Source organism: Schleiferia thermophila (assembly GCF_003337435.1).
Lineage (GTDB): Bacteria > Bacteroidota > Bacteroidia > Flavobacteriales > Schleiferiaceae > Schleiferia > Schleiferia thermophila.
On the sequence record NZ_QPJS01000003.1, the window covers coordinates 230,685 to 288,355 of the forward strand.

58 protein-coding genes (2 of these 58 cut by a window edge) are annotated in these 57,671 nt (G+C 42.9%); 42 read left to right on the forward strand and 16 right to left on the reverse strand.

What is annotated here, in order from left to right; all coding sequences use genetic code 11:
* The 7 genes from mnmA to frr form a co-directional block, all read left to right on the forward strand.
* On the forward strand, positions 1 to 214 hold the end of the coding sequence (gene mnmA / locus DES35_RS08395; RefSeq protein ID WP_037358766.1) for a tRNA 2-thiouridine(34) synthase MnmA. Its footprint begins 974 nt before the window's first position; 214 of the gene's 1,188 nt are visible here — the last part of the coding sequence; its start codon lies off the left edge, out of view; it ends in the stop codon at positions 212 to 214.
* 2 nt (positions 215 to 216) lie between these two features.
* The gene (locus DES35_RS08400) at positions 217 to 1,791 is read left to right on the forward strand and encodes a S8/S53 family peptidase (protein WP_051889313.1); all 1,575 of its coding nucleotides are present in this window, start codon (positions 217 to 219) and stop codon (positions 1,789 to 1,791) included.
* A gap of 77 nt (positions 1,792 to 1,868) precedes the next feature.
* Positions 1,869 to 2,753, forward strand: a complete 885-nt coding sequence (locus tag DES35_RS08405) for an NAD(P)H-dependent flavin oxidoreductase (protein ID WP_244906340.1) — start codon at positions 1,869 to 1,871, stop codon at positions 2,751 to 2,753.
* A gap of 101 nt (positions 2,754 to 2,854) precedes the next feature.
* Positions 2,855 to 6,355 (forward strand): T9SS type B sorting domain-containing protein, encoded by a 3,501-nt coding sequence (locus DES35_RS08410; protein WP_114366334.1) that lies wholly within the window; start codon positions 2,855 to 2,857, stop codon positions 6,353 to 6,355.
* Positions 6,356 to 6,382: 27 nt separating this feature from the next.
* Entirely contained in the window at positions 6,383 to 6,808 is a 426-nt protein-coding gene (locus DES35_RS08415) for an SPOR domain-containing protein (protein WP_037358760.1), read from the forward strand.
* A 12-nt stretch (positions 6,809 to 6,820) separates the two neighbouring features.
* The gene (gene pyrH, locus DES35_RS08420) at positions 6,821 to 7,528 is read left to right on the forward strand and encodes a UMP kinase (protein WP_037358755.1); all 708 of its coding nucleotides are present in this window, start codon (positions 6,821 to 6,823) and stop codon (positions 7,526 to 7,528) included.
* 11 nt (positions 7,529 to 7,539) lie between these two features.
* Entirely contained in the window at positions 7,540 to 8,100 is a 561-nt protein-coding gene (frr, locus tag DES35_RS08425) for a ribosome recycling factor (protein ID WP_037358753.1), read from the forward strand.
* Between the two features lie 429 nt (positions 8,101 to 8,529).
* Here the strand turns inward: frr and DES35_RS08435 are convergent, their stop codons facing one another.
* From DES35_RS08435 to DES35_RS08445, 4 genes are all read right to left on the reverse strand, one after another.
* The gene (locus DES35_RS08435; protein WP_037358751.1) at positions 8,530 to 8,898 is read right to left on the reverse strand and encodes a DUF2200 domain-containing protein; all 369 of its coding nucleotides are present in this window, start codon (positions 8,896 to 8,898) and stop codon (positions 8,530 to 8,532) included.
* A 151-nt stretch (positions 8,899 to 9,049) separates the two neighbouring features.
* On the reverse strand, positions 9,050 to 9,223 hold the full coding sequence (locus DES35_RS11550) for a hypothetical protein (protein WP_160171978.1): 174 nt from the start codon (positions 9,221 to 9,223) through the stop codon (positions 9,050 to 9,052).
* Between the two features lie 21 nt (positions 9,224 to 9,244).
* On the reverse strand, positions 9,245 to 10,021 hold the full coding sequence (locus DES35_RS08440; protein WP_037358750.1) for a T9SS type A sorting domain-containing protein: 777 nt from the start codon (positions 10,019 to 10,021) through the stop codon (positions 9,245 to 9,247).
* A 174-nt stretch (positions 10,022 to 10,195) separates the two neighbouring features.
* Positions 10,196 to 12,544 (reverse strand): hypothetical protein, encoded by a 2,349-nt coding sequence (locus tag DES35_RS08445; protein ID WP_037358748.1) that lies wholly within the window; start codon positions 12,542 to 12,544, stop codon positions 10,196 to 10,198.
* A 213-nt stretch (positions 12,545 to 12,757) separates the two neighbouring features.
* Here DES35_RS08445 and trxA (DES35_RS08450) point away from each other — a divergent pair, with 213 nt between their 5' ends.
* The 11 genes from trxA (DES35_RS08450) to pth all read left to right on the forward strand — a co-directional run bounded on the left by trxA (DES35_RS08450) (position 12,758) and on the right by pth (position 19,700).
* Entirely contained in the window at positions 12,758 to 13,546 is a 789-nt protein-coding gene (trxA, locus tag DES35_RS08450) for a thioredoxin (protein WP_037358746.1), read from the forward strand.
* 241 nt (positions 13,547 to 13,787) lie between these two features.
* Positions 13,788 to 14,546, forward strand: coding sequence for a bacteriorhodopsin-like (locus tag DES35_RS08455; RefSeq protein WP_037358742.1), 759 nt, complete (start codon positions 13,788 to 13,790; stop codon positions 14,544 to 14,546).
* A gap of 2 nt (positions 14,547 to 14,548) precedes the next feature.
* On the forward strand, positions 14,549 to 15,010 hold the full coding sequence (locus DES35_RS08460) for a nuclear transport factor 2 family protein (RefSeq protein WP_037358740.1): 462 nt from the start codon (positions 14,549 to 14,551) through the stop codon (positions 15,008 to 15,010).
* 161 nt (positions 15,011 to 15,171) lie between these two features.
* Positions 15,172 to 15,495, forward strand: a complete 324-nt coding sequence (locus DES35_RS08465) for a hypothetical protein (RefSeq protein ID WP_037358736.1) — start codon at positions 15,172 to 15,174, stop codon at positions 15,493 to 15,495.
* 1 nt (position 15,496) lies between these two features.
* On the forward strand, positions 15,497 to 16,492 hold the full coding sequence (locus DES35_RS08470; RefSeq protein ID WP_037358734.1) for a DUF6745 domain-containing protein: 996 nt from the start codon (positions 15,497 to 15,499) through the stop codon (positions 16,490 to 16,492).
* A 94-nt stretch (positions 16,493 to 16,586) separates the two neighbouring features.
* Positions 16,587 to 16,802, forward strand: coding sequence for a hypothetical protein (locus DES35_RS08475; protein WP_037358731.1), 216 nt, complete (start codon positions 16,587 to 16,589; stop codon positions 16,800 to 16,802).
* Positions 16,789 to 17,097, forward strand: a complete 309-nt coding sequence (locus DES35_RS08480) for a rhodanese-like domain-containing protein (RefSeq protein ID WP_037358728.1) — start codon at positions 16,789 to 16,791, stop codon at positions 17,095 to 17,097. The genes DES35_RS08475 and DES35_RS08480 overlap by 14 nt, the downstream gene beginning before the upstream one ends.
* Complete coding sequence (gene trxA, locus DES35_RS08485) at positions 17,094 to 17,399, forward strand: thioredoxin (RefSeq protein ID WP_037358726.1); 306 nt, start codon at positions 17,094 to 17,096, stop codon at positions 17,397 to 17,399. The genes DES35_RS08480 and trxA (DES35_RS08485) overlap by 4 nt, the downstream gene beginning before the upstream one ends.
* A 158-nt stretch (positions 17,400 to 17,557) precedes the next feature.
* The gene (locus tag DES35_RS08490; protein WP_037358724.1) at positions 17,558 to 18,490 is read left to right on the forward strand and encodes a ribose-phosphate pyrophosphokinase; all 933 of its coding nucleotides are present in this window, start codon (positions 17,558 to 17,560) and stop codon (positions 18,488 to 18,490) included.
* 27 nt (positions 18,491 to 18,517) lie between these two features.
* Positions 18,518 to 19,102 carry a 50S ribosomal protein L25/general stress protein Ctc gene (locus DES35_RS08495; RefSeq protein ID WP_037358721.1) on the forward strand — a complete coding sequence of 195 codons (585 nt, stop codon included), beginning with the start codon at positions 18,518 to 18,520 and terminating at the stop codon, positions 19,100 to 19,102.
* A 28-nt stretch (positions 19,103 to 19,130) separates the two neighbouring features.
* Entirely contained in the window at positions 19,131 to 19,700 is a 570-nt protein-coding gene (gene pth, locus DES35_RS08500; RefSeq protein ID WP_114366336.1) for an aminoacyl-tRNA hydrolase, read from the forward strand.
* Here pth and xrtF read toward each other — a convergent pair.
* Positions 19,689 to 20,240: an exosortase family protein XrtF gene (xrtF, locus tag DES35_RS08505; RefSeq protein ID WP_114366337.1), complete on the reverse strand. Its 552-nt coding sequence runs from the start codon at positions 20,238 to 20,240 to the stop codon at positions 19,689 to 19,691. The two genes, pth and xrtF, sit on opposite strands and share 12 nt — an antisense overlap.
* Positions 20,237 to 20,803 carry an anthranilate synthase component II gene (locus DES35_RS08510; RefSeq protein ID WP_051889312.1) on the reverse strand — a complete coding sequence of 189 codons (567 nt, stop codon included), beginning with the start codon at positions 20,801 to 20,803 and terminating at the stop codon, positions 20,237 to 20,239. The genes xrtF and DES35_RS08510 overlap by 4 nt, the downstream gene beginning before the upstream one ends.
* 56 nt (positions 20,804 to 20,859) lie before the next feature.
* On the opposite strand from DES35_RS08510, the gene recF reads away from it, so the two are divergent.
* The 6 genes from recF to DES35_RS08540 all read left to right on the forward strand — a co-directional run bounded on the left by recF (position 20,860) and on the right by DES35_RS08540 (position 26,420).
* On the forward strand, positions 20,860 to 21,981 hold the full coding sequence (gene recF / locus DES35_RS08515; RefSeq protein ID WP_051889311.1) for a DNA replication/repair protein RecF: 1,122 nt from the start codon (positions 20,860 to 20,862) through the stop codon (positions 21,979 to 21,981).
* Positions 21,971 to 22,267 (forward strand): DUF721 domain-containing protein, encoded by a 297-nt coding sequence (locus DES35_RS08520; RefSeq protein ID WP_037358713.1) that lies wholly within the window; start codon positions 21,971 to 21,973, stop codon positions 22,265 to 22,267. The genes recF and DES35_RS08520 overlap by 11 nt, the downstream gene beginning before the upstream one ends.
* A 2-nt stretch (positions 22,268 to 22,269) precedes the next feature.
* Complete coding sequence (gene aroQ / locus DES35_RS08525; protein ID WP_037358709.1) at positions 22,270 to 22,698, forward strand: type II 3-dehydroquinate dehydratase; 429 nt, start codon at positions 22,270 to 22,272, stop codon at positions 22,696 to 22,698.
* A gap of 181 nt (positions 22,699 to 22,879) precedes the next feature.
* Complete coding sequence (locus tag DES35_RS08530) at positions 22,880 to 23,545, forward strand: YceI family protein (protein ID WP_037358706.1); 666 nt, start codon at positions 22,880 to 22,882, stop codon at positions 23,543 to 23,545.
* Positions 23,546 to 23,801: 256 nt separating this feature from the next.
* Positions 23,802 to 25,829: a S9 family peptidase gene (locus DES35_RS08535; RefSeq protein WP_051889310.1), complete on the forward strand. Its 2,028-nt coding sequence runs from the start codon at positions 23,802 to 23,804 to the stop codon at positions 25,827 to 25,829.
* Positions 25,830 to 25,883: 54 nt separating this feature from the next.
* Complete coding sequence (locus tag DES35_RS08540) at positions 25,884 to 26,420, forward strand: DUF4199 domain-containing protein (protein WP_037358704.1); 537 nt, start codon at positions 25,884 to 25,886, stop codon at positions 26,418 to 26,420.
* A 159-nt stretch (positions 26,421 to 26,579) separates the two neighbouring features.
* On the opposite strand, the gene DES35_RS08545 is transcribed toward DES35_RS08540, so the two are convergent.
* Together DES35_RS08545 and DES35_RS08550 are read right to left on the reverse strand one after the other, a co-directional pair.
* On the reverse strand, positions 26,580 to 27,950 hold the full coding sequence (locus DES35_RS08545; RefSeq protein ID WP_037358698.1) for a M20/M25/M40 family metallo-hydrolase: 1,371 nt from the start codon (positions 27,948 to 27,950) through the stop codon (positions 26,580 to 26,582).
* A gap of 128 nt (positions 27,951 to 28,078) precedes the next feature.
* Positions 28,079 to 28,684: an NUDIX hydrolase gene (locus DES35_RS08550; protein WP_037358695.1), complete on the reverse strand. Its 606-nt coding sequence runs from the start codon at positions 28,682 to 28,684 to the stop codon at positions 28,079 to 28,081.
* A 14-nt stretch (positions 28,685 to 28,698) separates the two neighbouring features.
* Here DES35_RS08550 and pyrE point away from each other — a divergent pair, with 14 nt between their 5' ends.
* Positions 28,699 to 29,349 (forward strand): orotate phosphoribosyltransferase, encoded by a 651-nt coding sequence (gene pyrE / locus DES35_RS08555; RefSeq protein WP_037358693.1) that lies wholly within the window; start codon positions 28,699 to 28,701, stop codon positions 29,347 to 29,349.
* Between the two features lie 8 nt (positions 29,350 to 29,357).
* The gene (locus DES35_RS08560) at positions 29,358 to 29,750 is read left to right on the forward strand and encodes a hypothetical protein (RefSeq protein WP_037358690.1); all 393 of its coding nucleotides are present in this window, start codon (positions 29,358 to 29,360) and stop codon (positions 29,748 to 29,750) included.
* Here DES35_RS08560 and DES35_RS08565 read toward each other — a convergent pair.
* The gene (locus DES35_RS08565) at positions 29,740 to 30,468 is read right to left on the reverse strand and encodes a biotin--[acetyl-CoA-carboxylase] ligase (protein ID WP_037358687.1); all 729 of its coding nucleotides are present in this window, start codon (positions 30,466 to 30,468) and stop codon (positions 29,740 to 29,742) included. The genes DES35_RS08560 and DES35_RS08565 overlap by 11 nt on opposite strands.
* Positions 30,469 to 30,558: 90 nt before the next feature.
* On the opposite strand from DES35_RS08565, the gene rsfS reads away from it, so the two are divergent.
* The 5 genes from rsfS to DES35_RS08590 are packed head-to-tail and all read left to right on the forward strand — an operon-like array spanning position 30,559 to position 35,180.
* Positions 30,559 to 30,930, forward strand: a complete 372-nt coding sequence (gene rsfS, locus DES35_RS08570) for a ribosome silencing factor (RefSeq protein WP_037358684.1) — start codon at positions 30,559 to 30,561, stop codon at positions 30,928 to 30,930.
* A gap of 8 nt (positions 30,931 to 30,938) precedes the next feature.
* Positions 30,939 to 33,032 carry an ATP-dependent zinc metalloprotease FtsH gene (ftsH, locus tag DES35_RS08575; RefSeq protein ID WP_114366338.1) on the forward strand — a complete coding sequence of 698 codons (2,094 nt, stop codon included), beginning with the start codon at positions 30,939 to 30,941 and terminating at the stop codon, positions 33,030 to 33,032.
* 13 nt (positions 33,033 to 33,045) lie between these two features.
* Positions 33,046 to 33,657 (forward strand): LUD domain-containing protein, encoded by a 612-nt coding sequence (locus tag DES35_RS08580; RefSeq protein ID WP_084180158.1) that lies wholly within the window; start codon positions 33,046 to 33,048, stop codon positions 33,655 to 33,657.
* The gene (locus DES35_RS08585; protein WP_051889309.1) at positions 33,658 to 34,518 is read left to right on the forward strand and encodes a phosphatidate cytidylyltransferase; all 861 of its coding nucleotides are present in this window, start codon (positions 33,658 to 33,660) and stop codon (positions 34,516 to 34,518) included.
* 2 nt (positions 34,519 to 34,520) lie between these two features.
* Positions 34,521 to 35,180 carry a phosphatidylserine decarboxylase family protein gene (locus DES35_RS08590; RefSeq protein ID WP_114366339.1) on the forward strand — a complete coding sequence of 220 codons (660 nt, stop codon included), beginning with the start codon at positions 34,521 to 34,523 and terminating at the stop codon, positions 35,178 to 35,180.
* A 26-nt stretch (positions 35,181 to 35,206) separates the two neighbouring features.
* Here the strand turns inward: DES35_RS08590 and DES35_RS08595 are convergent, their stop codons facing one another.
* The 6 genes from DES35_RS08595 to DES35_RS08620 all read right to left on the reverse strand — a co-directional run bounded on the left by DES35_RS08595 (position 35,207) and on the right by DES35_RS08620 (position 45,440).
* Positions 35,207 to 37,594 (reverse strand): AsmA family protein, encoded by a 2,388-nt coding sequence (locus DES35_RS08595; RefSeq protein ID WP_160171976.1) that lies wholly within the window; start codon positions 37,592 to 37,594, stop codon positions 35,207 to 35,209.
* A 73-nt stretch (positions 37,595 to 37,667) separates the two neighbouring features.
* A complete protein-coding gene (locus DES35_RS08600) occupies positions 37,668 to 38,621 on the reverse strand; it encodes a pseudouridine synthase (RefSeq protein ID WP_114366340.1) in 954 nt (317 codons plus the stop codon).
* Between the two features lie 115 nt (positions 38,622 to 38,736).
* The gene (locus DES35_RS08605; RefSeq protein WP_114366341.1) at positions 38,737 to 39,609 is read right to left on the reverse strand and encodes a DUF4249 family protein; all 873 of its coding nucleotides are present in this window, start codon (positions 39,607 to 39,609) and stop codon (positions 38,737 to 38,739) included.
* A gap of 3 nt (positions 39,610 to 39,612) precedes the next feature.
* Positions 39,613 to 41,967 carry a TonB-dependent receptor gene (locus tag DES35_RS08610; protein ID WP_170125727.1) on the reverse strand — a complete coding sequence of 785 codons (2,355 nt, stop codon included), beginning with the start codon at positions 41,965 to 41,967 and terminating at the stop codon, positions 39,613 to 39,615.
* 110 nt (positions 41,968 to 42,077) lie between these two features.
* The gene (locus DES35_RS08615) at positions 42,078 to 42,719 is read right to left on the reverse strand and encodes a protein-L-isoaspartate(D-aspartate) O-methyltransferase (RefSeq protein WP_114366343.1); all 642 of its coding nucleotides are present in this window, start codon (positions 42,717 to 42,719) and stop codon (positions 42,078 to 42,080) included.
* A 102-nt stretch (positions 42,720 to 42,821) separates the two neighbouring features.
* Positions 42,822 to 45,440 carry a cation-translocating P-type ATPase gene (locus DES35_RS08620; protein WP_125039443.1) on the reverse strand — a complete coding sequence of 873 codons (2,619 nt, stop codon included), beginning with the start codon at positions 45,438 to 45,440 and terminating at the stop codon, positions 42,822 to 42,824.
* Between the two features lie 124 nt (positions 45,441 to 45,564).
* Here DES35_RS08620 and DES35_RS08625 point away from each other — a divergent pair, with 124 nt between their 5' ends.
* From DES35_RS08625 to DES35_RS08675, 11 genes are all read left to right on the forward strand, one after another.
* Positions 45,565 to 46,908, forward strand: coding sequence for a TIGR00366 family protein (locus DES35_RS08625; protein ID WP_170125728.1), 1,344 nt, complete (start codon positions 45,565 to 45,567; stop codon positions 46,906 to 46,908).
* 19 nt (positions 46,909 to 46,927) lie between these two features.
* Positions 46,928 to 47,326: a hypothetical protein gene (locus tag DES35_RS08630; RefSeq protein WP_037358665.1), complete on the forward strand. Its 399-nt coding sequence runs from the start codon at positions 46,928 to 46,930 to the stop codon at positions 47,324 to 47,326.
* Between the two features lies 1 nt (position 47,327).
* Entirely contained in the window at positions 47,328 to 47,843 is a 516-nt protein-coding gene (locus DES35_RS08635; protein ID WP_114366346.1) for a TlpA family protein disulfide reductase, read from the forward strand.
* Positions 47,844 to 48,163: 320 nt separating this feature from the next.
* Positions 48,164 to 48,862, forward strand: coding sequence for a MotA/TolQ/ExbB proton channel family protein (locus DES35_RS08640; RefSeq protein ID WP_084180156.1), 699 nt, complete (start codon positions 48,164 to 48,166; stop codon positions 48,860 to 48,862).
* 12 nt (positions 48,863 to 48,874) lie between these two features.
* Entirely contained in the window at positions 48,875 to 49,267 is a 393-nt protein-coding gene (locus DES35_RS08645) for an ExbD/TolR family protein (protein WP_037358662.1), read from the forward strand.
* Positions 49,268 to 49,499: 232 nt separating this feature from the next.
* Entirely contained in the window at positions 49,500 to 50,303 is an 804-nt protein-coding gene (locus tag DES35_RS08650) for a hypothetical protein (protein ID WP_114366347.1), read from the forward strand.
* A 112-nt stretch (positions 50,304 to 50,415) separates the two neighbouring features.
* Entirely contained in the window at positions 50,416 to 53,208 is a 2,793-nt protein-coding gene (locus tag DES35_RS08655) for a TonB-dependent receptor (protein WP_114366348.1), read from the forward strand.
* A 38-nt stretch (positions 53,209 to 53,246) separates the two neighbouring features.
* Positions 53,247 to 54,659: a hypothetical protein gene (locus DES35_RS08660; protein ID WP_211306549.1), complete on the forward strand. Its 1,413-nt coding sequence runs from the start codon at positions 53,247 to 53,249 to the stop codon at positions 54,657 to 54,659.
* A gap of 77 nt (positions 54,660 to 54,736) precedes the next feature.
* Entirely contained in the window at positions 54,737 to 55,402 is a 666-nt protein-coding gene (locus DES35_RS08665; protein ID WP_114366350.1) for a hypothetical protein, read from the forward strand.
* 11 nt (positions 55,403 to 55,413) lie between these two features.
* Positions 55,414 to 56,097 carry a response regulator transcription factor gene (locus DES35_RS08670; RefSeq protein WP_114366351.1) on the forward strand — a complete coding sequence of 228 codons (684 nt, stop codon included), beginning with the start codon at positions 55,414 to 55,416 and terminating at the stop codon, positions 56,095 to 56,097.
* A gap of 15 nt (positions 56,098 to 56,112) precedes the next feature.
* Positions 56,113 to 57,186, forward strand: coding sequence for a sensor histidine kinase (locus DES35_RS08675; RefSeq protein WP_114366352.1), 1,074 nt, complete (start codon positions 56,113 to 56,115; stop codon positions 57,184 to 57,186).
* A gap of 1 nt (position 57,187) precedes the next feature.
* Here DES35_RS08675 and DES35_RS08680 read toward each other — a convergent pair whose 3' ends face one another.
* Positions 57,188 to 57,671 carry the 3' portion of an NUDIX hydrolase gene (locus tag DES35_RS08680; protein ID WP_114366353.1) on the reverse strand. Its footprint extends 209 nt past the window's final position, so 484 of the gene's 693 nt are visible here — the last part of the coding sequence; its start codon lies beyond the right edge, outside the window — the gene reads right to left on this strand; its stop codon occupies positions 57,188 to 57,190.

Here is a 57,671-nt window from a genome sequence, read left to right on the forward strand (position 1 = left end):
TTGGATTGTACCTGAAGAGCGATTGGCCGCTGGCGAGAGCCGAAAGTACATGTGCCGAATCCGTTACCGTCAGAACCTTGAGCCTGCTGCTTTGTTTGTTTTTGAAAATTATAGTTATTTGCTTTTTGATACACCTCAGAAGGCTATCACGCCCGGTCAGTTTGCAGTGTGGTATGAGGACGATTACCTGATCGGTAGTGGTGTAATAGATTAAATATGAGAATTCTATTTGTACTTTTTTATGTGTTTTTACTCCTCAATGTCTATGGGCAGGAGGATCACTTTATCATTTATTTAACGGACAAAGGCTCCAGTTATGAGCTGATGAATCAGCCAGAGTTGTTTCTTTCCAAGCGGGCCATTCTGAGGAAAGAAGTATACGGGATTCCTTTAGATGAAAGCGATCTGCCGGTATGTAAAGTTTATCAACGAAAAGTGAGCGATGTACTAAAAGGTCGTGGTAGATTGCTTCAAAAAAGCAAGTGGCTCAACGCTTTATTTGTAGAAGCTCCTTTTGAAATAGTAGATGAGATTCAGCAACTGCCATTTGTGCAACAGATTGTGCATTATCGGCCGAGCCGTTCACAACTGACCCGAACACAGGTAGTAAATCATGGACTATCACGTCCGCAAATCGAGATGCTTCATGGGGAGTATTTGCACAACCAGGGTTTTTTGGGGCAAGGGATGCTGATTGCCGTGTTTGATGGCGGTTATTTCAATGCTAATACAGCTACTGTGTTTGATTCTTTATGGCAACAGGGAAGAGTAAAGCTCACTTTTAATTTCAATAATAATACGACCAATATTTTCTTTCCAGGGTCTCATGGTACTTCGGTCCTTGGTGTTTTAGCCTCTCTTGTACCTGGACAAATGGTCGGTACAGCCCCGAAAGCAGATTACATACTCCTTCAAACCGAATATGAACCTACTGAAACCAGACAAGAGGAATACAATTGGCTTGCTGGAGCTGAATTGAGCGATTCAATGGGTGTTGATATCATCAATTCCTCATTGGGATACAACACATTTGACGATCCGTCGGACAACTATACACTCTCACAACTAGACGGCCAGACTGCCATTGTCACACAGGCAGCACTATTTGCAGCTCGCAAAGGGATATTGGTAGTAAATTCTGCTGGGAATGAAGGAAACAAATCATGGGGAAAGATATTATTTCCTGCCGATGCAGACTCTATCCTCGCCGTTGGTGGAGTCAACAGCGCTGGCCAACGGGTTAATTTTAGCAGCATGGGGCCCACAGCAGATGGAAGGATAAAACCGGATATTGCAGCACAGGCATTTCAGGTGATTACTATTAACAGCAGCGGAAACGCTACCACAGCAAACGGGACATCCTTTTCAGCTCCCCTTATCAGTGGATTGGCCGCTTGTCTTTGGCAGGCGTTTCCTAATAAAAATTTTTTTGAAATCAGAAATGCTATTTTACAGAGCGGGAATCAGGCTTCAAATCCTGATACTTTATTGGGTTATGGAATACCTAATTTCCAGCTGGCTGCATCATTGTTGCTTTCAAGTCAGGAATTTGTCGAAGATGATATCGCTGTTTCGGTGTATCCTGTTCCTGCAAATGATGCTATCTTTTTATCTACTAACAAACAAGTTAGAGAGATTACAGTTTTTGATGGCTATGGAAGGAATATTTTATACTCAGAGCATTACAATTCAGTCAATGGCATAGACATTCGTCATCTTCCAGCGGGTTTATATTTCATTCAATTCAAATCTGGAGAAACTACCTTTACCCGTAAATTCATCAAACATTGATAGAAGACAGATTCAATTTTCAGAAAAACAGGGTTTGCAAATTATTTGGCATTGAATATCCGGTCATTCAGGCCGGAATGATATGGGTAAGTGGATGGAAGCTCGCCCGAGCTGTAAGCGATGCTGGAGGGTTGGGTATCATAGGTGCCGGAAGCATGTACCCTGATGTTTTACGAGAACACATCCTTAAGTTTAAAGCGCATTCCCGGCGGCCTTTTGCCGTAAATGTGCCTATGCTATATCCCGATTTGGACACGATCATCGACATTATCATTGAAGAGAAAGTGCCCATTGTGTTTACTTCTGCTGGAAACCCTGCCACTTACACTTCAAGGTTAAAAGATGAAGGTCTCAAAGTAGTACATGTTGTCAGTAGTGTAAAATTTGCTTTGAAAGCTCAAGCAGCAGGAGTGGATGCTGTAGTGGCTGAGGGTTTTGAAGCCGGAGGTCACAACGGCAGGGAAGAAACCACCACTATGGTGCTCATCCCCGCAGTTCGTAAAGAAGTTGATATTCCACTGATTGCTGCAGGTGGTATAGGTTCCGGGGCATCGATGATGGCTGCCATGGCACTGGGTGCTGAAGGGGTTCAAGTAGGCTCGCGTTTTGCAGCTTCCGAAGAAAGTTCGGCACATCAGGCTTTTAAACAAGCAATTGTAGAGGCCAAAGAAGGAGATACCATCCTGACATTAAAAGAGTTGGCTCCCGTCAGGCTAATAAAGAACAAATTTTATCAACAAATAAAAGCAGCTTATGAGCGCGGAGCATCCGTAGAAGAGCTCAGGCAAATCCTTGGAAGAGCCAGGGCAAAAAAAGGAATGTTTGAAGGTGATCTCGACGAAGGAGAGCTCGAAATAGGCCAGATCTCTGCTATAATTGATTCGGTCTTGCCTGCAGGTAAAATTCTCAATCAAATAGTAGAAGAATTTCAATCTCTAAGAGAGCAGATTAGTAGGGCTTAATTTTTTAAAAAATGCGGATTTTTGGAAATTGTCCGTTACTTCACTCCCTATTTTTGTTATATGATTATCTACTGTTTTAATTTGTATCAAATTATATTGGGATGAATGAGCTATTTGGTAAATATAAATTGCTTATAACTCTCTGGACCATTTTTTTAATAGGTTCAGTGGAGGCCAGTCACATTAGAGGAGGTGAAATTACCTGGAGGTGTGCGCCAAACGGAGGATGGATTTTTACTTTTAAAATTTACGGAGAGTGCGGAAGTACAGTAGTAAACCAATTTGAAACAGCGCTAACACAGCAGCTACAACTTCAGAACTATCCCACAGTGGGAGCTGCTACCAATATTACAGTAACTAGGATTAGCCGTCAGGACATTTCACCCAAATGCTGGAATCCCACATGGGAGTGGAGATGCACACCAAACAACCAACCTCCTTTCAACGGTCAAAACCCACAATGCCCGCCACAGTTCACCCCATGTAATTGGAACGGACAATCTTATGGAGCTGTTGCTGAGTTTGTATATGAGTCACAACCCATTATGCTGAGTGGCACACCGCCCGCACAAGGATGGATGGTAAGCTGGAATGTTTGCTGCAGAAATAACTCAATAAACATCGTAGGCGCTTCAGGGCAAAACGCTTGGTTTAGAAGTGTGATGCTTCCCAAGCCAAATCTGGCAGGAACAGGTTTTATGAATGCAACAACCTGCTACGACAATTCACCTCAATTTCTTGAGCCACCTGTAGTAGTTATTTGTGCGGGAGCTCCGCAGATTTACAGCCCACTGTCCTTTGATAAAGATTTGGATCCCGTACAGTATGCACTGGCCAATGGATTAGGCAATAACGGCAATCCAATGACCTGGGCCACAGGATTCAGCGCTACACAACCATTTCCTACTAATGCTCCAAACGGTCCTACTACAATTGACCCCTCCACTGGAAATATTACAATAAATCAAATAGGAAACATCAATGAAGGCAACTATCTCCTGGTCATTGAAGTAACCTCCTTTTGCGGAGGAGTGCCCATAGCACGTATTTACAGGGATGTGCAGATTTCCATTGTGAACTGTCAAAAAATACCAAACAACCCGCCTAACAGCGCACCATCTCTTACAATTTCGCCTTCAGGCAACCTAAATTACACCTTAGTTGGAAATAATCTCACCGTATTTGCAACGGCCAAAGACACAATTCAATTTAATCTATTGGCGCAGGATGTGGATTTAAATCCTTTGCCTCCTACAATGATTCCGGCAATGCCTCAACAAATAACTTTTTTTGCGGCCGGTGGTCAGGTTGGGGCGAATCTCACCGATACAAACAACTGTGACTTTCCGCCTTGTGCTGTGATGCATCCAGGCCCAGGTCAGGCTACTTATACGAATCCAGTAAACAATGCCATAAAATTTTTCTGGAGAACAGACTGCAACCATTTGAGTAGCAATTCTCTTTGCGGTATAACCGGCTTAAATGAATATGTCTTTACTCTTAGAATGTCTGATAATTATTGTCCGTCACCTGCCATATCCATAGCTACAGTTAAGGTAATCATAAATGCTTCCACAGCAGATTCAGCACGTTTTCACTGCGTCAATCGGATTAATGCCAATGGTCAATACGAATTAAACTGGACTCCACCTCAGGATACAGGATATAATTTCAATTATTACATTATATACGGAAGTCCTTCCCCAGCCGGACCATATGTTCCATTGGACACTTTGTATGGCTGGTCCACAAATACCTATACAACTCAACCCTTAACTCCGGCGAGCGGATGGAGCTTTTACATTGGGACCAACATGGGTTGTAATTATGTATCAGTATCTGATACCTTACAGGCCATAGAACTCAATCTGGCTGTAAATCCACCTACTAGCGGACAGTACGCCTTACTTAATTGGAATGATGTAAAAGTAAATAACCCATCCGGTAAATCATTTAAAATTTGGGCAGAAATACCACATGGCTCCGGAAATTGGGTGAAATTAGACTCCACTACTTTATTGAATTACACAGATACTGTCAATGCTTGCGGTGATACAGTGGCCTTTCAGATAAGGACTGAACCTGACTCTGGAAGCACTTGCATCTTTACATCCAATATAGAATTGGGATATTTCTCGGATATCTCCAACACCGATACCATGTCCATTATTTATGTTACCGTTGTAAATGACAAAGCTCAAATTGACTTTTTGCCGAGCTCTTCCGGCGACGTCGTTGTCTATTATCTTCTGAATGGTGATCCGTTCACCAACACCTGGTCAATAGTAGATACCATTTTGATTAATGATCCATTACCTCACATCTGGCAAGGTTCAAATGCCGGAAATCAGATAGAATATTTTAAGGTCATTTCAGCAGATTCCTGTGGCAATTTTTCGGATGATATTCCAGTAATCTGGCACAATACATTATTGCTGAACTATATCCTAAGGGTATGCGAAGGCACTAACACCTTGTATTGGAACAGATACGAGGGCTGGGGAGCAGACCTTATTGGATACGAAGTGTATGCAGATATCAATTCGCCAATACTGGGATTTTTGCCAAATCAATTAATGTACAGTGGGTCTGCGCTTGATACTTTTTTTGTACAAACATCTTTTGAAGAGGGTGCAGACTATTGCTATAGAGTCGAGGCCATACATTCTAACGGACTTAGGTCTGTATCCCAAATCACCTGCATGAATCCCGGTGTACTCATCCCATCTTCGCTGATGTATATTCCGTATACAGAGGTGAAAAATGATGCAATACACCTTGAATTTTTTTACGATGGTACGGCTGATATTTCAGAGTACATCCTTCAAAGAGGACATTCAGCCACCGGACCTTACTATGAGATTGTAAGATGGCCACACGGGCAAAATCCTCCCTTCCGGCATACCTTTACCGACACGAAGGTTGACCTCAATCAAAGTTATTTCTATCGGGTAGTAGGGATTAATAACTGTGATACCATAGGTGCGGTTTCCAACCATGCCAGAAACATAGTAGCCAAAGCCAGACCCTTGAGAAGTGACCAGAATGTGGTAAACTGGAATCCCTATACTCAGTTCGATGGAGGTGTGCTTCAATATCAAATACTCAGAAAAGTGGGTGAATTTGGCGGATGGCAGTTACTGCCAGCCAATATTACGGGTACAGACACTTCTTATATCGATGACATATCTTATTTTGATGGCAGAGAAAACATTTTTTGCTATAAAATCCTTGCTCTCGAAGGTACAAATACATTGCCTTTGCCACCGGGCTTCGGACCGTTTGTTAGCACATCTAATGAAGTATGCGTACACCAGAAGGTCAAGATGTTTGTACCCAATGCAATACGGCCAGGATCTCCCATACTTGAAAACAGAGTCTTTGGTGTACAGGCTAGATACCTGGATTTTACAAGGTTCAGCATGCAGATATTCAATCGTTGGGGACAGCTTATGTTTGAAACCGATGATCCGGCTCAGGCCTGGGATGGGACATATCGCGGACAGGAAGCTCCTCCAGGAGTCTATACCTACATAATCCGATATGCCACTCCAGGTGACCTTGACCAGGAAGAGAGAGGTTCTTTTACGCTGATAAGATAAAATTCTAACATAACTTTGGCCCGCTCAATGAGCGGGTTTTTTATTGCCAATGCACGAATGAAAAAACTTCTTTTCGCTCTATTCATTACTTTGTTTTGTGTAGGAATAGAAGCTCATGCCCAGATAGCAGAAGAAATGAGTGAAAGTACCAGGCTAATGTTTCAAAACTACAAAAAGAGATTTGAAAACAAAAGCAGGGTAACCGGATACCGAATTCAGCTTTTTAGCGGTAATAAACAAATGGCAGACAAAATCAGAACTCAATACCTTCAATTGAATCAGACGCATCAGGTATATACAGTTTTTGAAATGCCCAATTATAAAGTACAGGTAGGCGACTTCAGAGACCGGCTGGAAGCTGAAGGAGTGCGGGTAGAGCTGATGCAGACGTTTAATGGGGCCTTTTTGGTCAAAACTCAAATTACCCCCTTTCTCAGAATTCAACAAAACTAAATGATACAATAGATGAAATACAAACGCGTTTTGCTCAAACTCAGCGGAGAAGCACTTATGGGGACGCAGAATTATGGCATTGATTCGAAAAGGCTGAAAGAATACGCCAATGAAATAAAAGATGTAGTGGAACAAGGTCTTCAGCTTGCCATTGTAATAGGTGGAGGGAATATTTTCAGAGGAGTCTCTGGAGCTGCTGCTGGAATGGATCGTGTACAAGCCGATCATATGGGCATGTTGGCAACAGTGATCAATGCGCTGGCATTGCAATCAGCCCTTGAAAATGAAGGCATTTACACTCGCTGCATGTCAGCCATTGAAATGAATAAAATCGCTGAACCTTTCATCAGAAGACGAGCCATCCGACATTTGGAAAAAGGAAGAGTCGTCATTTTTGCCGGGGGTACCGGAAATCCCTACTTTACCACCGATACGGCCGCTACACTTCGGGCTATAGAGATAGATGCAGATGCTATATTAAAAGGCACACGTGTAGATGGCATTTATACGGCTGACCCTGAAAAAGATGCAACAGCTACGCGTTTCGAATCACTGTCCTTTAAGGAAGTCTATGAAAAAGGCCTCAATGTAATGGATATGACAGCATTTACCCTAAGTCAAGAAAACAACCTGCCTATCATCGTCTTCGATATGAATAAACCTGGAAATCTGAAAAAGGTGATACTCGGTGAAAACGTAGGAACTATTGTAACTAATTAATATAAAAGACTATGGACGAAATCCAACTAATACTCGAGACGGCTGAAGAAGGGATGAAAAAAGCTGTTCATCACCTGGAAAAAGAGCTTGTTAAGATCAGAGCCGGAAAAGCAAACCCCGCACTGCTCGAAAGCATCAAACTCGAATACTACGGTGTGATGAGCCCGCTGCATACAGTAGCCAATGTGATGGTCCCCGATGCCCGAACCATTACTGTTCAACCCTGGGAAAAGAAAATGATACCTGAAATCGAAAAGGCAATCATGAATTCAGGACTTGGCCTAAACCCTCAAAACAATGGGGAGATGGTTATCATCAACATTCCACCTCTTACCGAAGAGCGAAGAAAAGACTTGGTAAAACAAAGCCGGTCTGAAGCCGAGCATGCCCGTGTAGGAATACGAGCTGCCCGCAAAGAAGCCAACGATGAGCTGAAAAAGCTTCAAAATCAAGGTGTAGCTGAAGATCTGGTAAAAGATGCTGAAGAACGCGTGCAAAAGCTTACCAATCAATACATCGCAAAAGTTGATCAGATTTTGGAGAAAAAAGAAGCAGATATCATGACCGTATAATAATGAAATCGAATACGGCAATTGTGGGTCTGCCTACAGTTTTTGTTGGCATCCCCCCCAGCTTAGCAAAGGGGGGGAGGTCGATTACCGCCTTAGTTGATTGCGTTTTCAAAATTCAATCTTGTACAAATCATATTATGAATTTGGACATCCTGAAATCAACAGTATCGAACTTCAGTGAATCCCATGAGCTAAGGTGCCGATGCCAAGTATTGGTTAGGAAGTTCTGGATTCTTGATATGGCGTAGTATTTATTCGCACAAGTAAGAGAGCGAGATATACCCTTGGATTATTTAGAGAAAGTCCATGTATGGAGAAGAAATGTTTTAATTTCTATCGCTTTATCAAGGTGTTGTCAGTAATTTCTAGTACTGATATGGACTTCAGAATTTCTACAGTTAAAACCTCAATTAATGCTTGACTTCTAAATTATTGACCTGAACGAAGAATCTTTTCCATCTTTCGACCCTTCGCAAGTTCGTCAACAAGTTTGTCCAGATACCGGATATTTCTGGTGAGCTCATTTTCTATCTCTTCTATCCGATAGCCACATATAACTCCGGTAATGTACCTGGCATTTTCATGAATGGATGCTTGCTTAAAAAACTCTTCAAAAGTCGAATTTTCTTCGATATGTTTAAAAATCTGATGTTCATTAAAACCTGTTAGCCATTCGATTACCTGGTGAAGTTCCTGCCGTGTTCGACCCTTTTTTTCCAGCTTTGCTACATAATGCGGATAAACAGAAGCAAAGGTCATTTTAGCAATTTTTTCATGGTGTTCTTTGGAAGATTTCATGCATCATTAGTTAAGGAGTTGAATTTCAAAAAGTAATTGCACCTCGTGTACAGCTATTGTAAAAGTACAAATTTTGTAAAAAGCTGTAGCTAAATAAAAAATCCACATCCGGAATTTACCTGAATGTGGACAATTAAGGAAATGTTTTCAATTAATCCTTTTTCTTTCTTTGCTTTCGGGCATATTCGCTCAAGCCATAGGTAACTCCCGCTGCAGCAAGAAGTCCTACTAGTCCGTTGATAGGTGTTGGATTGTTGGGCATTCCGGGCTGGGCTGATGTAAGTATCGGCAGAAGTAAAACCAGGAGATTAAAAAATATTCTCATAGTAAAGTTGAATTTATTAGATTAAAAAATAGTTTTAATAGTTGTGGATTGGTCAGATTCTGTGAGGCGAATTAAATAAAGACCTTTAGGTAGGACAGGGGCTTGGAATACATGTACTCCGCGTGAAAGAGCTGTGCGATTGCTGTAAACTGTTTTTCCCGTAAGGTCAATGATTTCCAAAAGGGCTACAGTTTCAATGTCTTTTTGGATGAAAATCTTATCTGAAGAAGTCCACAGATTGGTTTTTGTTGGTTTTTGATTGATTACTCCTACGGCAGGAGCATTAATGTGGATCATAAAGCGATTGACTTCGATTGAGGGATGATGTTGAAAGGTATATCCAGATTGATACAGGTCTGTAAGGATTTTGGAGTGGCGATCTTCGAGAACTACAGTGAAGGCATGATCCTGTTCATCGGCATTGATAGGTTCGATGGTAAAGATGCCCGGTTGGTTGTGTTCAAAATAGAGAGGTATTGAACGGCTTCCTGTCATGAGTTTACTCTGAGTATTGATCGAAAGAGCCACATTATCCTGGTATGTATAGAACTGTTGATAGCCGTTTTCATTAAACCTGGCTACTACATCTTCATGCATTTGGAAGTTGTCATTGGCCTGATTTCTTGCAGATAGGTATGTTTTAATCACTTTACCGTTGGCCGAATTCACTGAACGCAAAGTGAAGTGATATTCACCTGGCTGTGTTTGTGGTTTGGATAAATTGGATGGATTGGATAAGGTAACCCCGGTTGTTTTAAATACAAATTGCTGAGAAGAAGGTAAGGCTAATCGCTGCACCCAAAACGATTGTCCCAATGGAAGATAGCGCAAGTTAGAATTCCCAGTATTATTTGCATGGTGATAGGTATCATAAGCTCCATCCCGGTATACGTGAATGCCAAATGAGCCCGAACTGTTGAGTTCTCCCTCGGCTATGTCAAAATTCGCTGTATAAGGGTTTGAGATCAGGTTCTAACCTTGAGTTTGGGCTACCGGACCTATGAGAAAGGGAGAAGATTGCCCATCGTTGTACAACAGTGATACACCATAGTTTTGTGATTGATCTTCGATGGTTCCTGAGGATGTGGTGATGGTGGCAGGCAGGGAGTTGACAAAGGTGCCGAACTGGTTATCACCCACATAGAGTACCCATCCTTCAGCTGAGGTAAAAGCATCCGTAGCTGATGTCGGAGCTATGTAACTAGCCTGATTGGCATCCCATCGATAAACAGAGCCTGATGCACTGTTGATAAACATGATGGCACTGGAGGCTACAACAGAATTCAGAGGTGCAGCTACTGGCATGCGCGTGTGAATCCACTTTCCGGTGCCCGATGTACCTTCTATATGTTGCGATACCCTGACATTCGGCACAGCCCCATTAACTTTCAGGAGAGCAGCACCGTTAGCTGCAGATGCACGCAGTTCGATCACTCCATTGTTGGTGACGGAACCTCCAACTGAAAGTCGTCCACCGGGAAAAACAACCAACGTATCAGAAACTATGGATAGGTTTCCTGTAACAGAGAACGTATTGTTGGTGCCAAAGTCTATCAGATTAGCGGATGACTGGATCAATAGATTTCCTTTTACTGTATAGGAAGCTGAAATACTAGAAGTAGGTCTGAAATTGATGAAATTGGAAGAATTTAAAATAAGATTATTGAATTCGCACACTGCCGGATTGTCATTATTAGCTCCGTCTCGGCGGATGTTGTGGTTGCTTGTAGAGCCATCGAGTCTTCTGATTTCAAACGTTCCTGTAAGGTTGTAGGCCGAAGTAAGGCCTTGAGCTTCAATGTTGTCACCAATAAGTATATGTTGACCTCCGTCGTTAAATTGTGCCGTGCCTGTGTAGTTAAGAATGATTCGGTTGTACAGCGCTATAGGAGCTGCAATATTGAGAGAACCGGAGGATTTGGTAGAAATAAGACGACCAATTCGCAGTGTATCGGAGTTAGAGGCAGCCCAAATCCACTGGTTTCCTACAGAGCTCATTTCAATATTGGTATTTCGCTGAGTGGTGTTTGAATTTCCGCTACCGGGTTGCATGTTGACACCGGTATTTAGCTTTATGGAGTCCCCAGTAAAAGTGATCGTGCGAAAAGTAGTACTATTGGTATTAATTGTACCGGCAAGTGTAAGATTGCCTGCTATAGAAAAACTTGCATCTGGCAAATTCTTAGTGGCACTGCCCAGTAATTCCAAATTTCCGTATGAGGCAGCCACTACGTTGAGGGTGAGTGAAGATGGACCTGTGTATCGAAAGGTCGAGCCAGGAGCAATTATCCCGAGTGTTGGAAAATTATTGGTTCGGGTGATGAAAGTTGCGAATTCTGCAATATCGAGTACTGGAGCTATGATTTGTCCGGTACCGGCAGCGGTTGGATCCAGAGACACCTGAATCGGATTGATGCCATCGCCTATTACTACTTTCGAATTGGCCCCGCTGATTTCAAAGGTATAAAAAATGCCCGGGTTACCGTTGGCAATGACGAAGATCTGGTTGGCAGCAGTGAAGCTTGCGGGAGGTGTTCCTGTGCCATCAGGATTGGTGCCCCATGTGGAGAGCAAGTTCAGATCTCCTGTGGTTTTGTTGTAGAACGTAGTGGCTCCAATAGGATCACCTTTAAAAGTTACATTGTCAAAACGCCATGCACCACCGGTAGCGATGGAATTTACATTATTGGCCTGTCTGAACTCACCAGTGGTAGAGTAATGAGCCGCTACAACGCGTACACCAAAGTTTGGATTGTTGTTTGCTCCGGAAATGGCCGAAAAATTAATTATTCTTCTGCTCCAGCTATCTGAAAGGTTGCTTCCTACCGGATCAGAAACATCGATACGCCCGTTGTCTATGCCCCCTCTACCGGAACAACTGTTCGAATAATTCGATGGCGTAACATCCAGATTTAACCAGTTGGTACCGTCGAGGGTGTATTGAATTCGCACAGTTCTGGTAGCTGTACCGGAAAATCTATGGTCGTATTCAAAATATATGTTTTGAAATCCGACTGTGGATACTAAAAACTGCGCTCCGTTGGTCTCGTTTGAACTACCGGGAGTAGCTGGGTTGAATTGCCAGGCATTTGTGCCTGATGTTTGAGTACATCCATTATTTGTACCGGCAAAAGTGCCGGATGCAGGTGTCATTCCAATGGCCGAAGCAGTTCCGGAGCCAAAGGAAGGAGCCGGGTTGGTGGTCGAAGCAACTTGTTCAAAATCCCATTGTGTAATGATGGTTTGACCTGTTGCGACAATGGACGTAGCGATCAGCCCTAAAAGGTTGAGAAGAATAGGTTTAAAGGTAAATTTTTTCATAAAAAACAGTTGTTTTATTAGGGACAAACCTATATGTGTAAGAAAATGTCTATGTTACTATTGTATTAACATTTGTAAAAGTTTGTTTTTGAGTAATTAAAAAACATCATTATTGAAAGTGCGATCAATTATCCAAATGAATAGGTGACGGGGATTACTGCGATTTTATACAGGTAGATATAAACTTTGCAGACTGAAGAAATGGATTGACTTATGATTAACGAGGAAAAGGATATTCTCAGCAAAAGTGAACAGATACCGGTATTGGTGGATTTTTGGGCTCCCTGGTGTGGCCCCTGTAAATTTCTTGGCCCGATCGTCGAAGAATTGGCCCGTGAAGCTGACGGAAAATGGGTTCTGGTAAAGGTAAATACCGATGAGCAACCTGAACTCATGCACAAATACAAAGTACAGGGAATCCCTACTCTAAAGCTTATTCACAAGCGACAGATTGTGGCTGAAAAAGTTGGTGCATTGCCAAAACACGAGCTCAGACTTTGGCTGGATGAACTCCTACCTACACCTGAAAAAGAAAGATGGTTGCAACTTCAGGAAAAACTGTCGGAAACAGAGCTTTCTGCTATGTACTCCGACCTTGAAAAATTTGTCAAGGAATATCCTATGCACAAGGAGGCTCGGAAGTTGCTGCTGAGAGCCTCTGTGCTTAAAACCCCGGAAGAGGCAATTCAAAAGCTTCAGCAATGGACTGATCTGAAGACCGATGAGGAATTAGTTCAGGACCTGATGTCAATCCATGAGTTTTTAACCTCGCCCTATGACCAAAATACGAAGGTTGATCACTACTTGAGAACTGCAGCAGAAGCTTTTCAATCCGGGGAGGCAGAAAAAGCTCTTAACCAACTGATTGATAGTCTTTTGTACGATAAAGAAGCCTATCAGCAACTTGCAAGGCGTGTATGTGTTGCTCTATTTCATCAGTTGGGAGAAAATCATGAGCTTAGCAAAAAGTATAGGAGAAAATTTGGCATGTATCTTAATTGAAAGAACGAATTTGCACGTATTATGGACCGGCATTAGCCGGTTTTTTGTTTAATTATGAAAGTAAATAAATAAACAAAAATCTTGTAAGTGGTTGGTAACTATACTTTTCTTAATGAGAAGTTAGGAAAGAATATGATTTTATATATTTGATAATAAGCAATAAAAAAAAATTTTTTTCATTTATTACGAAAAAAGAAAAAAAAATTATGTTTTATTAAATGCAATATTAAATTAAACAAAAATGATAACAAATTTACTCGATGTCGTTACCATCCCGGTAGACGATCCCGTAGCCTTCACCTTCTTTACCGGCTACATGTCCATGTTTGCAGCTTCCGTATTTTTCTTCATCGAAAGGGGGAGAGTACCGGACAAATGGAAGACCTCGCTGCTGGTATCAGGTTTGATCACCGGTATTGCCGCTGTGCATTACTACTACATGCGCGATTACTACGCAAACACAGGTTCAAACCCAACGGCTCTGCGTTACATTGACTGGACGCTGACCGTACCCCTGATGTGCGTTGAGTTTTATCTGCTCACCAAACCGGCTGGTGCTACCAAAGGACTAATGTGGAGGTTGATCATTGCTGCTGTGTGGATGTTGGTATTTGGCTATATTGGCGAAGCTTTTAATCCAGAAGGTGGAAGCACAAGTCATAGTGTGCTATACGGAGTTCTTTCTACTTTGGGTTATGTATATATCCTCTATCTAGCCTGGTTTGGCGAAGTGAAACAATTGGCCGAAAAAACCCAAAACCCAACTGTAATTCGCGGAATTCGCACTTTGTCATGGTTTATATTGGTGGGTTGGGCCATTTATCCCATCGGATACATGTGTATGCCAGGCGGATGGTTAAATTTAGCCTTTGGATGGCAGCCAAGTGCCGTGGACCTGTTTTACAACATAGCTGATGCCATTAACAAAATAGGTTTTGGCTTGGTGGTGTATGGAATTGCTATTTCCGACCTGGAAAAAGTAAAAGCACAAGCAGCTTAACCATGAATCCAGTAAAAGTTGAAAGAAGTGAGCCGGTTTATCCGGCTCATTTTTATATTAAGCCCTTTATTGAGCTCACAGTAGAGATGCTGGACTGTGTCAGCAAGCACAATTACAGGCGATTGGCAGAGATCTGCGATGATGATTTTGGCATCATCGATATCGATGTGGATGGTGGCTCCAAAATAATCAGAGATCGGAAAGAATGGGAAGAGTGGTTTCAGGGGTTATTCCCTAAGCTAAGAGCAATGAATGCAAATACATGGAGTGAAATCACCGGCTATGAGGCACTCAAAGCGACAGATATGGGCTACAGTGTTGTAGATTTTAATCAGCTCCTGCAATTGCCCGATCGGATATTGTCTTTTCAGGTGATCGCGACCATCATCTGGAGATTGAAAGATGGCCAATGGAAGGAGTCCCGTTATCACAGTTCTTTAATAGGGGTAAAGGAAGTCAATTAACAAACTGTTTGGGTCTGGGATTTCCGGTGGTGCATGACGGGTTTAACGTTGGTTGTATGAAAAATTTACTTTTTGAAAAAGAAGATGCAGAAACAAAGAGAAAAAGGTAAATTTGAAAACAATTGCGCAAGCTGAAGTTTTATATCTAAAATTCTCGAATTATGCAGTGGAGACAAGGTGATGTATTGATCGAATCCATTCCTGAGGATGAACTCAAAGGTAAAGAGGCCAACTCAAATCTGTTAGTAAGAGGTGAAGGCCGCTATCATGGCCATTATGCCACAGGCAATGTAACTGTATTAAGTGACGGATCCGAGATTTTTCTTCGGGTACATTCCAAAGCACAAATTGAACATCTGCATACTCAAACCCTATTGTTTACAGGAGAGCATGCACCTATTGATTTGCCAAAAGGAACTTACAGGATCATAAGACAGCGCGAGTACAATCCCTATCTGAAAGCAATAGAGCTCATTCAGGATTAGGATGAAGGAAGCCAATGAACTTAAGAACTTACTGGCATTTTACTATTCGCTGGCAGAGCTTCCGGCTCCTGATTTTGTAACCATTTGTGATACGCCGAAAGAATTTCACCATCAGGTCCAACGTGCCGCTTTGCGCGAAGACAAGACCCTTCACCAGTTCATGTTGGCGGCTTTTAGAAGTAAAGTACTCAGCGACCTTCATCGCCAACTGACTGCCAAACACCTCATCGAAAAGTACCACCGGCTTTTTAATGAAAAATACCGCGCCAAATTTGTCCAACTGAAAAACAACAGACATCAGATACGGCAGATTCTTTTCGGACAACACACATCCCCCGGTATTTCGACCTTTGTGGTGAGCGACGATACCTTTCTGCTCACGGTTTTTGAAAGTGTATTTAGTGAGTTTATAGCCGAATTCTCAGAGCAACATCCTTTGACCGATATGGTGGGACTGTATGAAGAGCTTTCCCGGAATGGTTCATCGTTTTTTAGCTATCTCACCCGATATGAAGCTGTTATATTGAGATGGCCTGATAATTTTCACGTCACACCAATGGGAATTTTTCACACACCGGATCAACCGTGCCTGTCTTGGAAAGATCAACGCTTTTATTTTTACAACAACTGGCCCATATCTCCCGAATTTTATGAAAACCCAGATCGGGTTACCAAGACCATGGTAATGAGCGAAAAAAACGTCGAAAAAAGGCGAGCCTATATGGAAATTCTCGGCAGTAAGCGTTTTGCTGAACTGCTTGATTTAAGAGTAAGAGACCAGTCCATCGATCGCCAGGGTTATCTGGTAGAACTTTACCAATCCAATCAACCTGATGATCTTTCGGGCGATTACATTCAGTTTGTAAAGGTCATCTGCCCAAGTACCGGTCGGGCGTATATGTTGTGTGTTCCTCCTGAAATTAAGAGTGCGCTTCAAGCTGTGGCCTGGACTTTTGGGAAAGAACTGGATGAATATCAGCCGGTCATCGAAACTTGATCCGGAGAGTACAATCCCAAGCATGCTCTGAGTCACAAAACTGATGTTTTGAAGGGTTTATCTTTGAGCTCTCTTCTTACACAATTCCAATGTAATGAAAAAAATAAAGCCTGTTTATCTTAAAACAATCGGAGCTGTGGCCGGGCTTGCCGGTGGTATGCTGTATTACTATCAGGTGGGTTGTATCAACGGATGTGCGATTTGGTCAAATATTTACACAGCATCTGGATATGGCTTGTTGTTGGGGTATTTGGCAGTTTCTATGTTTGTGGCTGATAAAAAAGAAGTAAAAAGCGATGACCCATCTTGATTCCAAAGAATTTCACAGCAGATTGAATCAGCCCGATTACATTCTGATTGATGTGCGCACACCAGCTGAATATCAGCAGGGCCATATCAAAGGAGCCATTTTGGCAGATATTAACAATCCTCCCGCCTTTATGGCAGAGGTGGAAAAACTGGATAAGGAAAAGCATTACCTGATTTATTGCCGCTCGGGCGCCCGATCTACAAGTGCCTGTATGTATATGGAAAAAATGGGATTTAAAAATGTATATAATTTGAGAGGTGGCATTCTTGAATGGGAATTTGACATCGAAAAATGAGTACATTTCAAGAAATCATCAACAGCCGTGAAATGGTGTTGGTAGATTTTTCAGCCGAGTGGTGTGGACCGTGCAAAATGCAGGCACCGATACTAAAAGAGCTGGCAGGCCATGTGCCGACCGACAGGGTTAAAATTATCAAGATAGATGTGGACAAAAATCCAGCTCTGTCTGCCCAGATGCATGTCAGTGGTGTCCCCACTTTGATTTTGTACAAAAATGGAAAACAAATTTGGAGACAATCGGGAATGGTTCCCCTTCACCATCTGAAAAACATCATTTACTCAAATTTGTCAGCCTGAAGCCACTTATTTGGTTATTTTCAGACAGGGGATTTGGAAGGTTTTAAAAAATCATTAAATAAAACAACGGTTTTACATCGACTAACAGACAAATTATTTATCTACATTTGCAGCCCCTTTTTGGGGCTTTTATTTTTCTGTAAAACAAGGACAATAAATTGATCCCAACCGCAAAAATTTTTTCCAGCAGAGGCTCCAGATATCTTGCGGAGCGAATAGCGGATGCCTACGGGCAGCCTTTGGGCAAAGTGATATTCACAGAATTTAGTGATGGTGAATATCAGCCATCTTTTGAAGAAACTGTGAGGGGTGCTCGTGTCTTTCTGATCAGCTCCACACATCAGCCCAATGACAATTTGATAGAGCTGCTGCTGATGATTGACGCTGCAAAAAGGGCATCGGCCAAGCATATTACCGCAGTAATCCCTTATTTTGGTTGGGCGCGTCAGGACCGGAAGGACAAACCCAGAGTTCCGATAGGAGCTAAGTTGATGGCCGATTTGATTACAGCAGCGGGTGCCACGCGCATCATGACGATGGATCTGCATGCTGACCAGATTCAAGGTTTTTTCGAAATTCCCGTAGATCATCTGTACGCTTCTTCATTGTTTTTGCCTCACATAAAGGCCCAAAATATTGAAAATCTCACCATTGCCTCCCCAGATATGGGGGGCTCCAAAAGGGCAAATACCTATGCCAAGGCGTTAGGTGCAGAAGTAGTAATTTGCTACAAACAAAGGAAAAAGGCTAATGAAATTGAAAAAATAACCGTGATCGGCGATGTAAAAAACCGCAATATCATTCTGGTAGATGATATGATTGACACTGCCGGTACCCTTACAAAAGCAGCGGACATGCTCATGGAGGAAGGAGCCCAAAGTGTAATGGCTTATTGCACCCACCCCCTGCTTAGTGGAGAGGCCTACGAAAAAATTGAACAGTCTTCTCTGTCTAAAGTAGTAGTTACGGATACCATCCCACTTAAAAAAATATCCAAAAAAATTGAAGTAATTTCAATTGCGGAGATGTTTGCTTCGGTGATGAAGAAAGTTCATTATCACCAATCGATAAGTGATTCTTTTATAATATAAAAAACCAACATAGTAATTTAAATTCCGATGAAATCAATTCACATCAGCGCCAAAAAAAGAACAGAGCTAGGAGGCAACTCGGCTGCTCAGCTTCGCCGTGAAGATATGGTGCCATGTGTCCTGTATGGAGGGGATGCACCAATTCACTTCTATGCACACAAAAATGCCTTCAGACACCTGGTCTATACCCCAGAGGTCAAAATTGCTGAAATCGATTTGGAAGGTGAAATTATAAAAGCTGTGATGCAGGACATACAGTTTGATCCTGTCACAGATGCGATCCTTCATATTGACTTCATGCAAATGGTTCCCGGCAGGCCGATTACCGTAGAGATGCCCATCACTCTCACAGGTAATGCACGTGGGGTGCGCTTAGGTGGTAAGCTCAAATTGGTATTGAGAAAAGTAAAAGTTAGAGCACTGCCTGAAAATCTTCCGGATGCAATTGCTTACGACATTACCGAACTCAAAGTAGGTCAAAGCGTGAGAGTTTCAGATTTGCCTACCAACAACTATGAAATTCTCAATGCTCCCACTGCTGTGATCTGTACCATCCGCACCACCAGAAATGTGGTCAAAGAAACCGAAGAGACCGAAGAAGCAACTGCTTAGCAACTGGTAATACCTTGAATCGCTGCTGGTGAGGAAATTTCTGATTGCCGGGCTTGGCAATGTGGGTTCTGAATATGAGTTCACCAGGCACAACATAGGTTTTCTGACGCTCGACCATTTGGCGCTAAGGTCGGGCGTCAATTTTGCACTTCAGCGTCATGCCTTCCTGGCTTCTTATACACTGAAGGGCCACAGCATTTATCTGATAAAGCCCACCACCTACATGAATCTCAGCGGCAAAGCCATCCACTATTGGCTGGAGGCCGAAAAGATTACCCTGGAAAATCTGCTCGTTGTTACCGATGACCTGGCCCTTCCCTTTGGCACACTCCGACTGCGAATCCAAGGTTCCCATGCCGGACACAATGGACTAAAAAACGTAGAAGAGTGGTTGAAGACCCGACAGTACGCTCGATTGCGTCTGGGCATCGGCAACAACTATTCGAAAGGGAAACAAGTCGACTATGTGCTGGGAAAATTTTCTGATGAAGAGGCTTCTCTTTTACCGCCATTTATCGACCGTGCCACTGATTGCATTGAAACGTTTATATTGGCTGGTGCCCACATAGCCATGAACAAGTTCAACTCAGGCACCTGAGGCTTGCTCATTGGCAGTTTCGGCTTGCGATTCTCTGTTGAGTCTCGCCCACCAAAACCACATTAAAAGTACTACTGCATAGATCAGTCCAGTAAAGAAATACTTGTGAAAGAAGTGCATGTGGCGAGCAAAGTCCACTGCAATGATGGTCAATAAAATTAGCCTCAGCTGATTGAGCACATAGATGACCGCAAATCCTACCGGAATAAACCATAGCATCTTTTTGACACTTCCCTGAAATGCCACCACAAAGACCATGAACAGGAGTGCAAGGATAAATCCATTGCATCCCTCAAATACTGAAATTGCGTATTCACCTTTCCAAAAAATGTCAATACTGGGATACCCCTCGGTGGGATATTTGGCTACATCAAATCCGAGGAATTTCATAATCCCATAGGTGTGATTGGCCGTCCATACAGTAAGTGGATCAGCGACAGGATGGTACTTTCGGATAAACATTCCATACAAGATGCTGCTAAGAGCGTAAAAACCACCAAAGCGCAGAAGGAAGAAAATTGTAGGTTTAAATTCTTTCATTTCAGTGACTTAATCCAATTGCTGATCATTAGGAGTCCCTCGGTTGTCATAATGCTTTCAGGATGAAATTGAACCCCTGTCAAATGTAAGGCTTCTGCATAAATAGCCATTGGGATATTGTCAAGATTGCGGGCAGCGATTTGAAAAGGCTCATTCACTCTGCTTACAAACCAGGAGTGATATAGCCCCACAGTGCAGGGATTTGACACCTGTTCAAAAATTGGAATGTCTTCAATGATAATTTCCTGGCTTACACCATGGTAAGGTTGGTTCAGTCTTTCAAGTCGACCTGAAAAGGCTTCTGCCAATGCTTGATGACCCAGACAAATACCCAACATAGGAATTTTCCCGGCGTACGAGCGAATCAGTTCCGGCATCAGTCCCGCCTCCGCCGGAATCCCCGGTCCCGGAGAGAGCACTATTCCATCATATGATTCCACTAAGGTGAGATCGATATGGTCGTTGAGTACTACATCTACTTCTGCATCATTTATGCAGAGGTAGTTCCATAAGTTATAGGTGAACGAATCATAGTTGTCAACCAGCAGGATACGCTTCCTCATAATTTTTAAGTACCGCAAAGGTATTTCAAGTCATAGCATCCATAGTTTTGCAGATTGTGAGCGACGTTACATTAAAATCTCTTGCCTTACTCAACTTTAAAAACTGGGAGGAATTGCATCTATCATTTAGTCCGGTAGTTAATTGTTTTATCGGGCCCAATGGTGTGGGTAAGACCAATATATTGGACTCCATACACTTCCTCTGCACCACCAAATCATTTTTGAGTACAACTGACATTCAGTGTATTAGATTTGGTGCAGATTATTTTTTTATCAAAGGAGAATTCGACCGTATTGGCAATTTGGAAGTCATTCAAGTAAGCCTGAAAAAGTCAGAAAAAAAAGTCCTGAAGCGTAATGATTCAAATTATCAAAGGTTGAGTGAACACATTGGACTGCTTCCAGTGATAGTGATTTCACCACAAGACACCAATCTGATCTATGAAGGCAGTGATGAACGTCGTAAAACTTTGGATCTGGCACTTTCGCTCTCCGATGGCTTGTATTTGCACAATTTACAACGCTACAACAGATTGCTCCAACAGCGTAATGCATATTTGAAAGAAGCGGACACATCCGGTCGGGTGCAGCACGATATACTGACCCTCTATGACGAGCAGATGGACCCTTTTGCCAGTTATATTTACAATGCCAGAAATTCATTTTTAGCTGCTGCCGACCAGTACCTATCCCGGTTTTATTACACCATTAGTTCTGCGCGTGAGCATTGTTCCATCCGCTATCAAAGTGACCTGGCCGACAACAACCTTGCGGCACTACTAGCCCAATCGCGGCAAAAAGACAGAGAATTGCTCTACACTACCAGAGGGGTTCACAAGGATGATTTGGAAATGTATATCAATGGCCAACCTTTGAAAAAGTTTGGCAGTCAAGGTCAGCAAAAGTCCTTTCTGATAGCTCTGAAGCTGGCCATCTACGCAGTGATCAAAGAGCAAACCGGGCTTTCGCCAATCCTGCTGTTTGATGATATATTTGACAAGCTGGACCAGAAAAGAGCCTCACAAGTGATCCGCTTGGTACAGGAAATGAAATTTGGGCAGATTTTTCTGTCAGATACCCATCCCGAACGGGTTAAAATGCTGACACAGCAGACAGGCAGCCACTCTAAATTTTTTATGCTGGACGAACATCAAAAAATTACACACCATGAAGCCTAAAAATGAACATTCGCTCGGCGAAGTTATCGAGTTGCTGAAGAAAAAGTATAAATGGGGCGACAAAATGAATGAAACAGCAGCAAAAAAAGCATGGTACAGCCTATTGGGGCCTGTAGCTCAGGCACATACTACATCGCTAGCCTACCAAAAAAATGTGCTCACTGTCGGGCTGAATTCCTCAGTACTGAGAGAAGAGCTCTGGATGCACCAGGAAAAACTCATTCAGGCACTAAACGAGGAACTTCAAAGTGAAAACTTTGTAGTAAAAAAAATAGTATTTCTCTGAAAATGAAAATACTGATACTAAACGGACCTAATCTCAACCTGCTCGGCAAACGGGAAACTTCGATTTATGGTACAACCACCTGGGAAGGGATATTTCAACAGTTGCAAAAGGAATTCACACCCTATCGAATGCAGCTTTTTTCGTTTCAGACCAACTTGGAAGGTGAAATTATCAACCAATTACAGCAAGCAGATACATGGGCAGATGGCATAGTGCTAAATGCAGGCGGCTATACGCATACATCTGTAGCTATAGGTGATGCTGTAAAAGCCCTGTCAACTCCATTGGTAGAAGTACATATTTCCAATCTGGCTGCCAGAGAATCCTATCGGCACACTTCTTATATCTCTCCCTATGCCAAGGGAGTTATCTTTGGTTTTGGCCCAGAATCCTATACCCTGGCCCTTCATTATTTTTTGATTAAAAAGTAAGTTTTTACTGTAATTTTTTTAATGAGCCTATATTCATAACTACTTCCTTTTTAAAAAATTATTAATCAAAGATGCCAAAGTAAAATTAACTGAAATTTAATGCAATGCATGTAGCTACATGTTTTTTGTAGTTTGTGTCATCTGCTACCTTTGTTGTTCGAAAATAAAAAACAAAGAAGCTATGAAAAAAAATCACATTTTGTCCATTATTTCTGCAGCTGCGCTGCTTTGGTCATGCGGTGGAAGCAATACCGAAGCTGTGGAAGCTACCGAAGCCCAGGATGTGCCCGTATATTTGACAGCGACCTCTGTGGTAGCCTCTACAGATGAGAGTTCTATCAACTGGAAGGGTTTCAAGACCTATTCGTCCGACTTTCATGTTGGAACCATTAACCTTTTGGAAGGTAATTTCCAGCTTGATAATGGCAAACTCGTTGGTGGACGTTTCGTAATTGATATGAACTCCATCGTTTGCACCGACCTGGAAGATGAAACCTACAACAACAAACTCGTATCTCACCTTAAAAGCAATGACTTCTTTGCCGTTGATTCCTTCCCTACGGCTGTATTTGAAATTACCAATGTGACCGAAGAAGCCAATGCTGAAAAAGGCACCACACATATCGTAAGCGGTAACCTTACCATCCGGGGAATTACCAAAAATATTTCCTTTCCGGCCACAATCACCGTAGATGAAAATGGAGTAAGCATTCAGGCCCCTGAATTCGGAGTAAACAGAACGCAATTCAATGTAATGTTTCGCTCATCCGGAATCGCTGGTGTATTGAAAGAGCAGCTGATCGATGACAACTTTTTGCTCACTCTCAATGTGAAAGGAAAATTCTAATAAAATCACTTATTCAAATTAGTAGGCGCACCTAAACAGGGTGCGCTTTTTTTATTTTAAATAAATCTCTATCCAAATTGATTATTTAACGACATCAATGAAGCAGCCAATCGGATACATCCTCATTGCGGTCGCTTATTTACATACATATAAGCCATTGGCATTCAAAATTTTCTCAGGTTAATGGTTTATATGTTTATTCTATTTTTTTGCAAAATATGTCTAAGTTTGGGCTCGAAATAATTCAGTTCCGGCAATGAAATTGAAAAAAGTAATTTTTCTCTCAATCCTGATAACGTTTTCAGTCAGAGCTCAAATCACTATGACCCCTGATCTGCTCTGGCGTCTGGGTAGGGTAAGCTTGGAAGACTTATCGCCAGACGGTCGCTCATTGCTTTATGGAGTTACTTTTTACGATATACAGGACAATCGAGGCACTAAGCTGGTCTATCAATTACCTATCAGTGGAGGACAGGCAGTTTTAATAGCCGGTGAAGAAGTATCTGTCAGCTCTGCCGGTTTTATCGACAACAATACGGTATATTACATATCGGGAGGACAGATATTCGTAAAGTCTGGTAACCAAACTACACAATTGACAGATATCGAGGGGGGTATCTCAATGGGTAAAGTTCAAAAATTGTCCAATGGTACGTACCGGATTTTTGTAGTGTTAGAAGTTTCTGCTTCAGATTATAAGCTTCCTACTTATAAAAATTTGGACAAAGCCCGCTTCAGGCTTTATGACGATCTGATGTACCGTCATTGGAATTATTGGGAGGACAATCAGGTGCAGCATATTTTTTATGCAGATGTACCCCCTGGGACTTCAAAAGTTAAAAAGGCTGTTTTTAAAGACATAATGGAAAATGAACCCTACGATGCACCGCTTAAACCATTTGGAGGAACAGAGCAATTTACCGGAACTTTTGATGGGCGATACATATTTTACACATCTAAAAAATTACGCGGAAAAGCCTATGCCCTAAGTACCAATTCGGATATTTACCGATATGATACAGAGTCCGGGACCACCACCAACATTACTGCCGGGCAAATGGGCTATGACTTAAATCCTACTCTTTCGCCAGATGGGCGTCTTCTGGCATATCTCAGTATGGAAAGGGACGGTTTTGAAAGCGATGTGCCCAGGCTCATGATTTACAACATTTCCACCGGGCAGACCCACATGATCCTGGACGATTTCTATCTGCACGATGTGGTATGGGAATCGAACAACAGCCTTTTGGTCACGTACGACGATAGCGCAACTGTACAAATAGGAAGGGTGCGCATTGACCCTCGTCGCATCAGAACTTCATTTACTCCGGTTACGTCTGGCTGGTTTAATTATGGAAGTATAAAAACTGCCGCCGGAATTCTACTGGCTTCCAGGATGGATATGAACCACGCGCCTGAAGTGTTCCGAATAGACCGAAAAGGCCAGGCTATGCAAATCACGCAAGTCAATAGCAGTATTTTTCAGACAATTCGTAAACCGATTGTGACGCGCAGGCTTGTACCTACTACCGATGGACGTCAGATGCTCGTTTGGGTAATTTTACCGCCCGATTTTGATGAAAACAAAAAATATCCGGTAGTGCTCTATTGCCAGGGAGGCCCGCAGAGTCCTGTGTCTCAGTTTTACAGTTTCAGATGGAACTTTCAAGTAATAGCGTCACAAGGGTATATCGTAGTGGCGCCCAACCGAAGAGGAGTACCCGGATTTGGGCGTGAGTGGAATGATGCCATTTCAGGTGACTGGGGTGGTCAACCTATGCGCGATTATTTGAGTGCAGTGGATCATGTGGCTGCCGAATCCTGGGCCGATGAAGAAAAAATGGGGGCTGTAGGTGCTTCATATGGCGGATATTCTGTGTATATGCTTGCCGGTCTGCACGAAGGCAGATTTAAAGCGCTCATCTCACACTGTGGTCTGTTTCATATGGAGAGCTGGTATGGAACAACTGAAGAGTTGTTCTTCGCCAATTGGGACCTGGGCGGCAGCTATTGGGACAAGCCAATACCGATGAGCTATACCAAGCATTCTCCTCATCTCTATGTCGATCGCTGGACGGCTCCTCTGCTGGTTATTCATGGTGAATTGGACTTCAGAGTGCCGGTTGAGCAAGGCCTTCAGGCTTTTCAGGCTGCAAGGCTGAGAAACCTTCCCTCAAAACTGTTGCTATTTCCGGATGAAGGGCATTGGGTGCTAAAACCACAAAATGCTCTGATTTGGCATTCGGAATTTTTCAGATTTTTGGATAGCTTTTTAAAAAATTAATTTACGCTATTCTTAAAGAAACAATATTTTTAAACCCAATAACATACATACATCATGGAAACCTCGTCAAATCTGAAAATAGCCCAAAACATCGGGCTTAACAACGGATACATATTCGGAGCAATCTCTGGAGGGTACACGCTTGTGGCATACCTGTTCAATCTCAAATTATTTACCATCACATGGGCCGGGACTGTTTTGTTTTTTATCGGTATTCTCATGATGGTACTTAGCATTAATACAGCAAGAAAAGCAATGGATGGATATATCAACTTCAGAGAAGCGTTTGTCAGCTCTTTCATTACGGCTTTTGCCGGAACCTTGATCAACACATTGATTACAATATTAATTTTCAATGTGATAGATAGAGATGCTGCACAGACCGTCATTGAAATGCTCAGTGTAAAAATGGAAGAAACCATGGAGCGGTTTTCTGTGCCCCAGGAAAAAATAGATGAAGCCCTTGAAAGTTTAGATAAATCATTTGACTTTCTAACACAACTGCGAGGTTTTGGCTTAGGTTTGGCATTTTACGCAGCTGTCTCGGCAGTATTGGCTGCTTTTATGAAAAAGAATCCACAAAAGGCATAAAAAAAACCGTAAAGCCCCTGATGACCGCTGGGGCTTTTTTTCGCAAAGCTTTTTGATTTTATAGGAGTGCAGCTCTTGCAGAGGATATTTACGGTATTTTTAAATATCGTGATACTTAAAAAACTGGGATACCAATTCCATTATTCAAAAAGCAATCCATCAATTGAAAATCAATCGGTCAAAAATCAACAGGAAAGCGGCCATAGCAGCTGAGCCCATTTCCAGTTCGCGTGGGTTGACTTCTTCAAATACATCTCTTATGGTATGATGCAGGTCGAAGTAACGGTGGCCATCCACTCTGAGACCAGCCAGTATTGCCCCGGTAAATTTCAATTGGTTTACATCAGCTCCGGAACCACCTTTACCGATTTCGTAGATGCCGTAAGGGTAAAACAATTCTCTGTATTCTCGAACTTTTTGAACAATGGAGTCGGGAGCATCAAGAGTAAAACCTCTTGGCGAAAAGCCCCCTCCATCGCTTTCTACGGCCAGTAGGATTTTTTTGGTATCGCTTTCTTTTACCCATTGAGCATATTTTTTAGCGCCGTCCAGTCCAAATTCTTCGTTGGCAAATAGTACAACTCTTATGGTGTGTCTGGGCTGTATACCCAGCTGCTTGAGGTATGCAGCGGCAGCTATGCTGTGTACAACACCAGCACCGTCGTCATGTGCACCTTCACCCAGATCCCAGGAGTCCAGGTGTCCACCGGCCAGTAGTACCTTGTCTTGGTATGTACTGCCGAAGAGTTCACCCACCACATTATAAGAGGTTTTCGGATCCCGTTCGAAGGTTTCAAGGGTCAGTTCAAGGATGGTGTTGGGTTGTTTTTTGAGGATTTGCTCCAGGCGTTCTGCTGCCTGGTAGCTTAAGGCTCCTGCTGGAATTTTTACTGGGGCATCCTGGTATGTCAGTATTCCGGTGTGTGGATGGTCATCGGCTCTTGTGGTTACCGAACGGATAAGAACTGCGACAGCACCAAATTTTGAAGCCTCTGCGGCCCCTGACCAGCGATATTTTACTGCATCCCCGTATCCTGAACCTGTGGAGATAAAGTCTTTTCTCATTCTATAGTTGAAGAATACAATTTTTCCTTTTATCTGTTCCCCAAGAGCTTCGAGCTGGTCGAAATCGCGGACCTCAATGACCTGAGCCTTAAGGGGCCTGCTACCTGTAGATACTGAGCCGCCGAGGGCTGTCACTGCAAGTGGAATTTTTTTGCCGTCGACTTTCAGTACTGCTTTTTCTTTACCGCGCTCCCAATGGCGCACGGTTACTGGGAGGATATGGACCGTATCAAATCCTAGGTCTCTCATCAGAGTGGAACTCCATTCTACGGCTTTCAGATCGCCTGGTGATCCGGCAAGTCTGGGGCCTACGTCTTTACATAGACTTCGCAACCAATGATAGCTTTGTTCGGTTGTGAGGGCATGATAGAATATTTTTTTCACATCTTCTGACAACTGGTCTAGCTGGGCAAAGCACTGCCCGGCCGATAAGGCCATCAAGAGTAAGATTATTAGTATTCTCATTACACTGCGCTGGATATAATGTAAAATGCGAAAGTAAATGGGCTCAGGGTTGAAAAGAAAAGAAATTTAAACCAGCAATTAGTATGAATCACAAAAATATTGGTAAAAACAAATCGTATTAAATGACTTTAAGATACTTGCTGCAGTAGGTCTCTGATATTTGGATAGGTGTTTGTAAAAATGGTTTTCAATTCTGAAGGATCGACCCAAAAGACCTCTGTAATTCCTTCTTCGGTTTGCGGTATTAGTTTGTCGGGTTCGTGATTAGTTTTCATCAGAAACCAATGAGTCTTTTTCAGAACCCTATGGGTGTCGATAGTGTAGGTATGGTAGGTGATAATAGGTTGATCGCTCACCAAAACACATGTCGAAATACCGCACTCTTCATATACTTCACGTAAAGCCGCCTCTTTAAGATTTTCAAATTCTTCAACTTTGCCTTTTGGCAGATCAAATTTCCCATGCCGTTTGATAATAAGAATTTTTCCATATTGGTCTTTAACAATTCCTCCGGCTGCGTAAATAATTTTGAAGTATTCGGAAAATTCTTTCCAAGCTTCATGTTCAGCATTATTGGCTCTGATGTGGTAATACAATTCCAAAGGAGAATTTTCCAACTGATTGATTATTTTATCAAAAGGAAAATTATTATAGTAATCAATGACCCAATCAGGCTTCCTGAAAGGCGTCTCGCCGATTGTGATCATCGAATTTTGGATGTTGACTTTGTACATATTTTTGCGGCCTTATGAATGCAGACAAAGATATTGCCAGGAAAACCGCTGAGTTCCTTATCCAAATCAATGCGATTCAGTTAAATCTGACGAATCCCTTTCTGTGGACGAGTGGTCTGAAATCACCAATATACTGCGACAATCGCATCATACTTTCTTATCCGGCCATTCGCACTTTTGTGCGTGATGAGCTGGTTAAAAGTCTGGAGCGCAATTTTCCAAAGCCAGAAATCATAGCTGGCGTAGCTACAGGAGCAATAGCCATTGGTGCTCTGGTGGCTGATCAGCTGGGCTTGCCGTTTGTGTATGTACGACCAGAACCAAAGGCTCATGGCCGTAAAAACCAGATAGAAGGCACCGCCAGAAGCGGACAAAACGTCATGGTTATTGAAGACCTTATTTCAACTGGAAAAAGCTCTTTGAATGCCATCGACGCTCTTAAGGATGCGGGTCTTAAAGTGCTGGGTGTACAAGCAATTTTTACTTATGGTTTTAAAGAGGCACATCAGGCATTTGAGCGAGAAAATCTTCAAATGCGCACACTCAGCAATTACGACTCATTATTGGAGACTGCCCAACTAATCGGATATATAACTGAAAAAGAGTTGGAGCAGCTACAACTTTGGAAAACAAATCCCGCAGATTGGGGTAATCAAAATAAATAAAAAATAAAATGAACCTAACCAGTAAAAAAATACAAGTAAATCAACCGGCTGCTTTGATTTTCGGGAAATTGACAGGTTCTCTGGAAAATTACAGACAATTAATGCCATCCGAAGTAGCTGAATTTAAGACAGATGGAGACACATTTACCTTTGGTCTTAAGGGATTTCCGGAGGTACATTTAAAAATCAAGGAAACAGTAGCCAATCAAAAGGTCACTTTCGAGTCGTTTAATTCACCAATAAAATTTCAACTCAGCTGTTTTATCCAAGAAATCGGGGAGGGAATTTCTGAGCTACAATTTGCTTTTGACGGTGAAGTGAACATGATGATGAGGATGATGCTGGAAAAACCTCTTCAGAATTTTATAGATAAACTGGCTGATAAGGCTGCTAATCTCTGACCAGGCTGCCTTGCCCATGGTGTACATGGATGATTCCCGAGCCAGTCTTTAGGCAGAGTCTACCCCTGGCATCCACTCCCTTAAGGATTCCTGTGATCCATTCACCCTCCGAATTCATCTTCAGGGATACTTTTTCATTGAGCTTGTAGAGCGCTTTGTTGTAGGTTTCCAACACAAGATCATCATCGAACAAGTTCATTACGCTTTCGTAATTCTGTTCGAACGCTTTCAGTACATCTTCAGGCCCAGTCAGTACTTTTCTGATGTCGAGCATGGAGATGCTGTTTAATTCAGCATCATTGTTCCGATGGGAATTCATATTAATACCAATACCAGTGATGATGTGGATTTTCTTATCCTGAACAAATGATTCGAGCAATACACCAGCAATTTTTTTGCTGCCATACAGCAAATCGTTAGGCCATTTTACTTTGCATTTGATGCCAAAAGTGTCAAAAGTTTTAACCAACGCCAGACAAACTGACATTACAAATAGTGCCGGTTGAAAGGGTGTGCTGTCCAAATTTTTTCGTTGATAAAAGCTAAAGGCTAGGTCCAGGCCAGGCTCGCTGAACCACTTTCTCTGAAACTGTCCTCTTCCATTTGATTGATGAAGAGTGAAAATCAGAAGGTTATCAGGCGCCTTATGTGTTTCAACCAAATGTTTAAGGTAATCGTTTGTGGATGGAAGTTCAGGAAAGCTGATGATAGAAAACATCTATAGAAAACTGTTAAGAAAACGTATGGCAATTTTATTGTTTGAAATGGCAAAGTCAGAAAAATTATCTTTGTCCATTAATTAAAATTCATGCAGATAAAACATCAGGTAGATACCAACAGTTTAGTTTTCTCAATCATAGAAGGTCTGAGGGAAGTAAAGGGATTTAACATAAGGATATTTGATCTTTCGGCCATTGAAAAGGCAGTGTGTGATACGTTTATTGTTGCTGAGGGAAATTCGACCACTCAGGTAAGTGCTCTTGCGGAATCTGTAGAGAAAAAAGTACTTGAGAATACTGGCGAAAAGCCCTGGCATATAGAGGGAAAAACCAATGCACAGTGGGTGTTGTTAGACTATATAGATGTGGTGGTTCACATTTTTTTGCCCGAAGCCAGAACTTTTTACGACCTCGATGGTCTTTGGAGCGATGCCAGAATCACTGATATTTCAAACGATTAAAATTCACCATGGCACAAAAGAAAAAACCACAGCCGGGATTTGGGCAATTTCGCAAAAAATCCGGACCCAATCCCAACGAACAAGGAAAACCTGACGGCGAACGCGGGTTTAATTTCTATTGGATTTATATCATCCTGATTGCCATAATATTTGGCATTCAACTGATTGGAATGATGAACACTACCGCCAAAAAAGGCAGCTTCAATGAATTGACTGAGTATTTGGCAAAAGGTGATGTAGAGCGAATCAGGGTGATAAACTCCAAAGAAATTCAGGTATTTCTGAAACAGGAAAGCATCAGAGAGAAAGAAGAATTTGAAGACCTGAGGGCTAAAAGTACGGGTTCCGGAGTAGTACCGGGCCCACACATTGTCTTTCAAATGCCTGCAGATGCGTTCAGAGACGAACTGCGCTCGTTTTACGATGATAACGAGCATCTCGATCGACGAAAAGTACCAGTCACCTACGAAGAACGCAAGGACTACTGGAGCGATATATTGGCGTGGGTGCTGCCGTTTCTGTTTATTTTTCTGATTTGGATGTTTATCATGCGAAGAATGAGTACCATGGGTGGAGGCCCGGGGGGTCAAATCTTCAATATTGGCAAATCCAGAGCCCAGCTGTTTGATAAAAATACCAATGTAAAGGTCACCTTCAAGGATGTAGCCGGCATGGAGGGGGCCAAAGAAGAAATACAGGAGATAGTCAACTTTTTAAAAAATCCTGAGAAATATACCAATCTCGGAGGTAAAATACCGAAGGGAGCCCTTTTGGCCGGGCCACCGGGTACTGGTAAAACACTGTTGGCCAAGGCAGTAGCCGGAGAGGCTAAAGTTCCGTTTTTCAGCCTTTCGGGTTCTGATTTTGTGGAAATGTTTGTCGGTGTCGGTGCTTCAAGAGTGCGCGACCTTTTCAAACAAGCAAAAGAAAAAGCGCCGTCTATCATATTTATTGATGAAATAGATGCCATCGGACGGGCACGTGGAAAGGCCTCATTCAGTGGAGGCAACGACGAACGGGAGAATACGCTCAATCAGCTGCTTACAGAAATGGATGGATTTCAGACCAATGAGACAGTGATTGTACTGGCAGCTACTAATAGACCTGAAATATTGGACCGTGCACTTACGAGGGCCGGCCGATTTGACCGTACAATTTATATCGACTTGCCGGACCTTAATGAGCGCAAGGAAATTTTTAAAATACATCTGCGCCGTATCAAATACGCACAGGATCTGGACATAGACTTTTTAGCCAAGCAAACCCCTGGTTTTTCGGGGGCTGATATTGCCAATGTATGCAATGAGGCGGCACTTATAGCTGCCAGAAAAGACAAAAAGGTGGTTGAACTACAGGATTTCCTTGATGCTGTGGATAGAATTGTGGCCGGGCTGGAGAAAAAATCCCGTATCATCACTCCGGAAGAGAAGAAGGTCATCGCTTACCACGAGGCGGGTCATGCCACAGTAAGCTGGATGCTGGAGCATGCTGCCCCGTTGGTCAAAGTCACAATAGTGCCCAGAGGCCGCTCTCTTGGAGCAGCCTGGTATTTGCCCGAAGAACGACAAATCACCACAGCCGAACAGATTGAAGATGAAATGTGTGCCGCATTAGGAGGCAGGGCAGCCGAGCAGGTAATATTCAATAAAATATCTACCGGTGCTTTAAGCGATCTGGAGAAGGTTACCCGCCAAGCACACGCTATGGTCACCATCTTTGGCCTGAATGAAAAAATTGGCAACATCACCTACTACGACTCATCAGGGCAAAATGAATTTGGCTTCAGCAAACCTTACAGCGAACGAACCGCTGAAATTATCGACCAAGAAGTCAAAAAAATCATTGACAAGCAGTATCAAAGAGCCATAGAGATATTAACAGAGAATAGAGAAAAACTTTCGAAACTGGCGGAACTTCTGCTAGAAAAAGAAGTTATTTTCCGTCAGGATTTAGAGCAGATTTTCGGCCGGAGAAAGTGGGATAAAGACCAAAATTCAGAACAAAAAACGGAAAATACATCTGCTGAAAATGGCCATGCTCCTGAAAGCGATAAAAAAGACAGTGAAGAAGTTACTTCTGATGTAGCTGTCAGGAATGCTTAATTAGAATAAACTGATGGGAGAATCATCCTTCTTTTCAAAAATACTTTCAACATTGGCAGGAAGGTCTTCTGAAAAGAAAAAACTTCAGGAGACCCCGGCTTCCAATGAACCGAAAAATACAGATTTTCCAGAGGCAATATTTGCCAGAAAATTTACAGAAAGCGGTGGAAAATTTGTTTTTTGTGAAAATAAGGAGGAAATTTTAGATACGCTAAAAAATATAGCAGAAGAGGAAAATGCAGAGGTTATTTCCTGCAACGATCCAAAGTTGAAAAATCTCTTGCTTGAGTCTGGAATCCAATGTTTTACCGAATTGTCAAAGCCAGCCGATGCAGCTTTTATCACTTGTGAGCTTCTCATTGTAAAAACGGGAGCAATACTGGTGACTGCAAACCAGACATTTCACAATAAAATCAATAGTCTTCCCAATACCATCATTGTATTTGCCAGAACAAACCAGATTTTAGATAAACTCAACAATGCTCTTACAGCCATAAAAATGAAATATCCACCCAAGGAGATACCGTCGATGATTACTACTTTGAAAGGACCGAAAAGCGACGGATTTGAAGATCCAAACTCTGTCTCTGCCACTAAGAACATTTATCTGATTCTTACCTACTGAATGAAAGAATTTTTTCTGAGAAGTACCTATGGACTTCTGTATGTGTTGGTAATCCTGATTTTTACCTATTACAACTTATCGCCAATCTTGTTGTATGGCATGGGGATACTGGCTTTGGGAGAGTTAAAGATTCTCTTACATCAGAGCAGCAGACAGTACAAACTTTGGAACTGGATCTTTTTTTTAAGTATTTTGCCTTGGATAAGCACCGTACTGCTCAATACTCTTTTCTATGATCCGATGAATCCTGGCTTATATGTTTCTGTGCTCAATAGGCTGCAGATTGATTTTTTGGTCAAAAACTTTTTTGAATGGAGATGGGTGTGGCTATCGATTTTCGTGGTGTATGTGATTGTGAAGTTTTTTCGTCTGGGTTGGTATGCCATTTTGCCATTTGCCTATGTGATGCTACCGGTCATCTTTGCCCTGGAGTTGGATTTAGTGGACGAAAGCATCCTTCTTTCTCCGGTGTTGGTCATATTTATGTATATGTGGGTGTTTGATACTTTCTCATACATGGTAGGTAAATTGATCGGTAGACATCCGGTAGCACCATCCATTTCGCCGGGTAAAACATGGGAAGGGCTATCCGGTGGATTGCTAGGTGTGCTGGGCCTCAGCTATTTGATGTTTTACAAAGAAATTTTTCCGTTTGAAAATGTTTCTTCAGTCATAATGCTGGGAATTGCAATGGGTTTGGCTGCGTTTTTTGGTGATTTATTTGAGTCAGGCCTCAAGCGCAAAGCTGGTGTAAAAGATAGCGGTAAACTCATTCCAGGTCATGGAGGTATCCTTGACCGTATTGACAGTTTTTTATTTGCTTCACCGGCATTCTTTTTTAGCTATTTAATAATCGTTTGAATATGATTAAAATCCATCGGGAGGGATATACGATTCTCTTTGTTACCCTGGTTATATTGTTTGCAGTCAATGTCTTGGTCCATTGGCTCACGGATGAAATCTGGATCAGAAATGTTTCAATCATCGCATCCTTGATAGTGTATGGTCTGGTCCTGCAGTTTTTCAGAAATCCGGACAGAAAAATTTTAAGAGATGAAAATAAAATTATAGCTCCTGCAGACGGTAAAATCGTAATTATAGAAGAGGTTGAGGAGCAGGAGTTTTTCAAAGACAAGAGGTTACAAATTTCCATTTTTATGTCACCACTCAATGTGCATATCAACCGATATCCGGTGAGTGGGAAAATAGAGTATGCCAAGCATCACCAGGGAAAGTATTTAGTGGCATGGCATCCAAAATCAAGCACCCTCAATGAACGCACCACTGTAGTGATACAAAACCCTGTATGGGGCCCGATACTTTACCGGCAAATTGCAGGATACGTAGCCCGTCGGATAGTGATGTATGCAAGAGAGGGTCTCATAGTAAGACAGGGCGATGAAAGTGGTTTTATCAAGTTTGGCAGCAGACTGGATATTTTTCTTCCTCCTGGTACTGTACCTTCGGTAAAAATCGGAGACAGGACCGTAGGAGGAATCACGGTAATAGCCGAAAAGAGGTAATCAGCTCCTGGAAAAAAGTAGTAGCGTCACTGTTCGTCCCACTCAAACCTGTAGGGTGTTTTACTAGGTTTTTTGCTGGGGATTGAGTCCTGGCTTTGAGCTTTAGAATTTCTGAAAATTGTTGTTTTTTGGCTTATAAGTTCTGCCTTGATCGGGGTGATTTTTGGGGATGTAATGTTGCCGGATATTCTGATCCAGAGTTTCGCACCGTCCTGGTCTTCTTCAAATATCAATTCATTAATGGATGTTTTCCGCTTTCTTTTTTGATATACAATATCGCTTAAATTCAGTCCGACTTTGTAGTCTACTTCATTGTCAAAGGTATGTGTGCCTTCTAAGATAAGATCCAGTGCATTGGAACGAACTGAAAACTGAGGAATGTGAATCATTTGGTTTTCTATTACAAGTTTATTGGTGAGTTCTTCAAATCGGATGTCTCTGAGCTCTTCAATATCGGCAAACCGGCTTAGGGCTTCAATAGGAGCAAAATTGTACAACCTTCCGTTGGTCACCCTGACATTGGATTGGGCATTAATTTTTCTGAAATCAGGATCAAACTTCCCGTCGATAGGGATTGAAAATTGTATGGTTCCAGAGAGTTTGCCATACAGATTTTTATGGGTTAATTCGTGTTGATCGAAGTCGTTGAAACTTTGCAAAAGTCTGGAGAGGTCTATCTTATTCAGTTCTGCAGTTCCATTTATCAATATGGGTAGAGCTGTTGAGTTTTGGGTGGCAAGCCGACCTTTAAAAATCACTGAGCCGCCCAATACATTCATTTGAAGATTTTCTATATTTATGTAATCTTCTGTGTACTTAACAACGGATACCTTAATCTGCTCGCAAACTAGCTGATCGGCGATGTATTTCCCTATTTCTAAATCCAGTTTTAGTTTCAGTGACTGAATGAGTGATAGGGGTCCCGGAGTATTGGGTTCTTTGAGGTCTGATTTCCAGAAATTTTCATCGTAATGATCAATGAAAACAGACCCTTCTGCCGAGAGCATTTCATCCTTTAAGAGCCAGTTGGTAAAACCCGAGACCAAAAGATCCGCATAAAGTTTTCTTCCGTTGATTTCAGAATGTTGTTTTAATACCATACGTTCATCGCTGATGTGCCAATGAATAGATGGAAGGAAAATGTTGTTGAAACCGTAGTTTAGGGTCAGATTGTCAGAAACAAGAGTGCAGGAGAATTTTTCGGGTAAGATCCGTGCCTTGTCTTTTGTAGCAGAGGCTTTGATTTGATGTTTAAACTCCAAATCAGCCTTTAAAATACCGCTGCCTGTCAGGTGGGATATGCCTGCCAGGACGGCCAAATCGGAGGGTGTGGTAGACAGACTCAGGTTTCCTCCGTATAGGATCTTGTTCTTTTCTTTTGCTGTGTAAACATTTCCTGTACAGGTAGCAGCACCCTGTTTTACAGACAAACTCTTCAGAGCAACTGTATACTTTTCTTTGTTTTCAAAATCAAAATTTCCATCGCACAGTATTTGTTCGGCATTGTATTTTCCATTTCGATAGTTGAATTGTTTTATGGCAGTTGAAAAATCTCCGGAAAATTTCCATTTCTCTCCATTGCTTTTGCCTAGGATGTTTACTGTTGTTTTATCGTTTTTTAGCTGAAAATCAGAGGTTATCCTATAGACTAAAGTTCGTACAATATTGGATGAAAAAAATTTTTGTTCAGGGACCGAAAATTTTACTTCTTTATTGGTATTATTTGCAGTGTAATTGAGTGTATATGAAATCCCATCAATTGAGCTATTTTTCAGAGCTAGTAAGGTGTTTTCTTTATCAATAGAGATGTCAAAATCCGCTTTATGTTGAATCTCTTCTTCGAGGTGAAAGTCCTCAAATTTGAATGAGATATTTGTCGCAATCCAACTGCCGGTGTATAAATTTCTTTTTCCAAATTTTGAATGGATTAGTGCCTGATGAATTGCTTGTGTTAAAAATATTTTTTCTCGAAAATCACTGTATCTGAATACGATATCTTTTAAAGAGAGTTTGTCGATATTAAAAGGTGTTTCATCTGTACCGGAATCTTCTTTGAAAATTTGGAAATTGTGGGTGCCGTTTTCAAAAAATTTGATTGTGATTTCTCCCTTTTCCAGCTGTATTTCATTGATGTAATATCTGGAGAAAAGAACATCTGTGAGCGAGAAATTGAAATAGACTCTTTTTGCTGCAAACAAATAATCACTTGCTTCTACGGTAGCTTCTTTGCATTTGACATCGGTAAAGACGATTGACAACTGAGGAAAGTGCCTTAGGCTCACATCAATAGTATTGACCTCCACGGGAACCTGTAGCTTCTGGTTGAGCTGTTGTACGACGGCTCGGATGACTTTTTCCTTGTTGAGTAAAAAGTATCCGGCTACACTCCCAAAGACCAGTAGGAGTATCAGCACTATGCCCGTGAAAATTTTTAAGAGGCTTTTTCCCGGTGGAGTCATACTTTTTTGAAAAACGCTAAATAGCTAATTATAGCATTTTGAGCATTCCAATTTCTTTTTCAGTGAGAAATCTGTAGTGGCCTCTTGGAAGATTTTTCTTAGTAAGACCGGCAAACATAGTCCGATCAAGAGCTATGACTTCATATCCGAGGTGTTGAAAAATTCTTCGGACGATTCTGTTTCGGCCTATATGAAGCCTTATGCCGACGTGATTGCGATCTTTACCTTCTACATATTCTATTTCATCAACCGGAGCGGGACCATCTTCGAGGATAATTCCGCGCCGTATTTTTTCCATATCGCCGGGGGCAACATTTTTATCCAGGATTGCATAATACAGCTTAGGGGCACCATGGGATGGGTGTGTGAGTTTTTTGGCAAGTTCTCCATCGTTGGTCAGCAGCAGCAGGCCAGTGGTTTGGCGGTCGAGCCTGCCAACAGGATAAATTCTCTCTCTGCAGGCTCCTGCTACCAGTTCCATTACATTTTTTCGGGCTTTTTCGTCTTTGGTAGTAGTGATGTATCCTTTGGGCTTGTTGAGTAAGATATAAACTTTTCGTTCACCTCTGACGATGCTGCCTCCGTATCTGACGATGTCTTTTTCCGGGTCGATTCGGGTGCCGAGTTCTGTTACAATGGTTCCATTGACTTCAACCAATCCTTGTCTAATCAACTCGTCGGCTTCTCTGCGGCTACAGATACCTGCGTGTGCCAGGAATTTATTAAGCCTGATCAGTTTATCTTCCTTTTCAGCAGGTTGATTCTGTACCTGCTTTTTATTTTGGTCAATGTTTCTTTTTTGCAATTTTTTGAAATGCGAACCGAAATTTCTGTCTTTGAATGCATCATAAGATGATTTGTCTTTTAAGTCTTTCTTTAAAGGGCTTTCTGATTCCGATGGTTGGTTTGAGTTGGGTTTACCCTCCCGGGCAAAAGGCGTTTTATTGCCGGAGCCTTTTCTTTTGTCCCGCCTGTAGGTCATTTTAATCGATTATGCGTGCAAAGGTACCGCAATTATGCATATGGAATCTGCCGCTGAAAGAGATAACTAAATGATTTTTTCAGAAAAATGGCAATTGTGACCCTTTGTGAATTTGCTAATCTGGTCGTCGTATACCTGCATATCGAATGGCGGAGGCTGAAAAGTAGCCTAAAGCATTCCTTCCATCGGCGTAAAAAACATTTCCGTACACTGGTGCAGCAGGTGGAGCAAAAACACCAGCTGAACGAAAGGTCTGGTCGAGAAGTACGCGCAAATATTGGTCGTATCGGGCTGTGATAGAAGTAATTTCAATCCAGAAAGTATCGCCTGGCTCAAGTAGTGTCCCGAGTCTGACAGGAGGAATGGGAGGATTGCCAAAGTGAAACCCATCTGCAAATTCATCGTTTATGGTAAAAAAGACGTTGCGAAAGATGGTATCGTTTTTCCAACGGCGGACCTGGTAAATGTCGCCGGGTCCTTCGGGCTCTTTAAAAGCTATGGCTGGAATGAATCCTCCCGGAAACGGAGGTCGGGGTGGTTGAAACTCCAGGAAAATTGAATCTAATTCGAAGATTCTGTTTAATCTTTCCGGTAGAGTATGATAGATGCCGGGTTCCAGACTGGCAGAATTATTTGTTGGAATTGTGATTTTAAGGTGGTAGGATTTACCGACGGTGCCTGTATAATTGAGCTCGTATCGTCCAGGGGCAGTATCAGATGGTATCATTAGACCGATGAGTTCTTCGTCTTCGTAGAGAAGTACTTCGGCATTGGTCACTCTGGGAGTGACATCTTGAAGAAAATAGGGGGCGGTAGTAGTCAGGTATACAAATGCCGGTTCGGCATCTGTCACCCGTCCGTTTACGACCAACAGGGGGGGATTTTCCGGAATATCAAGTGAGATTGGATCTTCGCAGGAGGTGGTAAGTGTACAACAGCTTACAGCCAGTATCAGATACAGGATATGTCTAAAGTGTTGCTGCATCATGACTTAAAATTTAAAGTTGTATGTGACATAGGGGATGATGCTGCCAAGAATGGCGAGTCTGATTGCCTCGGTCTGATTGGGCTGGTTTTCTACTTCTCGCAGATAGACGGAAAACGCATTCCGGCGGTTGTATAGGTTAAAGGCTCCGAAATTCCAGTAGGATTTCCACTTTTTGTGGAAGTATGATTTGGGGTAATAGGTTGCTGATAGGTCGAGTCGGTGGAAGTCTGGTATGCGACCGTTATTTCGCAGCGGATTGTATGGGGCAATAAGGCCTTCGGTTTCAAATCTGCCATAGGGAATGGTAAATGGGCGTCCGGTCTGATAGATAAAAGTAGCCCCGGTTTCCCATTGATTGTTCCATTGATAGGAAGCCACGATGGCCAGGTCGTGAGGGCGGTCAAAGTTGGCTTTGTACCAATTGCCTTGATTGATGGTGGCACCGGGCAGATTGCCCCGTACCAGGCGTTCGGAGCGAGACAGGGTATAGGCGATCCAGCCGGTGAGTTTTCCTGTGTTTTTGCGGATGAGTATTTCAACGCCGTAGGCTCGGCCGAGTCCTGCTACCAGTTGTGTTTCAATGCGCTCGTTGAAGAAGAGGTCGGCACCATCCCTATAGTCTACCAGATTGCGCATGTCTTTGAAAAAAAATTCAATAGAGGTTTCCCAGGTGTTGTTTTTGAAGTTGCGGAAGTATCCTATGGCGATCTGGTCGGCAGTGGAGGGTTCTATGTATTGGCCTGATGGTCGCCAGAGGTCGATGGGCAGGGCTGAGGTGGTATTGGAGATCAGGTGAATGTATTGCCGCATTCGGTTATATGAGAGCTTGACAGAAGACTCATCATTGAGCAAATAATTCATACCGATGCGTGGCTCCAGTCCATCTGGTCCGACAAACTCCCGAATGACTTCACCACTTCTGTAGGGGACGATGTCTATGATTTCGTCTTCTCGCGGAAAGGATGTATTGGAATAAAGGGTCAGATTGTAAGGTCCTATGTTGTAAAACATAGAGTATCGCAAACCATATTGAAGTGTAAATCTGTTGGTGGCTTTCCACTCGGCACTGTAGTACGCTGCAGGTTCAAGGGCATATTCATTTTGCAATCTCAGAGGGATGGTACCTGTGACATTTGCTGGTAAAAAGTCGTAATAGATTACATTAAAGCCAAAATCTTCGGTGAGCTTATTGCTTCGAAAGAAGGTGAATTTCTGACCGAAATTGTAATTTCTAATCTGAGATTGCAATCTGAAGTTGAATTCCTCTTCTTCCGGTGTTCCGAAGCTGTAATCATAATTGGAAGCTACAAGTGTGGTATTGCTGAATAGTCGGTCGCTGATGACCCAATTCCAGCGGGCAGTTCCGGTGATGTTCCCCCAATTGAAATTGACCAGATTTCGAATTCCCAGTACATCGCGGCCGAAATATCCGCTTAGGTAGATTCTGTGGCGGTCGTTGATGCGGTAGTTGATTTTTGTATTCAGGTCATAGAAGTAAAGGATGTTATTGTTGATGTTGGAGTCAGGTGAAAGCCGGAGAAAGAGGTCGGCATAGGATCTTCGGGCGGATATGAGGTAGCTTGCTTTTTCACGTTGAATCGGGCCTTCGAGGGTGAGCCGGCTGGATAAGGTACCAATACCACCAATGGCGGAAAACCGCTGGTCATTGCCTTCTCTTTGCCGGATGTCGACGACTGAGGAGAGTCGGCCGCCGTATTCGGCAGGTATTCCGCCCTTATACACTTTCACATCCTTGGTGGCATCGGCGTTGATGATGGAAAAAAATCCGAAGAGATGGGTGGAGTTGTAAAGGGGACTTTCGTCGAGCAATACCAGGTTTTGGTCGATGTTACCTCCTCGTACGTTGAATCCATTCGCGCCTTCACCTACTGTGGTGATTCCGGGCATGAGAGTCAATGTTCGGATGATGTCCACCTCACCAAGAAGCTGGGGCACCCGGGCGATTTCTTTCACATCTAGTTTTGCTGTGCTCATCTCTACTGAGGTCACATTTCGGTCAGCTCTTTCTGTGCTTACCACCACTTCAGCCAGTTGTTGGGTTTCGGGTTTCAGGCGGATGTCGAGTTTGGTGTTTTGTGTGAGGGTTATTTCTTTTTTTTCAGTCTGATAGCCGATATACTGAAAGATAATCACGTATCTGCCTGGCTGCAAACTGAGTGCGTAATATCCATATTCGTTGGATGTGGTGCCTGCTGTTTTATTGCTTTCGTATATATTTACTCCTATCAGGCTTTCACCATTGCTGGCGTCTTGGACGTATCCGCTGAGAGTTATTTTTCTTTGTGCAACGGAGAACAAAGAGAGAAGGACACCTGCCAGTGTCACCAGTTTTTTCATCCAAATACTACTATTTTTTACCATTACAGGCTTTTTGACCGATTGGTTTGTTATAAAATAAGAATTAATGTAATTTTTACAAAGTTTGAGTCAGCATTACAGCTGAGTATTCAGACGGATTTATTCTCGAGCAATGGAACAAATTTAAAATCTCCCAAGACTTTTGCAGTGAATATTTTTTCAGATTTTTTGGAGATAAGGGTCATTTTCTGTATTCCTTCACCGACGGGAATAATCAGTTTACCACCTGGTTTGAGCTGTTGAAGTAGTTTGGGGGGAACCCGTGAGGCTCCGGCTGTGACAATGATTTTATCGAAGGGGGCATAGGTAGGCATTCCTTCGGTGCCATCGCCAAACTTTCCGGTATATCGAATGCCGAGTTTAGTGAGTATGAGCTTTGAAAAGCGAAACAACTCCCATTGCCTCTCGATGGTAAAGACTTTGGCACCCATGTGAAACAAAACTGAGGCTTGATAACCAGAACCAGTGCCGATTTCCAGGACTTTTTCCCCCGGCTGAATCTCGAGGTGCATTGTTTGGAAGGCGACCGTGTATGGTTGGCTGATGGTCTGGCCTGCTGCTATGGGGAGTGCCTGGTCGCTGTATGCGAGGTCTTCCAGAGAAGAGTCCAGAAACAAATGTCGGGGCACTTGCATCATCGCGCGGAGGGTGCGCTCGCACTGGATTCCTTTTTCCCGAAGGGATTCGATCAGCAGTTTTCGCTTTCCTATGTGTCTTTCAGAGTCTGTCATTTGGGTAAAAAGTCACCTCAAATAAAGCGATTCGCATAAAAAGTGGCTTTTAATTTTTTTGAACAAGTAAATCGGTTTGTTGAAAATCGGTTGTTAAAATTTTCAGCCGAGCCTGAGCACCTTAATCATGACAAATTTTTCTAATTCAACGGTAAAAAAAAGCAAGACTCCGCCGAGCAGAGCCAGTCCGAAGTGATAAATGGCCAGAGGAACGGTTTTGAAGATGCCCTGGAAAAAGGGCAGATATGTAAAAGCCAGTTGTAAAATGACAAGTGTGCCAATGGCGCGGAAGATGTGTACATTGTTAAAAAAAGATTTGTCGAATACATTGTGTCTGATGTGTTTGCAATTTAAAAGATAGAACACTTCACCAGCTACCAGCGCATTTACGGCGATGGTACGAGCCAGTTCGATGGACTGGTAGGTGGATAGGGCGTAGTTGAATAAAGCGAATACAATCACCGATAACACTGTACCGACAAAGAGGATTCTCCAGGCAAGGTAGGAGTCGAGAATGGGTTTTGAGGGGTTTCTGGGTGGGCGCTTCATTACATTGTCTGCCGTTGGCTCGAAGGCCAGTGCCAGTGCCAGTGTAACGGTGGTGACCATATTGATCCACAAAATTTGAGGAGCGGTGATTGGCAATGTGCCACCGGCCAGAAGTGCTGCCAGGATACTAAGTGCTTCAGCTGCATTGGTTGGTAAGATGAAGATGATGGCCTTTCGGATGTTGTCAAATATTCCGCGTCCGAGTCTGACAGCGTGTGCTATGGTGGCGAAATTGTCGTCGGTAAGTACGATGTCTGATACATCTTTGGTCACCTGGGTGCCTTTGATGCCCATGGCTACGCCAATATTTGCTTTTTTCAGTGCGGGGGCATCGTTTACACCGTCGCCTGTCATGGCTACTATGCGATTTTGCGCCTGCAGGGCATTAACCAATTTCAGTTTGTGATGAGGGGTTGTACGGGCAAACACATTACAGGAAAGAGCTACCTGAGGCCATTGCTCGTCGGGTAGCGATTCCAGGTAGTTTCCATCGACTTTGTTTTCAGGATTTTTAATACCGAGTTTTTGTGCTACAGCTCCGGCTGTTTCTATATGATCGCCGGTGATCATTTTTACGATGATACCTGCTTCATGGCACCGTGCTATGGCATCTGCTGCTTCAGGACGTGGAGGGTCGATGATGCAGGCAAATCCAGCAAAATGAAGCTCATGGATATCGTTGTCGTTGAGAGTTTCTACAGTTGAACCGACTGATTTCCATGCTGAGGCGATGATTCGATAGCCCTGTGCTGCTTTTTGGTTGAATTTTTCGGTAAGGGCTTTTTTATCTTGAGATGTGAGAGAGCATCTGTCAAGTATTTTTTCGGGTGCTCCTTTGACCAGGATGAGGTTACTGTCTTGTTCTTTTATAAGTATCGCCATGTATTTGTGGGCAGAGTCAAAGGGTATAACGGCCAGTCTTTGTACATTTTCATCGGAATGGCCTGATTTAATGGCCATTATTTTAAGGGCGAGTTCGGTTGGATCACCGGACAGTTTGCTTTCATCGCTGCTGAGATATACCTGAGCGTCGTTGCAGAGGTTAAAAATCCGAATGGATCGCTGTATGGTTTCATTGTTCAGATTGCCAGAGACCTTACCGGTGACCTCGTAACCGGAGCCGGTGAAGGTCAGATTGGCGTCAGGGGAGATGAGTTCCATTACGGTCATTTCATTTTTGGTAAGGGTGCCTGTTTTATCGGAGCAGATGTCGGTGACGGAGCCCAGGGTTTCTACAGCCGGGAGTTTGCGTACGATGGCACGATTCTGTGCCATATTCTGCACGCCAAGCGCCAAAGTGATGGTGATGATGGCTGGGAGTCCCTCCGGAATGGCTGCTACGATAATACCTATGGTGTTGACCAGAATTTCCTGGATATCCGAATGGTGTAAATACCAGGTAATAAGGCCAAAGAGCACTGAAACCCCGAGTATAGCGAACGATAGTTTTCTGGAGAAATCATCCATTTTCTGAATCAAAGGCGTAGAGTTCCTGGCAATATCGGTGAGTAGTCCGCTGATTTTGCCGAGCTGGGTATTTTGGCCTGTGGCAACTACTACTCCTTTGCCGCGGCCGTAGGTAGCGTAAGTACCTGAAAAAATCATGTTTTTTTGTTCGGCGGGCAGGTGTTCGCCTTCGATGGGGTGTATGTGTTTTTCAACCGGTACAGACTCTCCTGTCAGGATGGCCTCTTCCATCTTCAGGGAGTGGGTTTCGATCAGTCGGATATCTGCAGTTGCACGTTGTCCGGCTTTAATCAAAACAATATCTCCGGGGACCAATTCTTTGCTGTCGACCTGGAGTACCAAACCTCCACGTACTACTGTGGTTTCGTATTTGACCATCTTTTTGATGGCATCGAGGGCTTTTTCTGCTCTGCCTTCCTGAGCATAGCCTACAATGGCGTTGATCACAACCACGCCGAGGATAATCCAGGTATCCAACCAATCTTGAAGAAGGGCTGTGAGCACCGATGAAGCTAAGAGCACATAGATCAACGGATTGTGAAACTGAAGGAGAAACTTTTTCCATTCAGGTATTTTTTGTTTTTCTGGCAATTCGTTCATTCCGTATTTGGATTGCCGGTGCATTACTTCCTCCTGAGAGAGACCTTCGATCCGGGTGGTAAAATGTTCAAGAGCATCCTGTACTGAAAGTTGGTATGGAGCCATTGGATTTTGATTGGTTAGCGGGAATAAATAAAAAAAATCTTTTTGAGCCAAAAGATGACAATACTTTGTTTTGTGAAAATTTAAAATTGAGGTGAGCAATCGTCAAAGTGCCAAAAGCTTAAGGTTGGCTTTAGTTTTTGAGAGGTTTCTACCTGGGCAGTTTGGAATTGCCTTTCTGATTACCTTGTTGGTGATGTTACTTGTCTGGGGAAAAAACGGCGGGGATTCAGGGGCATTTGCCACTACGCTAGTGCAATGGCAACGGGGGTTCTGGGACAGCAATCTGATGGTTTTTACCCTTCAGATGGCCCTGATATTAATTTTTGGCTATGCCATAGCCATTAGTCCCGGTGTATTTGGCTTGCTGGACCGATTGGCACGCATACCGGCCAATGGGGTAGAGGGAGCGGTAATAACCGGTTTGATTTCTATGATTTTGGCCTGGCTCAATTGGGGTCTCGGTTTGGTAGCCGGTGCCATTTATGCCAGGATGGTAGCATATGCTTTAGGACGCGAAGGTAAGCCTTTCAATTATCCGCTTATCGGGGCGGCAGGTTACTCCGGGATGATGATCTGGCATAGTGGTCTGTCAGGCTCTGCTACTTTAAAGGTTGCTGAAGAGGGTCATCTGAAAGCCTTGATAGGTGAACTGCAGCAAGTGCCCGATGTATTGCCGGTGTCAGATACTATTTTCAGTTTTTCCAATGTGATGCTATCTGTTGTGGTCCTTCTGGTGGTGCTGGTTTTGCTTCGGATATTGGCTAAAATAAGCCCTTCCGGAGATAAGCCTTATGAGGTTTCTCCTATGGAGATGATAAAAATTCCGGACAAATCGATGGCTGTAGGAGCTGAAATTCTTGAATTTCGCAAGTGGCCGGCTTTGGTTATGGGTTTTTTATTGCTGGTATATTTGATGCTGCAATCCGGAAGTTTGTCGCTGGACTTTTTCACGCCGAATGTGGTCATCACGTTGTTGTTGGCTGTTGGACTACTGATATATGGTAGTCTGAGGGCCTATATGCTGGCCATCGACAGGTCGGTACAAAGTGCTTCAGGAGTATTGTTGTTGTTTCCGTTTTATTTTGGAATTATAGGAATGCTTCGCTACAGTGGTTTGACTTCGGATATCACGCATTGGATAGTTGCTCAGTCAGGTCAGAGCACTTTTCCGATGGTAGTATTTGTGAGTTCGGCTCTGGTCAACCTGCTGATTCCGAGTGGCGGTGGTCAGTGGGCTGTGCAAGGTCCTATACTTGTGGAGGCCTCTTTAAAACTTGGTGTACCGCTGGAAAAAGTGGTGCTGGCCTTTGCCTATGGGGACCAACTTACCAATATGCTTCAGCCTTTTTGGGCCATTCCCTTGCTGTACATCACACGTCTAAAGGCAGCTGAGCTGATTGGCTATACTTCGGTAATAATGCTTAGTGGACTGATTGTATTTAGTCTTGGCATACTTTTGCGGCTATGATCATAGAAGTGCATAGGCTATGGAAGACATCAATCTGGAGGTAGCCAGGCTGCAAAAAGAGATTGAAAGCTACCTCAATCTGGGTAATACGAGTATCATTTTCGACTACAAGGAGCGAAACGGGCATATGAAGCTGTATGTGATTACCATTAACCCGCGCCACAATCAAAGTTTTCTGTTTCACGCCACTGAGGGTATTGACAAGAAGGACTGCCTGCTTAAAATGCTCGATTACATTAAGACTTATCGGACAAGAGAGAATTCATACACGATTCAATGGGCCATAGCAGGCGAGAATGAATTGCATACGTCCTATTTTAGAGCAAAGGACATAATGGAAGCTATTGAAAAACTCTATTTCGGGCGTGATCCAAATTCTATAGTCATTTACAGTGCTGTGCTAAATCCAATATCCTGATATGCAAAGGTTTTTTGTTTTTGTGGCCTTTTCGCTGGTAACAGGGGTTTTCGGTCAGAGTGGCGCGTTTAAAAAAATTCCACTTGCCGAAGTAAAAAATCTTCAGGGAAAGACGGTAAGCTCTGTTGAGATGGTGCAAAATGGCGATGCTCCTGTCATATTGTCGTTTTGGGCCACATGGTGTAAGCCTTGTGTTACGGAGCTCAACGCCATCAAAGAGGTATATGAACAGTGGCAGGAGGAAACTGGTGTAAAGCTGGTGGCTGTGTCCATAGATGATCCTCGGAATGCTGCTCGGGTTAAACCCTTTGTCCACGGCCAAATGTGGGAATACGAAATCTACATCGATGAGAACTCAGATTTGCGTCGTGCCATGAATGTGAATAACATTCCGCACACCTTTTTGCTGAGTGGAAGTGGGGAAGTGCTCTGGCAACACACCGGTTATATACCTGGTGACGAAGACAAGCTCTATCAACTGGTGCTGGAAGTGGCTAAAGGAGAATCGATCAAGTGAGGTAGTAAGGTGCAAGCAGTTTGGAATTAAGGAACTTGAACCCATACCTCTGTCTTCGGAAAAAATGATTGGTCTAACCTATCGTAGCAAGGTCAGCATGCATAAATGGCGTCTAGAGTCTCATGCGTCAGGCGTGAATCTGTCGACGGCTGGCACGGATGGGTTAAAACCGATTGACTATTGTGAGCGGGATTCGAAATGATATGAGTTATTAACAATTGGTTGATGTTTGGATAAATCCGCTAATGGGAGTACCTTAAAAACTTATTTTCTGCGTTATTTAGTCAAATGGTTAAGTTTGCTTCCAAATTGGTAATGTTATGCTCTTACAGATTCAGACCGGTGTGGGTGGAGGAATGGAGACTCAAGTGGATGAACCCGTAAAGAAGACCCTATCGATCATGGAACTGATCACCAGTGGCGGGGTAGGAGGACTGGTGATAATGGGGGTTTTGTTTATCTTGTTCTCCATAGCAATTTACATCTTCATTGAGCGATATCAGTCGATTTCAAAAGCCGGCAGGCTGGATCAGGGTTTTATTACGTCGGTCAAATCCCAGGTAGCTGCCGGTAAGCTGGATGCAGCTAAGGCCATGTGTTTGTCGGTAAATACACCTGTGGCTCGCATGATCGAGAAAGGCATCAGCCGAATTGGCAGACCTCTGAAAGACATAGCAGCTGCAATTGAAAATACCGGAAAAATTGAAGTACTGCAGTTGGAGAGAAACCTGGCACTGCTGGCTACCATATCGGGTGCAGCGCCTATGATTGGTTTTCTGGGTACAGTAATAGGAATGATACTTGCTTTTCACGAAATGGCGGCAGCCGGGGGCCAAATCAGGGTAGATATGCTGGCCGAGGGTATCTACACGGCTATGACGACCACGGTGGCTGGTTTGTTTGTTGGTATTGTAAGCTATATGAGTTACAATATTTTGGTGTCGAAGGTCAACAAGGTGGTGTATCAAATGGAAGTGAGTGCTACAGAGTTTATGGACCTGTTGAACGAGGAAGTTTAAAATCGGGGAGTTATGGACTTTAGAGGGCGAAACAAAATCAGTGCAGAATTCAGCATGGCAAGTATGACGGATATCGTCTTTCTACTTCTGATCTTTTTCATGCTGACTTCTACCCTGGTGACGACAAGTGCTCTGGATCTTATCTTGCCAAAAAGCAAGGCTGAAACGGTGAAAAAACAAGACATTTCTGTGGCTATCAAGAAGGACCTGAAGATATTGGTAAACGACCGTCCTGTGGGCGAAGACCAACTTGAAAGCGAGCTGCTTAGACTGACCGTGGGAAGGGATGCCCCGGTGCTGATCCTGTTTGCCGATGAAAGTGTGCCCACGGGCAAAGTAGTAAAAGTGATGGACATAGCCTACCGAAACAGGATGAAAATGGTACTGGCTACGGATCCGAAATAGGGGAGCGTACGCTGTACAGAGGGCTAGTGAGCTTCACTGAAACCAGTATGCAGCCAATTAAGTGCGGACAATGACCACCTTGCGTGAGGAATGCGAAGGGCGCCCGACAGGGCGGTGCGAAGCACGGTAGCGAAGCGTACCCCGGAGCAGTCCGACCCCGAGGGGTAAGGTGGAATAGCCACCGGCCCGAGGGGGCACGCCCCAAAAAAAACGAATAAATAAAAAAAGAACAATGGAATGGCCTAAAACAAAAGAAGAAGTGAGGGCCTTGGTGCTTACGCTACTGATCAACCTGTTATTGGTGTTGATTTTTCTCCTGCTGGGTCTGACGTATTACGACCCGAAGCCGGAGGAGGGAATTGCGATACGATTTGGCTACAACGCGGATGCGGGGGGGCCGATACATGAGGTGGAAAATCCGGAACAACAGCAGACAACTTCTGCGCCTCCTGTAAGAAGTACTCAAAATCAGGTAAATACCCCTACTCAAGACGTGGAAGATGCTCCGGCTGTGACTTCCAGAAAAGACAACAAACCTGAGAGGAACAAACCAAAGGAAGAAAAACCGATGCCTACAGAAGAGCCTCAGCCTCAAATAGATCAGCGACTAAGAAATTTATTGAACAATCCGGACCGGGGCTCCGGAGGGAAAAGTGGGAGTGGTTCGCAGCAGGGGGTGCAGGGTGCACCTACTGGCTCCGGACAGTCGGGCAGTTCTGCAGGAGAGGGCGAGGGCGCCGGCTCAAGTGGAACCGGATATTTTCTGGGGGGAAGGCAGGCGATTGTAAGGCCAAAACCTGAGTATAACTGTGCTGAGTCAGGAAGGGTTGTAGTGCGGATAAAGGTGGACCAGTCGGGCAATGTATTTGAGGCGGAACCTGGCGTTAGTTTTCGGGAGTACTCGACGAATGTGTATTCGGAATGTTTGTACCGACGCGCCAGAGAAGCTGCACTTCGTACCAAATGGAGTGCCGATTCAGATGCACCAGAAGATGGACAAGTGGGTTTTATCATTTATGATTTTCAAAAGAAATAGCTGAAAAAGAATCTTTTACGGTAATTTCCCCCTTTTTTTAGTAACATAGATTTAACAATAGAGTTAATATGACTTAATCTCATGTGGATTGCTTTGCGGCAGTTTTATATACATGAGATTACTCTATTCTGCTACGCTAGTTTTACTGTTTAAGTTTGCTAATGGTCAAAACGCTACCATCAGGGGTAGGGTGACGGATAAAATCACCAAAGAAAGCCTGGTGGGTGTAAATGTCGTGGTCAAAGGTTTGTCCTTAGGGGCTTCGACGGATATCGATGGATTTTATGAGTTTAAGGTACCCGAAGGCAAACACACTTTGGTCTGTTCTTTTTTGGGGTATAACCAACAGGTACAGCAGCTCGAAGTCGTAGGTGGAAGGGTTTATACGCAAAACTTTCAGATTGAGGAGTCTAGCCAAATGCTTGGAGACGTTAAGGTAACAGCAGCCAAAGTGACGAACACACAGGCAGCAGTGGTGTTGGAAGTTAAGGAGGCCAAGCAAGTTGTGTCTGGTATCTCAAAGCAGCAAATCGCAATATCACAGGATAATAATGCTGCACAGGTAATGCAGCGTATACCAGGGATTACGATAGTGGATGGGAGGTTTGTGCTGATTAGAGGTCTAAGCGAGCGGTATAACAATGTGATGATCAACAACACATTGGCTCCAAGTACAGAAGTGGACAGACGAACGTTTTCCTTTGACCTGATTCCGAGTGGTGCACTCGATCGGATGCTGATTTTCAAATCGGCTTCACCCGAACTGCCGGGCGATATGGCCGGTGGGGTTATAAAGGTATATACTACACATGTAGTAGAGTCAAATTTTGACCAGTTTCATTACGGAATGGGGTATCGGACACAGACCACATTTCAGCCATTTTTCAGATCGCAAGGGTCGCCGACAGATTTTTTGGGGTTTGATACGTATAGAAGACTACCTTCGGACTTCCCGTCTACAAACAGATTTGAAGATCTGCCCACCCTGTCGCCTGAGCGGACGGAGTTTGCACATATGCTTACAAACAATTTTGAGGTGAACGAATACACAACACCGATCGATTTCAATGTAGGTTATTCTTTTGGTAGGGTAGTCAATAAGGGAAGAAATCAGTTCTCAAACATTACCTCCTTTTCAATTTCTCAGAGCTATGTGCATACAAAGCGTGGTTTTAATCGATATTTTGAATACGATGTAACCAGGCCAGATGAAGTACTCTTGAGATTTGAATTTTTCGACGATATCTATGAAAAAAATAATCGTGTATCGCTGATGTCGAATTTCTCTTGGTTGAGAAGTTCGAAGTACAAGATCAGCTGGAGCAATCTCTTTAACCAAATTGGTGAGGACGAGACGATACTACGCAAAGGAGAGGACTTTGTGCAGGATATTGGATTCAGGAGACATTATTTGCTTGGGTATAGAAGCCGTAGTATTTACATCGGACAAGGAGAAGTTAATTATCAAATGGATGACCAGCAAAGCCTTAATTTTACACTTGGTCTAAACTTAGTAAACGAATCAGAGCCGGATCTTAGAAGATTCAGGACTTTTCTGCCAGAAAATTCTTCGGACGGAAAATTTGTAATGCTTACACCTCCTTCGTCCAATTTGTTTGATGCGTCCAGGTATTTTGGAAAATTAATTGAAATCTCCTCTTCTCAGGCAATCAATTATCAATACAAAAACACAAGGCCTGGATTTTTTCAGGTGTTAAAGACCGGTATTTTCAGTGACCTTAAATATAGAGACTTTAACTCAAGATATTTTTCATATCTGATTCCGGGATCGGTTTCATCAGATCGAAAAGCTGAGTTGGAACGACTTCCGCTGGGAGAAATTTTTTCAAAGGAAAATGTAGGTCCAGATGGGTTTGTGCTCAGGGAAGGCACCAGGCCGGTGGATCAGTATCAGGCCAGCAATATACTGACAGCTGTATACATCGGGGCCAATTCGGAATACAGGAGATTTAACTTCGATTATGGCTTCCGGTACGAGTACAATATTCAGCGGCTGGATGGATATCAGGGGCTTTTGCCAATCGAAGTCAACAATCCTTTTGGCAATTTTCTGCCAATGCTCAACGTAAATTATTATACCAATGAAAAATCCCAATTAAGGGTTGCTTATGCTAGAACGGTCAATAGACCTGAATTCAGAGAACTTGCCCCTTTCCTTTTTTACGATTATAAACTGGATGCCAATAAAGTAGGAGAGCCCAGGCTTTCTAATGCAGTTATTGACAATTTTGATCTGAGATATGAGTATTATCCCAGGTTGGGTGAGATGCTCAGTATAGCTCTTTTTTACAAATTTTTTGACAATCCGATCGAGCAGAGAAACATCATCACCTCGGAGTTGCCCCAATTTACTTACATCAATGCTGATTATGCCGAAAATTATGGAGTGGAAGTAGAATTAAGAAAGAGTCTCAAAGGGGTTGTTTCCAATAGATTTCTTGAGCGGCTCAGCTTCAATGCCAATGCTACCTACATTTATTCGGTAGTGGATCTAGGAGCTCAGGCATCAGCACAGACCCGTGTAAGACCCCTTCAAGGGCAATCCCCTTTTATCGTAAATATGATTATGGCTTACAGCAATGAGAAGAGAAGTGAAATCATCTCAGTGGCTTACAACATATTCGGAGAACGGCTTTTTGCCATTGGCGATGTAAATTTTCCCGATATCTGGGAATTACCAAGACATAGCATCGACCTTACGGTCTCAAAGACTTTCAACCGAATCCAGTTAAAGTTCGGCATTCAGGATTTACTTAATTACAACTACAGATTCTTCCAAGATACAGATAGAAATGGCTCACCCTATGACCCACTGGACCGAAACATTTTCAGCTTCAGAAGGGGTACCTTATTTAATGTCAACATGACCTACAACTTTAACTAAAATCAATTTATCTAAATTCGAGAAACATGAGAAACACCATGAAAAAAGCAGCTTTATTCCTTTTGGCTGCATTTACTATCGCGTCCTGCAGCAAGGATGACGACGACAACAACAACGGCAAACAATCAACACTTGAGGTGTTGGAAGGAAATCTTACCACCCGTACACTTACGGCTGATAAAAAGTATTTGCTCAGAGGTCAAGTATTTGTTAGAAATGGCCAGACTTTGACCATTGAGCCGGGAACAGTAATTTTCGGTGATCGCCGTACCAGAGGTACATTGGTAATCGATCGCGGTGGAAAAATTATAGCCAATGGTACAGCAAGCCGCCCCATAGTGATGACATCATCTGTAGAAGAGGGCCTGCGTGACAGAGGTGACTGGGGTGGATTGGTGATCCTTGGCAATGCAGCTTGCAACCAGATTGATCCGGCCATTGAAGGTATTGATCCTCCTGTATTTTTTGGCGGAAATCCTAGTAATACCTCATCGGCCAGTACTGCTAACAATACTGAATCCTCAGGTGAGTTGCGTTATGTACGTGTGGAATTTGCTGGTATTGAGCTATCTCCCAACAATGAGACCAATTCCATCACCATGGGTGGGGTAGGCAGTGGTACCGTTATGGAGTACTGCATGGTATCTTTCGGTGGTGACGATGGTTTTGAATGGTTTGGTGGAACCAACAATGGCAAATATCTGATCTCATTTGCCATGTGGGACGATGACTTTGATGTAGACTTCGGATGGTCTGGTAATGTTCAGTTTGGATTGGCAGTGCGCTACCCTGGCTACGCTGATCAATCCGGTTCCAACGGTTTTGAAACGGATAATGGCCCCAATGACAATGATGTGCAACCCTACACTGCTGGTGTATTCAGTAATGTAACTATAGTTGGACCTATAAATTCAGGTTCTTCCGTTTCAAACGCCAACTTCCAACATGCCATCGATGCTCGTCGCAGAACAGCTCTTTCTATATTTAACTCTTTCTTAACTGGATTTCCCAGGGGTTTAAGGTTTAATCAACCGTCTGTAATGACCAATTATCAAAATGGAACTGGGGTATTGGCTAACAACATTTTGATTGCTGCCTCATCAAGCAACAGATACTTGGCTGGATCAGGTGTAAGTGCTGATTCAGTCCGTGCTTATTGGGAAGCAAATAACCAAACCTTTGTTGGAATCAACGATTCCACACACAACCATTGGGGTCTGAATCCAAATGTATTCTACGGGAACAGATTACCGGAGCAATATTCTGGAGCTACCTTCACCGTTCAAGCTGGAAAGCCCCTATTGTCAGGAGCTTCATTCGCTCATCCAAAATTCAATGAGCCGGGACGTGCCAACTTCTTTGATAAAAATGTTACCTTCAGAGGAGGCTTTGGTACTACCGATTGGACTGCAGGCTGGGCAGAATTCAACCCCATCAACAAAAAATATTAAATTCAATACTACCTTGGCCGGGATATATTTCCCGGCTTTTTTAATTTATGAAGTTTTTCAAACAGTAAACAAGTAAGATGCGTATAAAAAAACAGCTTATTCTTTTATTAGTAGTATTTGCAACTAATTCATGTAAAGATTACAACAAAAAATACGATTTTACACCTTCTAAACATCTCACAGAGCAAGAAGATTCAGCATTCCGATACAGCATCATACGATATGTAGGAAAACTTCCACCTAAGGCATCTCATACTATAAAATTTGACCCGTATTTCGATGAATATTATGTACAGCTTGCAAATACACATAAGCTGGATTATTATTACACATCTGAGGATGGTTTGGTGTATTTTCAAGTGAGCAGAATGGCTCCCAGCTTACACGAAAAATATGTGGCAACCGGGGGAAAGATGAAGGTGGATGATCGTGGAAATATAATTTATTACGAAGAAGTATATCGCACCTGGAAAATGCCATTAAATGATATGCTTAATGTGACGAAAAATGTATTTACTGATATGGTGAATGGCAAAAGCCTCGAGAAATACTATACCTCGAATACATCTGAAGATGTTTACATTATAGAATTTCCGGATGAGGACACTTACTTTGACACTGAAAAGCGAGTATGGATATCCAAAAGAGCCGATGTGCTTCAGCAATTTGAAGAAGAAAAACTTCGGCAATATGAAAAGAATTTCCTGCAAAGAAAAGAAGCAGCAGCTGATTCGTTGAAGTAATAACCAAAGCCATGGAATCAAAATACAAAATATTAATCGTGGATGATGAGCCCGATATCATCGAAATCTTAGACTACAATCTCAAAAAGGAAGGTTACCATGTGTTGACGGCTGACAATGGCGAGGATGCCATCAAAGTAGCAAAAGCTTCAAAACCTGATTTAATAGTATTGGATGTGATGATGCCCGGCATGGACGGTATGGAAGTCTGTGACAAAATCAGAAATTTACCGGAACTGTCCGGGGTGTTGATCACTTTTTTGACTGCCAGGTCAGAGGATTATTCGCAAATAGCTGGTTTTGAGGCCGGGGCTGATGATTACATCACCAAGCCGGTAAAACCAAAAGTGTTTCTGAGCAAAGTCAAGGCTTTATTAAGGAGGAGGTCAAAAGAAGAAAACAACAACAAGGTCATGGAATTTGGTGACTTAAAAATAGACCTGGAGAAATATGAAGTCATAAAGGGTTGCGACAAAATTGTTTTGCCAAAAAAGGAATTCGAACTGCTATCGCTTCTGGCTTCCAAGCCGAGCAAAGTATTTACCCGTGAGGAGATTCTTGACCTGGTATGGGGCAGTGATGTGGTAGTGGGTGGGCGTACCATTGATGTACACATCCGCAAAATCAGGGAAAAACTAGGTGACGAAATAATATCGACCATTAAGGGGGTGGGCTATAAATTTGATATAGCCTAAAGATTTCCTCTTCGGATGCAGGGATTAGACAGTTTTTTTGAGAAGTACAACTTTGACGACCCCATTCGTCTCAGTGTCCTTTTAGCCTTTATTTCTTCGCTTATCAGTTTTTTTTCGGTATTGTATTTCAGCAATTATACCCCCCAACTGCCTGCACTTACTTTTTTTGTTTTTTTGTTGCTATCGTTTGGGGTCTTCTATTTGATTTTTTACTTGTTTATTCGAATTTTTATCTATCGAAAAGTTCTTTTGATATTCAAAGCCATTAACCAGGTAAAAGTAGTAGAAAAAGCAGAGGAAGAAGTAGCAAGGAATGTGACCCTTCGCAGCGCTCAAGTAGCTGTATTTGATTGGGCAGAGGATAAAATGAATCAAATTCAGATGCTGAAAGAGCGAGAGAAGTATCGCCGTGAATATCTGGGCAATATCAGCCATGAGTTAAAAACTCCTATTTTCAATATCCAGGGATATGTGCTTACCCTGCTTGATGGAGCCATGAATGACCCGGAGCTGTGTGAAAAATACCTGAAGCGCACGACCAAATCCATAGATCGGATGATCAACATCGTAAACGATCTGGATCTGATTGCTCAGCTTGAGAGCGGGGCACTGAAGCTTAAAATAACGCGATTTGATATCAGTGAACTGGTAAAAGATGTCTTTGACCAGTTGTCTGATAAAGCCAGAGGAAAGAATGTAAAATTAAAATTGAAAAAGTCCTACGACAAACCAGTACTGGTGGTAGCTGACCAGAAAAGAGTGGAACAATTGCTTATCAATTTGGTAATGAATGCCATAAAATATTCTAAACCGGAAGGTGGACTTGTAGAAGTGGCTTTTTACGAATTGCCAGGGCAGATCATGACTGAAGTATCGGACAATGGTGTAGGCATACCCAAAGAAGATATCAGCAGGATATTTGAGCGATTCTACAGGGTGGACAAGAGCCGGTCGCGCGATGCCGGAGGCACAGGTCTTGGACTTGCCATTGTAAAACACATTATCGAATCTCACAAACAGACCATCAATGTGCGCTCGACAGAAGGCATCGGCAGTGCTTTTTCATTTACATTACAAAAAGCTGAATAAGTCAAAACAGAAAGTCATACCCTTTTAATGACATCTTTTCATATCTCTCCATGTCGAATTTGTAGAGTTTACTTTCTTTACCCTGGCTGGTAATGATTGTCTTCCCGGTGTCAACCAGCAGTTGGCTGTTGAAAATTTTCTTTCTGAAGTTTCGCTTGTCAAAGGTTTTGTTGAGTGCCTGTTCGTAGAGAGTTTGCAGCTGATTAAGGGTAAATTCCTTGGGCAGTGAATTGAAACCTACGGGCCTGCGTTTTACTCTTCGCTTTAGTCTTTCTTTAGCATAGTCGATGATTTCGTTGTGGTCAAAGGCCATGTCGGGCACATCGTGGTATTTGATCCATTTGCAGTTGTTCTTTTCAGCGTTTTTAAATTCTTTTTCAGTTAGTTGCATCAAACCGTAAAAAGGTATGTTGACTACGCGACCGATGGGGTTTCTGTAAACTTTGGCAAAGGCATTGAGTTGTTCCAGGTAGACATCTTCGTGG

What these genes read in the sequence shown, in the direction of transcription:
- DES35_RS08480 (WP_037358728.1), top strand. Translation starts at nt 16,789, where the DNA reads ATGACCCATCTTGATTCCAAAGAATTTCACAGCAGATTGAATCAGCCC.
- DES35_RS08470 (WP_037358734.1), top strand. Translation starts at nt 15,497, where the DNA reads ATGAAGGAAGCCAATGAACTTAAGAACTTACTGGCATTTTACTATTCG.
- DES35_RS08620 (WP_125039443.1), bottom strand. Translation starts at nt 45,440, where the DNA reads ATGGCTCCATACCAACTTTCAGTACAGGATGCTCTTGAACATTTTACC.
- rsfS (WP_037358684.1), top strand. Translation starts at nt 30,559, where the DNA reads ATGCAGATAAAACATCAGGTAGATACCAACAGTTTAGTTTTCTCAATC.
- DES35_RS08550 (WP_037358695.1), bottom strand. Translation starts at nt 28,684, where the DNA reads ATGTACAAAGTCAACATCCAAAATTCGATGATCACAATCGGCGAGACG.
- pyrE (WP_037358693.1), top strand. Translation starts at nt 28,699, where the DNA reads ATGAATGCAGACAAAGATATTGCCAGGAAAACCGCTGAGTTCCTTATC.
- DES35_RS08655 (WP_114366348.1), top strand. Translation starts at nt 50,416, where the DNA reads ATGAGATTACTCTATTCTGCTACGCTAGTTTTACTGTTTAAGTTTGCT.
- DES35_RS08445 (WP_037358748.1), bottom strand. Translation starts at nt 12,544, where the DNA reads ATGAAAAAATTTACCTTTAAACCTATTCTTCTCAACCTTTTAGGGCTG.
- DES35_RS08520 (WP_037358713.1), top strand. Translation starts at nt 21,971, where the DNA reads ATGAAGCCTAAAAATGAACATTCGCTCGGCGAAGTTATCGAGTTGCTG.
- DES35_RS08665 (WP_114366350.1), top strand. Translation starts at nt 54,737, where the DNA reads ATGCGTATAAAAAAACAGCTTATTCTTTTATTAGTAGTATTTGCAACT.
- DES35_RS08465 (WP_037358736.1), top strand. Translation starts at nt 15,172, where the DNA reads ATGCAGTGGAGACAAGGTGATGTATTGATCGAATCCATTCCTGAGGAT.
- DES35_RS08545 (WP_037358698.1), bottom strand. Translation starts at nt 27,950, where the DNA reads ATGAGAATACTAATAATCTTACTCTTGATGGCCTTATCGGCCGGGCAG.
- DES35_RS08405 (WP_244906340.1), top strand. Translation starts at nt 1,869, where the DNA reads ATGATATGGGTAAGTGGATGGAAGCTCGCCCGAGCTGTAAGCGATGCT.
- ftsH (WP_114366338.1), top strand. Translation starts at nt 30,939, where the DNA reads ATGGCACAAAAGAAAAAACCACAGCCGGGATTTGGGCAATTTCGCAAA.
- DES35_RS08530 (WP_037358706.1), top strand. Translation starts at nt 22,880, where the DNA reads ATGAAAAAAAATCACATTTTGTCCATTATTTCTGCAGCTGCGCTGCTT.
- DES35_RS08640 (WP_084180156.1), top strand. Translation starts at nt 48,164, where the DNA reads ATGCTCTTACAGATTCAGACCGGTGTGGGTGGAGGAATGGAGACTCAA.
- DES35_RS08590 (WP_114366339.1), top strand. Translation starts at nt 34,521, where the DNA reads ATGATTAAAATCCATCGGGAGGGATATACGATTCTCTTTGTTACCCTG.
- DES35_RS08630 (WP_037358665.1), top strand. Translation starts at nt 46,928, where the DNA reads ATGGAAGACATCAATCTGGAGGTAGCCAGGCTGCAAAAAGAGATTGAA.
- aroQ (WP_037358709.1), top strand. Translation starts at nt 22,270, where the DNA reads ATGAAAATACTGATACTAAACGGACCTAATCTCAACCTGCTCGGCAAA.
- DES35_RS08670 (WP_114366351.1), top strand. Translation starts at nt 55,414, where the DNA reads ATGGAATCAAAATACAAAATATTAATCGTGGATGATGAGCCCGATATC.
- DES35_RS08475 (WP_037358731.1), top strand. Translation starts at nt 16,587, where the DNA reads ATGAAAAAAATAAAGCCTGTTTATCTTAAAACAATCGGAGCTGTGGCC.
- frr (WP_037358753.1), top strand. Translation starts at nt 7,540, where the DNA reads ATGGACGAAATCCAACTAATACTCGAGACGGCTGAAGAAGGGATGAAA.
- DES35_RS08400 (WP_051889313.1), top strand. Translation starts at nt 217, where the DNA reads ATGAGAATTCTATTTGTACTTTTTTATGTGTTTTTACTCCTCAATGTC.
- DES35_RS08565 (WP_037358687.1), bottom strand. Translation starts at nt 30,468, where the DNA reads ATGTTTTCTATCATCAGCTTTCCTGAACTTCCATCCACAAACGATTAC.
- DES35_RS08580 (WP_084180158.1), top strand. Translation starts at nt 33,046, where the DNA reads ATGGGAGAATCATCCTTCTTTTCAAAAATACTTTCAACATTGGCAGGA.
- DES35_RS08455 (WP_037358742.1), top strand. Translation starts at nt 13,788, where the DNA reads ATGATAACAAATTTACTCGATGTCGTTACCATCCCGGTAGACGATCCC.
- pyrH (WP_037358755.1), top strand. Translation starts at nt 6,821, where the DNA reads ATGAAATACAAACGCGTTTTGCTCAAACTCAGCGGAGAAGCACTTATG.
- DES35_RS08610 (WP_170125727.1), bottom strand. Translation starts at nt 41,967, where the DNA reads ATGAAAAAACTGGTGACACTGGCAGGTGTCCTTCTCTCTTTGTTCTCC.
- DES35_RS08605 (WP_114366341.1), bottom strand. Translation starts at nt 39,609, where the DNA reads ATGATGCAGCAACACTTTAGACATATCCTGTATCTGATACTGGCTGTA.
- DES35_RS08415 (WP_037358760.1), top strand. Translation starts at nt 6,383, where the DNA reads ATGAGCGGGTTTTTTATTGCCAATGCACGAATGAAAAAACTTCTTTTC.
- trxA (WP_037358726.1), top strand. Translation starts at nt 17,094, where the DNA reads ATGAGTACATTTCAAGAAATCATCAACAGCCGTGAAATGGTGTTGGTA.
- DES35_RS08615 (WP_114366343.1), bottom strand. Translation starts at nt 42,719, where the DNA reads ATGACAGACTCTGAAAGACACATAGGAAAGCGAAAACTGCTGATCGAA.
- DES35_RS11550 (WP_160171978.1), bottom strand. Translation starts at nt 9,223, where the DNA reads ATGAGAATATTTTTTAATCTCCTGGTTTTACTTCTGCCGATACTTACA.
- DES35_RS08540 (WP_037358704.1), top strand. Translation starts at nt 25,884, where the DNA reads ATGGAAACCTCGTCAAATCTGAAAATAGCCCAAAACATCGGGCTTAAC.
- DES35_RS08660 (WP_211306549.1), top strand. Translation starts at nt 53,247, where the DNA reads ATGAAAAAAGCAGCTTTATTCCTTTTGGCTGCATTTACTATCGCGTCC.
- DES35_RS08460 (WP_037358740.1), top strand. Translation starts at nt 14,549, where the DNA reads ATGAATCCAGTAAAAGTTGAAAGAAGTGAGCCGGTTTATCCGGCTCAT.
- trxA (WP_037358746.1), top strand. Translation starts at nt 12,758, where the DNA reads ATGATTAACGAGGAAAAGGATATTCTCAGCAAAAGTGAACAGATACCG.
- DES35_RS08495 (WP_037358721.1), top strand. Translation starts at nt 18,518, where the DNA reads ATGAAATCAATTCACATCAGCGCCAAAAAAAGAACAGAGCTAGGAGGC.
- DES35_RS08585 (WP_051889309.1), top strand. Translation starts at nt 33,658, where the DNA reads ATGAAAGAATTTTTTCTGAGAAGTACCTATGGACTTCTGTATGTGTTG.
- xrtF (WP_114366337.1), bottom strand. Translation starts at nt 20,240, where the DNA reads ATGAAAGAATTTAAACCTACAATTTTCTTCCTTCTGCGCTTTGGTGGT.
- DES35_RS08675 (WP_114366352.1), top strand. Translation starts at nt 56,113, where the DNA reads ATGCAGGGATTAGACAGTTTTTTTGAGAAGTACAACTTTGACGACCCC.
- DES35_RS08435 (WP_037358751.1), bottom strand. Translation starts at nt 8,898, where the DNA reads ATGAAATCTTCCAAAGAACACCATGAAAAAATTGCTAAAATGACCTTT.
- DES35_RS08645 (WP_037358662.1), top strand. Translation starts at nt 48,875, where the DNA reads ATGGACTTTAGAGGGCGAAACAAAATCAGTGCAGAATTCAGCATGGCA.
- DES35_RS08650 (WP_114366347.1), top strand. Translation starts at nt 49,500, where the DNA reads ATGGAATGGCCTAAAACAAAAGAAGAAGTGAGGGCCTTGGTGCTTACG.
- DES35_RS08600 (WP_114366340.1), bottom strand. Translation starts at nt 38,621, where the DNA reads ATGACCTACAGGCGGGACAAAAGAAAAGGCTCCGGCAATAAAACGCCT.
- DES35_RS08560 (WP_037358690.1), top strand. Translation starts at nt 29,358, where the DNA reads ATGAACCTAACCAGTAAAAAAATACAAGTAAATCAACCGGCTGCTTTG.
- DES35_RS08535 (WP_051889310.1), top strand. Translation starts at nt 23,802, where the DNA reads ATGAAATTGAAAAAAGTAATTTTTCTCTCAATCCTGATAACGTTTTCA.
- DES35_RS08510 (WP_051889312.1), bottom strand. Translation starts at nt 20,803, where the DNA reads ATGAGGAAGCGTATCCTGCTGGTTGACAACTATGATTCGTTCACCTAT.
- DES35_RS08410 (WP_114366334.1), top strand. Translation starts at nt 2,855, where the DNA reads ATGAATGAGCTATTTGGTAAATATAAATTGCTTATAACTCTCTGGACC.
- DES35_RS08635 (WP_114366346.1), top strand. Translation starts at nt 47,328, where the DNA reads ATGCAAAGGTTTTTTGTTTTTGTGGCCTTTTCGCTGGTAACAGGGGTT.